General features: G+C 71.7%; 52 protein-coding genes and 3 pseudogenes (2 of these 55 cut by a window edge). 23 read left to right on the forward strand and 32 right to left on the reverse strand.

Annotated elements, in window-relative coordinates; translation table 11 throughout:
* From ACIQ5Y_RS10615 to ACIQ5Y_RS10625, 3 genes are all read right to left on the reverse strand, one after another.
* Positions 1-375: the 5' end (the start) of an enoyl-CoA hydratase/isomerase family protein gene (locus ACIQ5Y_RS10615; protein ID WP_403877805.1), read on the reverse strand. The gene continues 426 nt to the left of window position 1, outside the view; 375 of the gene's 801 nt are visible here — the first part of the coding sequence; it begins with the start codon at positions 373-375; the stop codon falls past the left edge of the window.
* 476 nt (positions 376-851) lie between these two features.
* A complete protein-coding gene (locus ACIQ5Y_RS10620) occupies positions 852-2,006 on the reverse strand; it encodes an adenylate/guanylate cyclase domain-containing protein (protein WP_403877808.1) in 1,155 nt (384 codons plus the stop codon).
* A 210-nt stretch (positions 2,007-2,216) separates the two neighbouring features.
* A complete protein-coding gene (locus tag ACIQ5Y_RS10625) occupies positions 2,217-3,080 on the reverse strand; it encodes a biotin--[acetyl-CoA-carboxylase] ligase (RefSeq protein WP_403877811.1) in 864 nt (287 codons plus the stop codon).
* Positions 3,081-3,137: 57 nt separating this feature from the next.
* Between ACIQ5Y_RS10625 and ACIQ5Y_RS10630 the strand changes: the two are divergent.
* The 6 genes and pseudogenes from ACIQ5Y_RS10630 to ACIQ5Y_RS10655 form a co-directional block, all read left to right on the forward strand.
* Positions 3,138-3,389, forward strand: a pseudogene (locus ACIQ5Y_RS10630) (helix-turn-helix domain-containing protein); the annotation flags it as partial.
* Positions 3,369-3,677: a zinc ribbon domain-containing protein gene (locus ACIQ5Y_RS10635; RefSeq protein ID WP_403878193.1), complete on the forward strand. Its 309-nt coding sequence runs from the start codon at positions 3,369-3,371 to the stop codon at positions 3,675-3,677. The pseudogene ACIQ5Y_RS10630 and the gene ACIQ5Y_RS10635, both read left to right, overlap by 21 nt.
* A 49-nt stretch (positions 3,678-3,726) precedes the next feature.
* Positions 3,727-5,325, forward strand: a complete 1,599-nt coding sequence (locus tag ACIQ5Y_RS10640; protein WP_403877813.1) for an acyl-CoA carboxylase subunit beta — start codon at positions 3,727-3,729, stop codon at positions 5,323-5,325.
* A gap of 18 nt (positions 5,326-5,343) precedes the next feature.
* A complete protein-coding gene (locus ACIQ5Y_RS10645) occupies positions 5,344-5,553 on the forward strand; it encodes an acyl-CoA carboxylase epsilon subunit (protein WP_403877816.1) in 210 nt (69 codons plus the stop codon).
* A 90-nt stretch (positions 5,554-5,643) separates the two neighbouring features.
* The gene (gene mmpB / locus ACIQ5Y_RS10650) at positions 5,644-5,778 is read left to right on the forward strand and encodes a morphogenic membrane protein MmpB (protein WP_376661733.1); all 135 of its coding nucleotides are present in this window, start codon (positions 5,644-5,646) and stop codon (positions 5,776-5,778) included.
* 22 nt (positions 5,779-5,800) lie between these two features.
* Positions 5,801-6,418 (forward strand): Maf family protein, encoded by a 618-nt coding sequence (locus ACIQ5Y_RS10655; RefSeq protein ID WP_403877820.1) that lies wholly within the window; start codon positions 5,801-5,803, stop codon positions 6,416-6,418.
* Here ACIQ5Y_RS10655 and ACIQ5Y_RS10660 read toward each other — a convergent pair.
* Complete coding sequence (locus tag ACIQ5Y_RS10660) at positions 6,399-6,842, reverse strand: hypothetical protein (protein ID WP_403877823.1); 444 nt, start codon at positions 6,840-6,842, stop codon at positions 6,399-6,401. The genes ACIQ5Y_RS10655 and ACIQ5Y_RS10660 overlap by 20 nt on opposite strands.
* Positions 6,843-7,217: 375 nt before the next feature.
* On the opposite strand from ACIQ5Y_RS10660, the gene ACIQ5Y_RS10665 reads away from it, so the two are divergent.
* Positions 7,218-8,981, forward strand: coding sequence for an acetyl/propionyl/methylcrotonyl-CoA carboxylase subunit alpha (locus tag ACIQ5Y_RS10665; RefSeq protein WP_403877826.1), 1,764 nt, complete (start codon positions 7,218-7,220; stop codon positions 8,979-8,981).
* Between the two features lie 342 nt (positions 8,982-9,323).
* Here the strand turns inward: ACIQ5Y_RS10665 and ACIQ5Y_RS10670 are convergent, their stop codons facing one another.
* A complete protein-coding gene (locus ACIQ5Y_RS10670) occupies positions 9,324-10,271 on the reverse strand; it encodes a DeoR/GlpR family DNA-binding transcription regulator (protein WP_403877829.1) in 948 nt (315 codons plus the stop codon).
* Positions 10,272-10,448: 177 nt separating this feature from the next.
* Positions 10,449-11,888 (reverse strand): NAD(P)H-quinone dehydrogenase, encoded by a 1,440-nt coding sequence (locus ACIQ5Y_RS10675; RefSeq protein ID WP_384744702.1) that lies wholly within the window; start codon positions 11,886-11,888, stop codon positions 10,449-10,451.
* Positions 11,889-12,096: 208 nt separating this feature from the next.
* Here ACIQ5Y_RS10675 and ACIQ5Y_RS10680 point away from each other — a divergent pair, with 208 nt between their 5' ends.
* From ACIQ5Y_RS10680 to ACIQ5Y_RS10690, 3 genes are all read left to right on the forward strand, one after another.
* Positions 12,097-12,534, forward strand: a complete 438-nt coding sequence (locus tag ACIQ5Y_RS10680; RefSeq protein WP_007266087.1) for a gamma-glutamylcyclotransferase — start codon at positions 12,097-12,099, stop codon at positions 12,532-12,534.
* Between the two features lie 133 nt (positions 12,535-12,667).
* Positions 12,668-13,474: a purine-nucleoside phosphorylase gene (locus ACIQ5Y_RS10685; RefSeq protein WP_403877833.1), complete on the forward strand. Its 807-nt coding sequence runs from the start codon at positions 12,668-12,670 to the stop codon at positions 13,472-13,474.
* Between the two features lie 58 nt (positions 13,475-13,532).
* A complete protein-coding gene (locus ACIQ5Y_RS10690; RefSeq protein ID WP_403877836.1) occupies positions 13,533-15,179 on the forward strand; it encodes a phospho-sugar mutase in 1,647 nt (548 codons plus the stop codon).
* A 1,565-nt stretch (positions 15,180-16,744) separates the two neighbouring features.
* On the opposite strand, the gene ACIQ5Y_RS10695 is transcribed toward ACIQ5Y_RS10690, so the two are convergent.
* From ACIQ5Y_RS10695 to afsQ1, 3 genes are read right to left on the reverse strand one after another with little or no spacing between them, the layout of a single operon-like run.
* Positions 16,745-17,401, reverse strand: a complete 657-nt coding sequence (locus tag ACIQ5Y_RS10695; RefSeq protein ID WP_403878196.1) for a hypothetical protein — start codon at positions 17,399-17,401, stop codon at positions 16,745-16,747.
* Positions 17,394-18,881 carry an ATP-binding protein gene (locus tag ACIQ5Y_RS10700; RefSeq protein WP_403877839.1) on the reverse strand — a complete coding sequence of 496 codons (1,488 nt, stop codon included), beginning with the start codon at positions 18,879-18,881 and terminating at the stop codon, positions 17,394-17,396. The genes ACIQ5Y_RS10695 and ACIQ5Y_RS10700 overlap by 8 nt, the downstream gene beginning before the upstream one ends.
* Positions 18,878-19,555 (reverse strand): two-component system response regulator AfsQ1, encoded by a 678-nt coding sequence (afsQ1, locus tag ACIQ5Y_RS10705; RefSeq protein ID WP_063754818.1) that lies wholly within the window; start codon positions 19,553-19,555, stop codon positions 18,878-18,880. The genes ACIQ5Y_RS10700 and afsQ1 overlap by 4 nt, the downstream gene beginning before the upstream one ends.
* 185 nt (positions 19,556-19,740) lie before the next feature.
* Between afsQ1 and ACIQ5Y_RS10710 the strand changes: the two genes are divergently transcribed.
* Together ACIQ5Y_RS10710 and ACIQ5Y_RS10715 are read left to right on the forward strand one after the other, a co-directional pair.
* Complete coding sequence (locus tag ACIQ5Y_RS10710; protein WP_403877842.1) at positions 19,741-20,436, forward strand: SigE family RNA polymerase sigma factor; 696 nt, start codon at positions 19,741-19,743, stop codon at positions 20,434-20,436.
* 131 nt (positions 20,437-20,567) lie between these two features.
* Positions 20,568-21,281, forward strand: coding sequence for a hypothetical protein (locus ACIQ5Y_RS10715; RefSeq protein ID WP_403877845.1), 714 nt, complete (start codon positions 20,568-20,570; stop codon positions 21,279-21,281).
* Here ACIQ5Y_RS10715 and ACIQ5Y_RS10720 read toward each other — a convergent pair.
* On the reverse strand, positions 21,278-21,988 hold the full coding sequence (locus ACIQ5Y_RS10720; RefSeq protein ID WP_403878199.1) for a uridine kinase: 711 nt from the start codon (positions 21,986-21,988) through the stop codon (positions 21,278-21,280). The two genes, ACIQ5Y_RS10715 and ACIQ5Y_RS10720, sit on opposite strands and share 4 nt — an antisense overlap.
* A gap of 72 nt (positions 21,989-22,060) precedes the next feature.
* Here ACIQ5Y_RS10720 and ACIQ5Y_RS10725 point away from each other — a divergent pair, with 72 nt between their 5' ends.
* Entirely contained in the window at positions 22,061-22,411 is a 351-nt protein-coding gene (locus ACIQ5Y_RS10725) for a hypothetical protein (protein ID WP_403877848.1), read from the forward strand.
* Between the two features lie 105 nt (positions 22,412-22,516).
* Here the strand turns inward: ACIQ5Y_RS10725 and ACIQ5Y_RS10730 are convergent, their stop codons facing one another.
* Genes ACIQ5Y_RS10730 through deoC form a run of 3 tightly spaced genes read right to left on the reverse strand, consistent with a single transcriptional unit; the run spans position 22,517 to position 25,813 of the window.
* Positions 22,517-23,416, reverse strand: a complete 900-nt coding sequence (locus tag ACIQ5Y_RS10730) for an aldehyde dehydrogenase family protein (RefSeq protein WP_403877850.1) — start codon at positions 23,414-23,416, stop codon at positions 22,517-22,519.
* Positions 23,409-24,845, reverse strand: coding sequence for an aldehyde dehydrogenase family protein (locus tag ACIQ5Y_RS10735; RefSeq protein ID WP_403877853.1), 1,437 nt, complete (start codon positions 24,843-24,845; stop codon positions 23,409-23,411). Before ACIQ5Y_RS10735 ends, ACIQ5Y_RS10730 begins: the two co-directional genes overlap by 8 nt.
* A 5-nt stretch (positions 24,846-24,850) precedes the next feature.
* Positions 24,851-25,813, reverse strand: coding sequence for a deoxyribose-phosphate aldolase (deoC, locus tag ACIQ5Y_RS10740; protein ID WP_376657577.1), 963 nt, complete (start codon positions 25,811-25,813; stop codon positions 24,851-24,853).
* A 243-nt stretch (positions 25,814-26,056) separates the two neighbouring features.
* Between deoC and ACIQ5Y_RS10745 the strand changes: the two genes are divergently transcribed.
* The 3 genes from ACIQ5Y_RS10745 to ACIQ5Y_RS10755 all read left to right on the forward strand — a co-directional run bounded on the left by ACIQ5Y_RS10745 (position 26,057) and on the right by ACIQ5Y_RS10755 (position 28,439).
* Complete coding sequence (locus ACIQ5Y_RS10745; RefSeq protein WP_403877856.1) at positions 26,057-27,037, forward strand: hypothetical protein; 981 nt, start codon at positions 26,057-26,059, stop codon at positions 27,035-27,037.
* 78 nt (positions 27,038-27,115) lie between these two features.
* Positions 27,116-27,763, forward strand: coding sequence for a class F sortase (locus ACIQ5Y_RS10750; RefSeq protein ID WP_403877860.1), 648 nt, complete (start codon positions 27,116-27,118; stop codon positions 27,761-27,763).
* Positions 27,764-27,788: 25 nt separating this feature from the next.
* Positions 27,789-28,439, forward strand: coding sequence for a PH domain-containing protein (locus tag ACIQ5Y_RS10755; protein WP_403877863.1), 651 nt, complete (start codon positions 27,789-27,791; stop codon positions 28,437-28,439).
* Positions 28,440-28,505: 66 nt separating this feature from the next.
* Here the strand turns inward: ACIQ5Y_RS10755 and ACIQ5Y_RS10760 are convergent.
* A pseudogene (locus ACIQ5Y_RS10760) lies at positions 28,506-29,675 on the reverse strand (calcium-binding protein); the annotation flags it as partial.
* An 81-nt stretch (positions 29,676-29,756) separates the two neighbouring features.
* Here ACIQ5Y_RS10760 and ACIQ5Y_RS10765 point away from each other — a divergent pair.
* Together ACIQ5Y_RS10765 and ACIQ5Y_RS10770 are read left to right on the forward strand one after the other, a co-directional pair.
* On the forward strand, positions 29,757-30,335 hold the full coding sequence (locus ACIQ5Y_RS10765; RefSeq protein WP_403877866.1) for a VanZ family protein: 579 nt from the start codon (positions 29,757-29,759) through the stop codon (positions 30,333-30,335).
* A 37-nt stretch (positions 30,336-30,372) separates the two neighbouring features.
* A complete protein-coding gene (locus tag ACIQ5Y_RS10770; protein WP_403877869.1) occupies positions 30,373-30,573 on the forward strand; it encodes a PspC domain-containing protein in 201 nt (66 codons plus the stop codon).
* Between the two features lie 26 nt (positions 30,574-30,599).
* Here the strand turns inward: ACIQ5Y_RS10770 and ACIQ5Y_RS10775 are convergent, their stop codons facing one another.
* The 3 genes from ACIQ5Y_RS10775 to ACIQ5Y_RS10785 form a co-directional block, all read right to left on the reverse strand.
* A complete protein-coding gene (locus tag ACIQ5Y_RS10775) occupies positions 30,600-31,349 on the reverse strand; it encodes a hypothetical protein (RefSeq protein ID WP_403877872.1) in 750 nt (249 codons plus the stop codon).
* 120 nt (positions 31,350-31,469) lie between these two features.
* Positions 31,470-31,736: a hypothetical protein gene (locus tag ACIQ5Y_RS10780; protein WP_403877875.1), complete on the reverse strand. Its 267-nt coding sequence runs from the start codon at positions 31,734-31,736 to the stop codon at positions 31,470-31,472.
* A gap of 139 nt (positions 31,737-31,875) precedes the next feature.
* A complete protein-coding gene (locus tag ACIQ5Y_RS10785; RefSeq protein WP_385127484.1) occupies positions 31,876-33,024 on the reverse strand; it encodes an adenosine deaminase in 1,149 nt (382 codons plus the stop codon).
* Between the two features lie 114 nt (positions 33,025-33,138).
* Here ACIQ5Y_RS10785 and ACIQ5Y_RS10790 point away from each other — a divergent pair, with 114 nt between their 5' ends.
* The 3 genes from ACIQ5Y_RS10790 (at position 33,139) to ACIQ5Y_RS10800 (ending at position 35,784) form a co-directional block, all read left to right on the forward strand.
* On the forward strand, positions 33,139-33,861 hold the full coding sequence (locus ACIQ5Y_RS10790) for an alpha/beta hydrolase (protein WP_403877877.1): 723 nt from the start codon (positions 33,139-33,141) through the stop codon (positions 33,859-33,861).
* Between the two features lie 74 nt (positions 33,862-33,935).
* Complete coding sequence (locus ACIQ5Y_RS10795; protein WP_403877880.1) at positions 33,936-34,307, forward strand: cupin domain-containing protein; 372 nt, start codon at positions 33,936-33,938, stop codon at positions 34,305-34,307.
* A gap of 430 nt (positions 34,308-34,737) precedes the next feature.
* On the forward strand, positions 34,738-35,784 hold the full coding sequence (locus ACIQ5Y_RS10800; RefSeq protein WP_403877883.1) for a LuxR C-terminal-related transcriptional regulator: 1,047 nt from the start codon (positions 34,738-34,740) through the stop codon (positions 35,782-35,784).
* A gap of 119 nt (positions 35,785-35,903) precedes the next feature.
* Here ACIQ5Y_RS10800 and ACIQ5Y_RS10805 read toward each other — a convergent pair whose 3' ends face one another.
* The gene (locus ACIQ5Y_RS10805) at positions 35,904-36,830 is read right to left on the reverse strand and encodes a LysR family transcriptional regulator (RefSeq protein ID WP_403877886.1); all 927 of its coding nucleotides are present in this window, start codon (positions 36,828-36,830) and stop codon (positions 35,904-35,906) included.
* A 98-nt stretch (positions 36,831-36,928) separates the two neighbouring features.
* On the opposite strand from ACIQ5Y_RS10805, the gene ACIQ5Y_RS10810 reads away from it, so the two are divergent.
* Positions 36,929-38,227 (forward strand): MFS transporter, encoded by a 1,299-nt coding sequence (locus ACIQ5Y_RS10810; RefSeq protein ID WP_403877889.1) that lies wholly within the window; start codon positions 36,929-36,931, stop codon positions 38,225-38,227.
* A 98-nt stretch (positions 38,228-38,325) separates the two neighbouring features.
* Positions 38,326-39,312 carry a sigma-70 family RNA polymerase sigma factor gene (locus ACIQ5Y_RS10815; protein ID WP_403877892.1) on the forward strand — a complete coding sequence of 329 codons (987 nt, stop codon included), beginning with the start codon at positions 38,326-38,328 and terminating at the stop codon, positions 39,310-39,312.
* Between the two features lie 85 nt (positions 39,313-39,397).
* Here the strand turns inward: ACIQ5Y_RS10815 and ACIQ5Y_RS10820 are convergent, their stop codons facing one another.
* The 14 genes and pseudogenes from ACIQ5Y_RS10820 to ACIQ5Y_RS10885 all read right to left on the reverse strand — a co-directional run.
* Positions 39,398-41,296 (reverse strand): FG-GAP-like repeat-containing protein, encoded by a 1,899-nt coding sequence (locus tag ACIQ5Y_RS10820; RefSeq protein WP_403877894.1) that lies wholly within the window; start codon positions 41,294-41,296, stop codon positions 39,398-39,400.
* Between the two features lie 214 nt (positions 41,297-41,510).
* Positions 41,511-41,825, reverse strand: coding sequence for an STAS domain-containing protein (locus ACIQ5Y_RS10825; RefSeq protein ID WP_403877897.1), 315 nt, complete (start codon positions 41,823-41,825; stop codon positions 41,511-41,513).
* A gap of 50 nt (positions 41,826-41,875) precedes the next feature.
* Positions 41,876-42,466 (reverse strand): Uma2 family endonuclease, encoded by a 591-nt coding sequence (locus ACIQ5Y_RS10830; protein WP_403877900.1) that lies wholly within the window; start codon positions 42,464-42,466, stop codon positions 41,876-41,878.
* A gap of 94 nt (positions 42,467-42,560) precedes the next feature.
* Complete coding sequence (locus ACIQ5Y_RS10835; RefSeq protein WP_403877903.1) at positions 42,561-43,838, reverse strand: thymidine phosphorylase; 1,278 nt, start codon at positions 43,836-43,838, stop codon at positions 42,561-42,563.
* Positions 43,839-43,926: 88 nt separating this feature from the next.
* A complete protein-coding gene (locus ACIQ5Y_RS10840) occupies positions 43,927-44,316 on the reverse strand; it encodes a cytidine deaminase (protein WP_403878202.1) in 390 nt (129 codons plus the stop codon).
* Between the two features lie 5 nt (positions 44,317-44,321).
* Positions 44,322-45,587, reverse strand: a complete 1,266-nt coding sequence (locus ACIQ5Y_RS10845; RefSeq protein ID WP_403877906.1) for an ABC transporter permease — start codon at positions 45,585-45,587, stop codon at positions 44,322-44,324.
* Positions 45,584-46,699: an ABC transporter permease gene (locus ACIQ5Y_RS10850; protein WP_403877909.1), complete on the reverse strand. Its 1,116-nt coding sequence runs from the start codon at positions 46,697-46,699 to the stop codon at positions 45,584-45,586. Before ACIQ5Y_RS10850 ends, ACIQ5Y_RS10845 begins: the two co-directional genes overlap by 4 nt.
* Positions 46,696-48,300, reverse strand: coding sequence for an ABC transporter ATP-binding protein (locus ACIQ5Y_RS10855; RefSeq protein WP_403878205.1), 1,605 nt, complete (start codon positions 48,298-48,300; stop codon positions 46,696-46,698). The genes ACIQ5Y_RS10850 and ACIQ5Y_RS10855 overlap by 4 nt, the downstream gene beginning before the upstream one ends.
* 216 nt (positions 48,301-48,516) lie before the next feature.
* A complete protein-coding gene (locus ACIQ5Y_RS10860; RefSeq protein WP_403877911.1) occupies positions 48,517-49,572 on the reverse strand; it encodes a BMP family protein in 1,056 nt (351 codons plus the stop codon).
* Positions 49,573-49,824: 252 nt separating this feature from the next.
* Positions 49,825-51,060 (reverse strand): amidohydrolase, encoded by a 1,236-nt coding sequence (locus ACIQ5Y_RS10865; protein ID WP_403878208.1) that lies wholly within the window; start codon positions 51,058-51,060, stop codon positions 49,825-49,827.
* A 137-nt stretch (positions 51,061-51,197) separates the two neighbouring features.
* Complete coding sequence (locus tag ACIQ5Y_RS10870; RefSeq protein ID WP_403877913.1) at positions 51,198-52,391, reverse strand: hypothetical protein; 1,194 nt, start codon at positions 52,389-52,391, stop codon at positions 51,198-51,200.
* Positions 52,392-52,447: 56 nt separating this feature from the next.
* Complete coding sequence (locus ACIQ5Y_RS10875) at positions 52,448-53,359, reverse strand: N-acetylneuraminate synthase family protein (RefSeq protein WP_403878211.1); 912 nt, start codon at positions 53,357-53,359, stop codon at positions 52,448-52,450.
* 363 nt (positions 53,360-53,722) lie between these two features.
* A pseudogene (locus ACIQ5Y_RS10880) lies at positions 53,723-54,562 on the reverse strand (cytidylyltransferase domain-containing protein); the annotation flags it as partial.
* Positions 54,466-56,002: the 3' portion of a DUF6716 putative glycosyltransferase gene (locus ACIQ5Y_RS10885; RefSeq protein ID WP_403877916.1), read on the reverse strand. It continues 152 nt past the right edge of the window; the window shows 1,537 of its 1,689 coding nt (coding positions 153-1,689); its start codon lies off the right edge, out of view; it ends in the stop codon at positions 54,466-54,468. The pseudogene ACIQ5Y_RS10880 and the gene ACIQ5Y_RS10885, both read right to left, overlap by 97 nt.

Consider the following 56,002-nt stretch of genomic DNA (forward strand, 5'->3'; position numbering starts at 1 on the left):
GCAGGCCAGGGCCAGCTCGAAGCCGCCGCCCAGCGCGAAGCCGTGCACGGCCGCGATCGTCGGCATCGGCAGCTCCAGCACGCCCCCGTACGCGCCCCGCGTGGTCGGCCGCTGCCGCACGAGCTCGGCGTCCGACAGCGAGTTGCGCTCCTTGAGGTCCGCGCCCACACAGAAGGCCCGCTCGGCGGTGGAGGTGAGCACGACGACCCGCACAGACGGGTCCCCCGCGAGGGCGGCGCAGGCGGCGCCGATGGACCGGGCCATCTCCGTCGACACCGCGTTCATCGCCTTGGGCCGGTCCATCGCCAGCTCCGCGACGTGCCCGTCGCCTTCCCGACGTACCGCGACGAACTCTCCGAAGCGCTGCTCAGACATGCCTGCGACCCTCCCGGTTAACGAGCGTTATCGCCGCACTGTAGTCCGGCATCCCGCCACCGGGTCAAGAACCCTGCCCCCGTGACGGGTCCGGGCGGAGCACGGGGGCTTTTCAGCCTCGCCGGCGTTTGAGGCGCGGGGTCCGGGGCGGAGCCCCGGGGAACAGGGGGCACCTCCCAGCGGTAGCTGGGGGCGGAAGGGCGGGTCGGGGACCGCTCCGCGCAGCGGCACCCGCTCCGGGGCCGCGCCTACGGGCCGCCGGGGCCGGGCGCGCGCCGGGGCACCTCCTCGGGCGTCGAACGTGACGAGGCGGTGCGAAGTGCGGGGTGGTCGCGTTCGACGCCCTGCGGGGGCACCCCACCGCACACCCGACCCCGACGGCACGGGGGTGTCACATGGGCCGCACCGCCGAGCACCCCGCCGGCGCGGGAGTGCGGGGCCCGGGAGGTCTGCGCAGCAGGCTCCGCACCCGGAGGTCAGCCCTGCGTCCTCGGCTTCCTCCGCGAGAGCGACCACGGCTCCACCACGCCCAGGCCACGCACCGGCCGCTGCCACATCGGCTGGAGCGCGAAGCGGTAGGAGCCGCCGCCCTCCTCGGCCTCGGCTTCCTTCTCGGACACCGGCGCCGCCCCGGTGCGGCCCAGTTCCTCGGCCATCGCCCCGTCCACCAGCACCGCGTCCTTCGGCGCTATCGAGGTCAGCCGGCTCGCCAGGTTCACGGTGGTCCCGAAGACGTCGCCCATGCGGGTCGTCACCGTGCCGAAGGCGATCCCGACCCGCAGCTCCGGCATCTGGGGGTCGACTTCCATCGTCTCGATCAGCCGCAGCGCGATCTCCGCCGCCGTCGCCGCGTCGTCGGCGCAGTACAGCACCTCGTCGCCGAGGGTCTTGATCAGCCGGCCGCCGTACGCGGCCACCAGGTCCGCCGAGGTCGTCTCGAAGGACTCGACCAGCTCGCCGAGTTCCTCCTCCTCCAGCCGCCGCGTGAGGCGGGTGAAGCCCACCAGGTCGGCGAAGCCCACCGCGAGGCGCCGGTCGACCATCTCCTCGTCGTCCGCCACCTGCACCACCCGCCCGGTGGCGGCCGCCAACTGGCGCCGCCACACGTAGACGAGGAACTCCTCCAGCTCCGGCAGCAGCAGCTCGACCAGCGGGTACGTGACCTCCGTACGGGTCATCCCCGGCTCCGGCGGCTCCGTGAGCCCCTCCAGGAAGGAATCGATCTGCCATTCGGCCAGCCGGGCGGTGGTCTGCCCGGTGGACCGCGCCACCTGCACCGCCATCGGCTCGGACAGCAGCCCGGCCTCCACCAGACCGGCGAGCCGGCGCAGCGCCAGTACGTCCGCCTCGGTCAGGGCCTTGGCCTGGCCGATGTCGGCGAAGCCCATGGCCCGCCAGAAGCGGGACGCCAGCTCCATCGACACCCCGGCGCTGCGGGCGGCCTGGAAGGGCGTGTACCGGCGCTCGGCGCCCAGGATCAGCTGCTCCAGCCGGATGGCGAGCGGATCCGCCGTCGGCTGGACCGTGTGGTCGACCTCGTGGTGCGGGGTGTGCTGGTCCCGCCCGATCGGGGTGCCGGGGCCCGTCGGCCCGGGGGCGGGCGCGCTGGACGTAGAGTCGTCGACGGTCAAGGGCCGCCTCCTGTCCATTGCGTGCGCACTGCCGTGCCGAGCCGGTGGTCACCACGAGTACCGGGATCGCCTAAACCATACGGCAGGTGTGCCGTAGCTCACTCCCCACTCCGCGGGGAATTCGGCCCCGCCCGCCCCGGAGGCCCCGGAACCCGCGTCCGGAGCCCTCCCGGCACGCTGCCGCGGGCAAGAAGGCCTGATCCGGGGCTGTCAGTGGACGGACCGGAGGTGCACCACATCACCTGCGGTGACCGCTTCGTGGCGGTTCTCGGCGGTACGGATGACCAGGCGTCCCTCCGCGTCGACCGCTTCGGCCGTTCCGGTGAGGGTGCGCCCGCCCGGGAGATCCGCGCGGACGTGCCGGCCGAGGGTCGCGCAGCCCGCCGCGTAGGTCTCCTGGAGCCCGCTGGCGGCCGGGTCTCCCCCGGCCTCGCGCCAGTCCCCGTACCACTGCTCCAGAGAGCGCAGTACGGCCCTCAGCAGCGGGTCGCGGTCGGTGACGGCCGCCTTGGCCAGGGACAGCGAACCGGCCTCCGGGACCGGCAGCTCGTCCTCGGTCAGCGTCACGTTGAGCCCGATGCCGACGACGACCCCGTCTCCGACCCGCTCGGCGAGGATCCCGGCGGTCTTGCGCTCCTCCCCGTCCACGGTGACGAGGAGGTCGTTGGGCCACTTGAGGGCGGTGTCCACGCCCGCCGCCCTGGACAGCCCGGTCGCGGTGGCCACCCCGGCGAGCAGGGTCAGCCACCCCCAGCGCTCCTGCGGCACCGCGTCGCCCGGCTTGAGGAGTACGGAGAAGAACAGCCCCGAGCGGGCCGGCGCGACCCAGCTCCGGTCGAGCCGCCCGCGTCCCGCGGTCTGTTCCTCGGCGACGAGCACGGCCCCGTCGGCCAGCTGCGCCGCCCGGGCCGCGAGATCGGAGTTGGTCGACCCGGTGGCCGCGACGACCTCCAGGGAGGTCCACAGCCCCCCGTCGGTGACGAGGGCCCGCCGCAGGGCCTCTTCGTTCAGCGGCGGCCGCTCCAGGCTGGACCAGCGTCCGGCGGGAGCTCCTCCTGATGCATCTGACGCCATGATCGGATTCCTTATGTCGCCGTGTGTGATCCATTGACCCGGGCTCGTGTTCGGATCATGACCGACCCTAGCTTCCGGGCCGTGGGGAATTCTGAGGTAAAGAGAGCATTCAGGTTCCGTTTCTACCCTGACGACACACAGGCAGCGGAGCTTTCGAGGACGTTCGGGTGCGTTCGGAAGGTCTACAACCTGGCACTGTCCGCCCGCGCCGACGCCTGGTCACGCCAGGAACGGATGACCTACGCCCAGACCTCCGCAATACTCACCGCGTGGAGGCAGACCGAGGAACTGGCCTACCTTGCCGATGTTTGGAAGTGCGAGAGCTGCGGGACGGCCCACGACCGGGACGAGAACGCGGCGATCAATCTTCTGGCCGCCGGGCCGGCGGTGTCGGCCTGTGGAGCGGATGTAAGACCTCACCGGGGATCCCCCCGGACCGGGCAACCCGTGTCGAAGCAGGAAGCACTACCCGTGAGGGTGGGATCCCCTTCCCCTAGGGAAGGAGGCGAGGCCAAGCAAGCCACATCAGGTGTGTCAAACGCCGCACTGCCGGGCGCCATGCCCGCCGATACGCTACGCACCAGTAGCCAGCAGTAGTCAATCAATTGACCAGGCCGTTGACACCACGCAGGGAGCCGCGACCCCGATGCCACAACCGTCAGAGCCGATCGACATGCACACCACCGCGGGCAAGATCGCGGATCTGCAGCGCCGCATCGAGGAAGCCACCCATGCCGGTTCCGCCCGCGCGGTGGAGAAGCAGCACGCCAAGGGCAAGCTGACGGCTCGTGAGCGGGTGGCCCTGCTGCTCGACGAAGGGTCCTTCGTCGAGCTGGACGAGCTCGCCCGGCACCGCTCCACCAACTTCGGCCTGGAGAAGACCCGTCCGTACGGCGACGGCGTCGTCACCGGCTACGGCACGGTGGACGGCCGCCCGGTGGCCGTGTTCTCACAGGACTTCACCGTCTTCGGCGGGGCCCTCGGCGAGACCTACGGCCAGAAGATCATGAAGGTCATGGACTTCGCGCTGAAGACCGGCTGCCCGCTCGTCGGCATCAACGACTCCGGCGGCGCCCGCATCCAGGAGGGCGTCAGCGCGCTGGGCATGTACGGCGAGATCTTCCGCCGCAACGTGCACGCCTCCGGTGTCATCCCGCAGATCAGCCTGATCGTCGGGCCCTGCGCAGGCGGCGCCGTGTACTCCCCCGCCATCACCGACTTCACGGTCATGGTCGACCAGACCTCGCACATGTTCATCACCGGCCCGGACGTCATCAAGACGGTCACCGGCGAGGACGTCGGCTTCGAGGAGCTCGGCGGGGCCCGGACCCACAACAGCACGTCCGGCGTCGCCCACCACATGGCGGGCGACGAGAAGGACGCCATCGAGTACGTGAAGTCGCTGCTCGCGTACCTGCCGTCGAACAACCTCTCGGAGCCGCCCGCCTTCCCCGAGGAGGCGGACACCGAGGTCTCCGACCTCGACCGCGAGCTCGACGTGCTGATCCCCGACAGTGCGAACCAGCCGTACGACATGCACACTGTCATTGAGCACGTGCTGGACGACGCGGAGTTCCTGGAGACCCAGTCGCTCTTCGCGCCGAACATCCTGACCGGCTTCGGCCGGGTCGAGGGCCACCCGGTGGGTGTCGTCGCCAACCAGCCGATGCAGTTCGCCGGATGCCTGGACATCAACGCCTCCGAGAAGGCCGCGCGCTTCGTGCGGACCTGCGACGCCTTCAACATCCCGGTGCTGACGTTCGTCGACGTGCCGGGCTTCCTCCCGGGCACGGACCAGGAGTACAACGGAATCATCCGGCGCGGCGCGAAGCTGATCTACGCCTACGCCGAGGCCACCGTCCCCCTGATCACCGTCATCACCCGCAAGGCCTTCGGCGGCGCCTACGACGTCATGGGCTCCAAGCACCTCGGCGCGGACCTCAACCTGGCCTGGCCGACCGCCCAGATCGCCGTCATGGGCGCGCAGGGCGCGGTGAACATCCTGCACCGGCGCACCATCGCCGAGGCGGAGGCCGCCGGCGAGGACGTGGAGGCCGTCCGCGCCCGGCTGATCGCCGAGTACGAGGACACGCTGCTGAACCCGTACACGGCGGCCGAGCGCGGTTACATCGACGCGGTGACCATGCCGTCCGAGACCCGGGCGCACGTGGCGAAGGGACTGCGGCAGCTGCGCACCAAGCGGGAGTCCCTGCCGCCGAAGAAGCACGGCAACATCCCCCTCTAGGACCGGGAGGCAAATCCAGTGGTCATCAAGGTCGTCAAGGGGAACCCCACCCCGGAGGAGCTGGCCGCCGCACTGGCGGTGGTCCAAGCGCGCGCGGCGGCGCTGGCTTCCACGCCGTCGGGCGCTCCCCGGGTACCGGACGAGTGGTCGCGGCCGGCCCGGGTGGCGCGCCGCCGCGTGCCGCGCCCGGGGCCGCGCGCCTGGGGTCGTACGTACTGGCCCGCCTGATCGGATCCGGCGGATCTGATGCGAACGGACGGTGGCGCCTGAGTACCCGTACTCAGGCGCCCCACCCGTCCGCGGGGACAGGATCGGGGCATGCTCTGGTCCGACCCTGAGAACGAGCCGCCCAAGGACATGCGCGACGCGCAGGCGATGGTCCGGCGGATGACGGTGGTGCTCCTCCTCGCCATGCTCGTGGCGGTCTACGTCCTGGGCGTAGGACCTTTCTGAGGGCCGCCCCCGTCGGCCTACGATGGCGGGCATGACGACGTCTTCCCCCCGCAAGCTCGTGCTCGCCTCCGCCTCCCCCGCCCGGCTGAACCTGCTGCGGCAGGCGGGGCTCGCCCCGCACGTGATCGTCAGCGGCTTCGACGAGGACACCCTGAACCACGACGAGCCCGCCGCCCTGGCGCTGGCGCTGGCCGAGGCGAAGGCGGCGGTCGTGGCGGGCCTGGAGGAGGCCGCGGGCACGCTGGTCATCGGCTGCGACTCGGTGCTGGAGCTGGACGGCGAGGCGCTGGGCAAGCCGGCGGACGCCGAGGAGGCCACCGCGCGCTGGAAGTCGATGCGCGGGCGGTCGGGCGTACTGCGCACCGGGCACTGCGTGATCGACACGGCGAGCGGCCGTCAGGTCTCGGCGACGGCGTCCACCACGGTCCACTTCGGCGAGCCGACGGACGCGGAGGTCGCGGCGTACGTGGCCAGCGGCGAGCCGCTGCACGTGGCGGGGGCGTTCACCCTGGACGGCCTGTCGTCGCCGTTCATCGAGGGCATCGACGGGGACCACGGGAACGTGATCGGGCTTTCCATGCCGATGCTGCGCTCACTGCTGGGCGAACTGGGTGTATCCATCACGGATTTGTGGGCTTGAGCTCCCCGACCGGTCCGGCGGCGGGCGCCTGCGCCCGGTCCTCGTAGAGGAGCAGGGTCAGCACCAGCAGGCAAAGGATCAGCATCATCGCGGCGAAGGCGGCCCAGCCGACCAGTACGACGGTGAGGATGCCGAGCACCCCATGGGTGACGGCGGCGGCGACGATCACGATGCGCGCGAAGCGGCCGGGCCGCCGGTCGCGGACCGCGGCGACGGCGGCGAACACCGCACACAGCAGGAGGAAGGCACCCATGCCCGCCCCCAACCCGTAGGTTGCCTTGGACATGACATCCGGGTCGCTGCCCGCGATGGACATCGACTGGTTCGCGGTGGTCCGGCCCAACACGAGGTGGACGAGTACGAGCACTGCCGCTTCCGCGACCAGTACGATCGCGGCCAGTCCGGCCACGAGTCTGCGCAGCACCTCGCCCCCACCCCCCACGCGTCACAAGCCCGTTCGACGCCTGGAGGCTACTAACGGGTAAACGTGCGGACAAGGGGTCCGGGCCGGTTCGTTACGCGAGTGCCCCGGCACAGCGATCAAGCAAAGAAAAGATGCACCGTTCGTAGGGACTCGACAAAGAATCACCCGGGGCGGCTGACCCGCATGACAGAGACCTCGGCAACATGACGGGGTTACTGTGCAGTCGGGGATCCCCCTGACCTGGGGCGCCACAAGGGTTCTCCAGCGGGACGCTGCTCGCATCACACTCTGTGTGGGCAAGCTCACCACTGGGGAAGGGTCGAAAGGCCGTGTGGGCTGTCCCTAAACTCAGCTTGTTTCAAGGAGGGAGCCATCGTGCGCAAGGTGCTCATCGCCAACCGTGGCGAAATCGCTGTCCGCGTTGCCCGGGCCTGCCGGGACGCCGGGATCGCGAGCGTAGCCGTCTACGCCGATCCGGACCGGGACGCTCTGCACGTCCGCGCGGCCGACGAAGCTTTCGCGTTGGGCGGTGACACCCCGGCCGCGAGCTACCTGGACATCTCCAAGGTGCTCCAGGCCGCCGCCGACTCCGGTGCGGACGCCATCCACCCCGGATACGGATTCCTGTCCGAGAACGCCGACTTCGCGCAGGCCGTCATCGACGCCGGCCTGACCTGGATCGGCCCGCCGCCGCAGGCCATCCGCGACCTCGGCGACAAGGTCGCCGCCCGCCACATCGCCCAGCGCGCCGGCGCGCCGCTGGTCGCGGGCACCCCCGACCCCGTCTCGGGTGCCGACGAGGTCGTGGCGTTCGCCAAGGAACACGGCCTGCCGATCGCCATCAAGGCGGCCTTCGGCGGTGGCGGTCGCGGCCTGAAGGTCGCCCGCACCCTCGAAGAGGTCCCCGAGCTCTACGACTCCGCCGTCCGTGAGGCCGTCGCCGCGTTCGGTCGCGGCGAGTGCTTCGTCGAGCGGTACCTCGACAAGCCGCGCCACGTCGAGACGCAGTGCCTGGCCGACTCCCACGGCAACGTGGTCGTCGTCTCCACCCGTGACTGCTCGCTCCAGCGCCGCCACCAGAAGCTGGTCGAGGAGGCCCCCGCGCCGTTCCTGAGCGAGGCTCAGAACGCGGAGCTGTACGCCGCGTCCAAGGCCATCCTGAAGGAAGCCGGCTACGTCGGCGCCGGCACGGTGGAGTTCCTGGTCTCCGCGGACGGCCTGATCTCCTTCCTCGAGGTCAACACCCGCCTCCAGGTCGAACACCCCGTCACCGAAGAGGTCGCCGGCATCGACCTCGTGCGCGAGATGTTCCGCATCGCCGACGGCGAGGAGCTCGGTTACGGCGACCCGGTCCTGCGCGGTCACTCGTTCGAGTTCCGCATCAACGGCGAGGACCCGGGCCGCGGCTTCCTGCCGGCGCCCGGCACCGTCACCAAGTTCGCCCCGCCGACCGGTCCGGGCGTCCGCCTCGACACGGGCGTCGAGTCCGGCAGCGTCATCGGCCCGGCCTGGGACTCCCTCCTCGCCAAGCTGATCGTCACCGGCGCCACCCGCGAGCAGGCGCTGCAGCGCGCGGCCCGCGCGCTCGCCGAGTTCGAGGTCGAGGGCATGGCCACGGCCATCCCCTTCCACCGTGCGGTCGTCACCGACCCCGCGTTCGCGCCCACCGACGGCAACCCGTTCACGGTCTACACCCGCTGGATCGAGACCGAGTTCGTCAACGAGATCCCGGCGTTCGCGGCCCCGGCCGCGGAGGACACCGAGGACGAGCCGGGCCGCGAGACGGTGGTCGTCGAGGTCGGCGGCAAGCGCCTCGAAGTCTCCCTGCCGTCGTCCCTGGGCATGACCCTGGCCCGCACGGCCGCCGCGGGCGGCGCGAAGCCGAAGCGCCGCGCGGCCAAGAAGTCCGGCCCGGCCGCCTCCGGCGACACCCTCGCCTCCCCGATGCAGGGCACGATCGTCAAGGTCGCGGTCGAGGAGGGCCAGCGAGTCGAGGAGGGCGAGCTGATCGTCGTCCTCGAGGCCATGAAGATGGAGCAGCCGCTGAACGCCCACCGCTCGGGCACCATCGTGGGCCTCACGGCCGAGGTCGGCGCGAGCCTGACGTCGGGCGCGACGATCTGCGAGATCAAGGACTGACGTCCCTGACCACCCGTGAGGCCCGGCACCCCTTCAGGGATGCCGGGCCTCACGCCTGTCCGGACGCACCATGCGCATGCGCGCCGCCGCTCCGGGGGCTCCGCCCCCGCACCCCCGCGCCTCAAACGCCAGCGGGGCTGGAATTGCCCTACGGGCAATCCAGCCCCGCCGAGCACGTTCGCGGCCCTGCGGTGGGTGAATCCAGCCCCGCCGGGCACGTTTGCGGCCCTGCCTGGGTGAATCCAGCCCCGCCGGCGTTTGAGGCGCGGGGTCCGGGGCGGAGCCCCGGCAGCTGGCCCGCACGGGCCCACCGGCACCGCACCCGCCACCCGCGCCGCACGGCTAGCGGCGTCGCATGTCCGCGACCCGCGCCCGCTCACCCGCCTGCTCCAGCAGCCCGGCGGGGGCGCTGCGCAGCTGCGCGGACGGCCCGCCACGCCTCTGCACCGGCAGGGGGGACTCCCTCCGGGGACGGCGCCCCGGCATGCCGTCCACCGGAGCCCCGGCGGTCGCCCCGGCCACGGTGATCTGCACGCCCTGATCCGCCAGCGCCTGCAACTCCGTACCGGCCCGGTCGTCGTGCGGCGGCGGCTCGTCCGTCACCAGCCGCGTCATGACGTCCGTCGGCACCGTCTGGAACATGGTGTCCGTACCGAGCTTCGTGTGGTCCGCGAGGACGACCACCTCCGCAGCCGCCTGCACCAGCGCCCGGTCCACGCTCGCGCTCAGCATGTTGGACGTCGACAGGCCGCGCTCGGCCGTCAGGCCGCTGCCCGAGAGGAAGGCCCGGGAGACCCGGAGCCCCTGGAGGGACTGTTCCGCACCACTGCCGACCAGCGCGTAGTTGGAGCCGCGCAGGGTGCCGCCGGTCATGACGACCTCCACCCGGTTGGCGTGCGCCAGCGCCTGGGCGACGAGCAGCGAGTTGGTCACGACGGTCAGGCCGGGCACCCGCGCGAGCCGGCGGGCCAGCTCCTGGGTCGTGGTGCCCGCTCCGACGACGACGGCCTCGCCCTCTTCGACGAGGGAGGCCGCGACATCGGCGATGGCGGTCTTCTCCGCCGTCGCGAGATGGGACTTTTGCGGGAAGCCGGATTCACGGGTGAAACCGCCCGGCAGCACCGCACCGCCGTGCCGGCGGTCGAGGAGTCCTTCTGCCTCCAGTGCCCGCACGTCCCGCCGTACGGTCACTTCGGAGGTCTGGACGACACGGGCGAGCTCCCGGAGCGAAACCGCTCCGTTGGCCCGCACCATTTCGAGGATCAATTGGCGACGTTCTGCAGCGAACACGAAACTGACAGTAACCCCAACGACCGTCTGGTTTCAGCTCCTTGCGCCGGAATACCGAAGTTGTCCATATGGCGGGGCGACTAGTGGTATACGCAGCCCGAGACTTGGGTGAACGTCCGGCCACACCACTGCGCCCCGCCCTCAACTCCCTTGCGATATGCGGCGGTTGGGAGTGAATCAGGCCTCTCCGGCGGCCTTCCGCGTGTGCAGCTGGCGGGCCACCTCGGCGATCGACCCGGACAGCGAGGGGTACACGGTGAACGCGTTTGCGATCTGCTCGACCGTCAGGTTGTTGTCGACCGCGATCGAAATCGGGTGGATCAGCTCGCTGGCGCGCGGGGAGACGACCACGCCGCCCACCACGATGCCGGTGCCCGGACGGCAGAACAGCTTCACGAAGCCGTCCCGGATGCCCTGCATCTTGGCGCGCGGGTTGCGCAGCAGCGGGAGCTTGACGACCCGGGCGTCGATCTTGCCGGCGTCCACGTCCGCCTGGGTGTAGCCGACGGTGGCGATCTCGGGGTCGGTGAAGACGTTCGAGGAGACCGTCTTCAGGTTCAGCGGGGCCACCGCGTCACCGAGGAAGTGGTACATCGCGATACGGCCCTGCATGGCCGCCACCGACGCGAGCGCGAAGATGCCGGTGACGTCACCGGCCGCGTACACGCCCGGCGAGGAGGTGCGGGAGACCTTGTCGGTCCAGATGTGCCCGGACTCCTTGAGCCGGACCCCGGACTCCTCCAGGTTCATGTCCTTGGTGTTCGGGATCGCGCCGACGGCCATCAGGCAGTGCGTACCGGTCAGCACGCGGCCGTCCGAGAGCGTGACCTCCACCCGGTCGCCCACCCGCTTGGCGGATTCGGCGCGGGAGCGTCCGACGACGTTCATGCCGCGGCGGCGGAAGACGTCCTCCAGGACGGCGGCCGCGTCGGGGTCCTCGCCCGGCAGCACGCGGTCGCGGGAGGACACCAGGGTCACGCGGGAACCGAGGGCCTGGTACGCGCCGGCGAACTCGGCGCCGGTGACGCCGGAGCCGACCACGATGAGCTCCTCGGGGAGCTCCTCCAGGTCGTAGACCTGGGTCCAGTTCAGGATGCGCTCCCCGTCGGGCATCGCGTCGGGGATCTCGCGCGGAGTGCCGCCGGTCGCGATCAGCACGGCGTCGGCGGTCAGGATCGTCTCGGTGCCGTCGGCGGCGGTGACGATGACGTCCCGCGTGCCGTCGATGCCCTGCGGACCGCCGAGCTTGCCGCGGCCGCGCACCACGCGGGCGCCGGCCCGGGTGACGGAGGCGGTGATGTCGTGGGACTGGGCGAGCGCCAGGCGCTTGACGCGCCGGTTCACCTTGCCGAGGTCGACGCCGACGACGCGCGCGGCCTGCTCGATGGGCGGCGTGTCGTCCGCGACGACGATGCCGAGCTCTTCGTACGACGAGTCGAAGGTCGTCATGACCTCGGCGGTCGCGATGAGCGTCTTGGAGGGCACGCAGTCGGTCAGCACCGACGCCCCGCCCAGACCGTCGCAGTCGACGACGGTCACCTCCGCACCGAGCTGGGCCCCCACCAGGGCTGCCTCATACCCGCCGGGTCCGCCGCCGATGATCACGATCCGGGTCACGAAAAGTCCGCCTCACGTCTACCCGGCCGGCTGCCGCCCCGGCCGGTGTTCCGGGGGGTCTCCCCGGGGGATGCATTCCGTGCCCCATTGTCCCGCACGCATCAAGGTGCTTCGCGCCCGGTCCCTCCCGAGGGCTCCGTCCGGGGTACCCCCGCCGGGACGGCAGCCGGAACGCGTCCACCGGCACCCCTCCCGTACCCTCGGACTCATGTCGCTCTACGCCGCGTACGCCGGCAACCTCGACCCGCGGCTGATGACGCGCCGCGCCCCGCATTCGCCGCTGCGCGGCACGGGCTGGATCAACGACTGGCGGCTGACCTTCGGCGGCGAGCAGATGGGCTGGGAGGGCGCACTCGCCACGATCGTGGAGGCGCCGCGCCAGCAGGTCTTCGTCGCCCTGTACGACATCGCGCCGCTGGACGAGGACTCGATGGACCGCTGGGAGGGCGTCGGTCTCGACATCTACCGCCGCATGCGGATCCGCGTCCACACCCTGGACGGCGAGGAAGCGGCCTGGTGCTACGTCCTCAACGGTTACGAGGGCGGGCTGCCCTCCGCCCGCTACCTGGGCGAGATCGCCGACGCGGCCGAGTCCGCGGGCGCCCCGCACGACTACGTGATGGAACTCCGCAAGCGCCCCTGCTGACGCCCTCCCCTTCGCCGGCCCGGGCCCACGGGGCCGTCCGGGGACGATTCGGCGGAAACGACAAGGCAACGATCCGAACACCGTGAGCTGTGCCATCTACGCGCGTAGGCGATAAGCGGCTACGCTCGTCGGCGTGAACGCATTTGCTACCGATCCCTTCGCCGCCGCCGACGCCGCCGCCGCCCGCCTGAGCGAGCTCACCGGCGTCGAATCCCACGATGTCGCCCTCGTCATGGGCTCCGGCTGGGCCCCCGCCGCCGAGGCCCTGGGCGCGCCCGAGGCCGAATTCCCGGTCACCGAGCTGCCCGGCTTCCCGCCGCCCGCCGTCGAGGGCCACGGCGGCAAGATCCGCTCGTACAAGATCGGCGACAAGCGCGCGCTGCTCTTCCTCGGCCGGACCCACTACTACGAGGGCCGCGGCGTCGCCGCCGTCGCCCACGGCGTCCGCACGGCCGTCGCTGCCGGCTGCAAGACCGTCGTCCTGACCAACGGCTGCGGCGGTCTGCGCGAGGGCATGAAGCCCGGCCAGCCGGTCCTGATCAGCGACCACCTGAACCTCACGGCCACCTCGCCGATCGTCGGCGCGAACTTCGTGGACCTCACCGACCTCTACTCGCCGCGGCTGCGCGCGATGTGCAAGGAGATCGACGAGACCCTCGAAGAGGGCGTCTACGTCCAGTTCCCCGGCCCGCACTACGAGACCCCGGCCGAGATCAACATGATCCGCGTCATGGGCGCCGACCTGGTCGGCATGTCCACCGTGCTGGAGGCCATCGCCGCCCGCGAGGCCGGCGCCGAGGTGCTCGGCATCTCCCTGGTCACCAACCTGGCGGCGGGCCTGTCCGGCGAGCCCCTGAACCACGAAGAGGTCCTCCAGGCCGGCCGCGACTCGGCCGCCCGCATGGGCACGCTCCTCACGCAGGTCCTCGCCCGCATCTGATCGACTGGTCGACGTACGAGGCAGGCCACGGAAGGTCACGAGAGGTAAGGCGGAAGCAGTGCAGGAACAGGACGACCTGATCACCCGGGCCCAGGCCTGGCTGGCGGAGGACCCCGACCCGGAGACCGCGGCCGAGCTCGCCGCGCTCATCGAGGCGGGCGACACCACCGAGCTCGCGGACCGGTTCTCCGGCACCCTGCAGTTCGGCACGGCCGGGCTGCGCGGTGAGATCGGCGCGGGCCCGATGCGGATGAACCGCTCGGTGGTCATCCGGGCCGCGGCGGGCCTCGCGGCCTACCTGAAGGCCCAGGGCCACGACGGCGGCCTCGTCGTCGTCGGCTACGACGCCCGCTACAAGTCCGAGGACTTCGCCCGCGACACCGCGGCCGTGATGACCGGCGCCGGGCTGCGCGCGGCCATCCTGCCCCGCCCCCTGCCGACGCCCGTCCTCGCCTACGCCATAAGGCACCTGGGCGCCGTCGCCGGCGTCGAGGTCACCGCGAGCCACAACCCTCCCCGGGACAACGGCTACAAGGTCTACCTCGGCGACGGCTCGCAGATCGTCTCCCCCGCGGACGCCGAGATCGCGGGCCACATCGCCCGCGTGACGACGCTCGACTCCGTCGACCGCCCCAAGGACGGCTGGCTGCAGCTCGACGAGGAGGTCCTGGAGGCCTACCTGGCCCGTACGGACGCCGTCCTGACCCCCGGCTCCCCCCGGGGCGTTCGGACCGTCTACACGGCCATGCACGGCGTCGGCAAGGAGGTCGTCCTGGCGGCCTTCGCCCGCGCCGGCTTCCCGGACCCGGTCCTCGTCGCCGAGCAGGCCGAGCCCGACCCGGCCTTCCCCACCGTCGCCTTCCCCAACCCGGAGGAGCCGGGCGCGATGGACCTGGCCTTCGCGAAGGCCGCCGAGGTCAACCCGGACATCGTCATCGCCAACGACCCGGACGCAGACCGCTGCGCGGTGGCCGTGCCCGACGACGGCGGTTGGCGGATGCTGCGCGGCGACGAGGTCGGCGCGCTCCTCGCCGCCCACCTCGTCCACAAGGGCGCACAGGGCACCTTCGCGGAATCGATCGTCTCCTCCAGCCTCCTCGGCCGGATCGCCGAGGCGGCCGGCCTGCCCTACGAGGAGACCCTGACGGGCTTCAAGTGGATCTCCCGCGTGGAGGGCCTGCGCTACGGGTACGAGGAAGCGCTCGGCTATTGCGTGGACCCCGAGGGAGTCCGCGACAAGGACGGCATCACCGCCGCGCTGCTGGTCGCCGAACTGGCCTCGGAGCTCAAGGAGCAGGGCCGCACCCTGACCGACCTGCTGGACGACCTGGCGATGGCCCACGGCCTGCACGCCACCGACCAGCTCTCGGTCCGCGTCTCGGACCTGTCGGTCATCGCCTCGGCGATGGCGGCGCTGCGCGCCGAGCCGCCGACTTCCCTGGCGGGGCTGCGGGTCGTCTCGGCGGAGGACCTCAACGTCGGCTCGGCGGCCCTCCCGCCGACGGACGGCCTGCGCTACTACCTCGACGGCGACTACAAGGCCCGCGTGATCGTCCGCCCGTCGGGCACGGAGCCGAAGCTGAAGTGCTACCTGGAGGTCGTCGTCCCGGTCGCCGAGGCCTCCGACCTCGCCCCGTCCCGCGCGCGCGGCCAGGAGATCCTGGACGCCATCAAAAAGGACCTGGCAGCCGCGGCCGGCATCTGACCCGCCTGCGGCGGCCCGGCCGTACGCCAACGCCCCCCGAGCCCATGGGCTCGGGGGGCGTTGGCGTGGGCGGGTTGGCGCAGGTCGCTCATGGCGCGGGCCGCCCATTCCCCCCTCGACCCCCCGGGCCCGGGCGGTGGCTGCCCACCCGCCTCTTTGGGTGCGGGTGGGTGGGCGGTACGTCGTCCCACTGCTCCGGGGCCTGAACGGTTCGGCGGTGCTGGGGCGGGGAGCCCCGGAGGGGCGGAGGGTGAACAGCCGGTCGGGACCTCGGTGGGCGGTGCCCCGGCCGGTCCGCAGCCAGAGAAGTCTTGGGGGTTTCCCGTCAGTCCCATCGTCCTTCCGCGTCGGGCCGGCCTGTCAAGGGCGCTCCCTTCGGTCGCGTCGCTGCGCGACGGCCTTCGGCCGCCCTTGACAGACCGTCCCGCCACGGAAAGACAAGGACTGCCGGGAACCCCCCAAAGGAACGGGCCGGGCCAGAGATTCCAACACGGGCCCACAGCAACGCCCGACCAGGCTCCGGGACAGCGGGCCTCACCTCGGGCCGCCCACCTCGCCCTCCGGGCCGCACAGGCGGCCACACCCCTCCAAAGGTCGACCACAAGAGCCTGAGCGGCAGGAAGGGCGCATCAAATCGCTACGCGCTCCTCACGTCTCAGCGTCCGGCCCCCGCCTGAGGCTGGTCACGCACCAGATCGCTACGCGCTTCTCCCCGACGGCGCCCACGGCCTCTTCGGGCTGGTCATAAGCCGCCCACGATCGCTACGCGCTTCTCCACGACCGCGACTGACCCCCGTCCGGGGCCGATACTCGCGGTGACCCGAACACAGCCGCCAGACGCCGTCATGGAAGACGATTCAAGGGTGTAGGCGGCTTATGTCCAGCCCACGGCAGCCGTCGGACGCCGTCAAAGAGGAGCGCGTAGCGATCTGGGGCGTGACCAGCCCCAGACGGTCGTCAGACGCCGAGACGCGAGGAGCGCGTAGCGATTTGACGCGCCCTTCCTCCCGCCGAGGGGCTTGTGGTGGGGGTTTCGGGGAGGGTGGCCGCCTGCCCGGCCCGGCCCGTGGGCTTGGTGGCCCGAGGAGGGGTCTGCCCCACCTCAACCGGGTCAAGCATTGCTGTCGGCCCGTCTTGGAATCTCTGGCCCGGCCCGTTCCTTTGGGGGGTTCCCGGCAGTCCTTGTCTTTCCGTGGCGGGACGGTCTGTCAAGGGCGGCCGAAGGCCGTCGCGCAGCGACGCGACCGAAGGGAGCGCCCTTGACAGGCCGGCCCGACGCGGAAGGACGATGGGACTGACGGGAAACCCCCAAGACTTCTCTGGCTGCGGACCGGCCGGGGCACCGCCCACCGAGGTCCCGACCGGCTGTTCACCCTCCGCCCCTCCGGGGCTCCCCGCCCCAGCACCCCGAACCGTTCAGACCCCGGAGCAGTGGGACGACGTACCGCCCACCCACCCGCACCCAAAGAGGCGGGTGGGCAGCCACCGCCTGGGCTTGGGGGGTCGAGGGGGGAATGGGCGGCCCGCGCCACGAGCGACCTACGCCAACCCGCCCCCGCCCCCGATCACCTCGCCGTAGCCCCCGGCGAGGCCGACGGGCGGGCGATTTCGCCGAGGGTCGGGACCGACTCCGGGCGGGAGCGGACGGCGTCGGTGCATTCCCAGGTGCGCGGCGGGTCCGCGTCCGGGCCGCCCAGGGTGACCGGTCGGCCGGGGCCCGCCGAGATCGTCTCGTTGCCCGCCAGGGTGCACACGAGCTGGGAGAGCGCCACCGGGGGGAGGTCCTCCGGCTTGCGGCTCAGCCGTACCGTGCCCGCCGGGTCGCCGGACCTCGGCGCGGTGGCCATCAGTTGGTCCGGGACACCCGTCGTGAAGCCGGCGTCCCGTTCCTGTGCGGACAGCGGCTTCTCCAGGGCCTCCAGCAGCGCCTGCGCGATGAGCGCCACGGGGTCCTTCAGCGACCCGCGCTTCTCGGGCACCGGGACGACCCGTTCCACGCCGACCAGCTGCGATCCGCAGACCAGTTCCACCGTGGCGCGGAAGCCCTGCACCGTGTTCTGCCCGCTCGGCTGCGCCGGGGTGTCGCAGGACACCCTGGAGGGCGCCGGGCCGACGTCCACCGGCACGGTCGTGGCGCGGATCCCGCACCCCGTCGCCGACGCGGCGACGACGGCCAGGAGCAGGGCCGAAGCCACCGGTCCCACCGGCAGCGCCCTACGCATCCTGCTCACCCGCCAGTACCTTCCCCACGTCCACGGGCAGGCGCAGCGTGAACAGCGCACCTGCCCCGGCCACGTTGGCGGCGGTGATGTCGCCGCCGTGAATGTGCGCGTTCTCCATGGCGATCGACAGCCCGAGACCGCTGCCGTCCGACTTCGGGCGCGACGCGCTCGCCTTGTAGAAGCGGTCGAAGACGTGCGGCAGGACCTCCTCCGGGATGCCCGGGCCGTTGTCCTGGACCGCGATGACGAGCCACTCGTCCTCCACCGACACCGACACCCGCACCGGCGAGCCGCCGTGCTTGAGCGCGTTGCCGATGAGGTTGGCCAGGATCACGTCGAGACGGCGCGGGTCGAGGCGCGCCACGATGTCGCGTCCGGCGTCGAGTTCGACCGCGTCGAGCCAGGCCCGTGCGTCGATGCAGGCCGTGACCTGGTCGGCGACGTTGACGTCGTCGAGGACCAGCTTGGCCGTTCCCGCGTCGAAGCGGGTGACCTCCATCAGGTTCTCCACCAGGTCGTTGAGGCGGCGCGTCTCGCTGACGACCAGCGCCACCGCCGGCGCGATCATCGGGTCGAGGTCGTCGACCTCCTCCTCCAACACCTCGGCGACGGCGGTCAACGCGGTGAGCGGCGTGCGCAGTTCGTGGGACATGTCCGCGACGAAGCGCCTGCTCGCCTCCTCCCGCGCGCTCATGTCGGCGACCTTCTTCTCCAGCGCCTCCGCCGTCTTGTTGAAGGTGCGGGAGAGGTCGGCGAGTTCGTCCGTGCCGCGCACGTCGAGCCGGTGGTCGAGTTCGCCCTCGCCGAGCCGCCGAGCCGCGTCGCCGAGCCGCTGTACGGGCTTGAGCACGGTGCGGGCCGCGGCCTGGGCGAGCAGCGCGGAGCCGAGCAGGGCGAGGCCGGTCGCGATCGTCAGGGACCAGCCGAGCGCGTTGAGGTCGTCCCGTTCCTGGGCGAGCGACTTGTACATGTAGCCGGTCGGTCCGCCGCCCACGATCCGCGTCCCGCCGACCAGGTACGGGTTGCCGTTCGGCTTCGTCCGCTGCCAGTACATGTGGTACTCGGCGTCGTTGGCCGAGGTGGTCTTCTGACGGTCGTTCACCGCGTGCTGGAGGGACTTCGGTACGTCGCCCAGCCCGAAGGGGTCGGAGCCGCCGGTGCCGATCACCTGATGGTGGTCCTTGGTCTCGTCGACCAGCAGCACGCTGTACCCGGGGCTCTTGCCCGCCATGAGTTCCGCGGTGCGCTGGAGCTCCTCCGCCGTGGGGTCGGCGGGCAGGGCCGCGGCCCTGTCCTGCATCTCCCGCCGGAAGTCGCCGAGGGCGGCGTCCTGGGTACGGGTGAGCACCGCCTCGCGGTTGAGCCAGTAGGCGATGCCGGAGGCGGAGACGGCGGCGGTCAGTGCGACCAGCGCGAAGACGATGAGGAGCCGCAGCCGCAGGCTGGTCCAGCGCCGGCCCGCGAGCAGCGCGCGGATCACTGCGGGGAGTCCAGGCGGTATCCGACGCCCCGGACCGTGCGGATCAGGGTGGGCGAGGACGGTACGTCCTCGACCTTGGCGCGCAGCCGCTGCACACAGGCGTCGACGAGCCGCGAGTCGCCGAGGTAGTCGTGTTCCCAGACGAGGCGCAGGAGTTGCTGGCGTGACAGTGCCTGTCCGGGCCTGCGGCTGAGCTCCAGCAGCAGCCTCAGCTCGGTCGGGGTGAGCTGGAGGTCCTCGCCGTTCTTGGTGACCGTCATGGCGGCGCGGTCGATGACGAGGGAGCCGAAGCTCGCCGAGTCGCTGGACTCGCGCTCGCCGCGGCGCAGCACGGCACGGATGCGGGCGTCGAGGACACGCCCCTGGACGGGCTTGACCACGTAGTCGTCGGCACCGGACTCCAGACCGACGACCACGTCGATGTCGTCGCTGCGCGCGGTGAGCAGGATGATCGGCAGCTGGTCGGTGCGGCGGATCCGCCGGCACACCTCGAAGCCGTCGATCCCGGGCAGCATGACGTCCAGCACGATCAGGTCCGGCCGCTGCTCGCGCAGCAGTTTCAGGCCGTCCTCGCCCGTCGCCGCGGTGGCCACACGGTGGCCCTGGCGTGACAGGGAGAGTTCGAGGGCCGTGCGGATGGCGTCGTCGTCCTCGATCAGCAACAGGAAAGGCACGGGCTCATTCTGTCCCATGTGCCGTCGGGAGTTCGACCGTCGGGAGTACGTGATCTGCGCGGGGGCCGCTGTGACAGTGCTGTGACAGTCGACGGACACCCCGGTTAAGTCGGCCGGGCAGGCTTCTGTCAACGCACCAAGCACAACGGTCCGAAGCAGACACACTCCACGACGGGGGGCGCGAGATGAACACGCTGCACAGCACCACGACCAGCGCGGTTGTCACGCGGCTGCACGATGTGAACCGCCGGGCGGGTGTCCGTTCGGTGGCGGTCGCCCGTCCCCGACCGGCGCACGTCGTAGCCATTGACGCTCAGAAGTACGAAGCGGTTCCCGCGCAGCGCACCCCGTCCTCGGCGTCCGAGGCGGAGTTCACCGCGTACGTCCAGGAGCGGCGTGCCGCCCTGTACGCGACGGCCTTCCACCTCACCGGCGACCGGCACGAGGCCGAGGACCTGCTGCAGAGCGCGCTGTTCTCGACGTACCGCGCCTGGGACCGGATCAGTGACAAGGCGGCGGTCGGCGGCTACCTGCGGCGGACCATGACGAACCTGCACATCAGTGCCTGGCGCCGGCGCAAGCTGAACGAGTACCCGACGGAGGAACTGCCGGAGACGGCCTCCGACACGGACGCGATGCGCGGTACGGAGCTGCGTGCGGTGCTGTGGCAGGCGCTGGCCCGGATCCCGGAGCCGCAGCGCACGATGCTGGTGCTGCGCTACTACGAGGGCCGTACGGACCCGGAGATCGCGGAGATCCTCGGGATCAGCGTCGGCACGGTGAAGTCCAGCATCTGGCGCTCGCTGCGGCGTCTGCGCGAGGACGAGGCGCTGAGCTTCGGCGCCGACGAGGCGGAGTCCTTCGAGGAGCTCGTCGCCTGACGAGCCCCGACGAGCCAACGGCCGGGGGGCCGCCCTGCGGGGGTGGGGCGGCGGCCATGGGGGGAGAGCGCGGGATCGGTCGGACGGGGGTCCGATCGGTCCCGCGCTTTCATGTGTCCGCGGCGTCGCCCGTGGGCAATTTCACCGTCAACAAGAACCTGACCCTGTCGGGGGCGACGGGTGCCACCCTGGACGGTGGCGGCACCGGCACCACGCTGACGGTCACCGCGGGCGTCACGGTGTCGGTGAACAGGCTGACCGTCAGCGGCGGCTCCGCGAGCAACGGCGGTGGCGTCCACAACAGCGGCACGCTGTCGTTCAACCGCGTCACGGTCAGCGGGAACACGGCGATCTTCACCGCCGGCGGCACCGGCGGAGGCGGCGGCGTCTACAACGCGCCCGGCGCCAGTCTGTCGATGAACCAGTCGGCGGTGACCGGCAACATCGCCGGCGTCCTGAACGCGAACGGGCTCGCCGGCTTCGGCGGTGGCATCAGCAACTGGGGCACGCTCTCGCTGAACAATTCGACGGTCAGTTCCAACACCGGTCAGTACGGCGGTGGGCTGCTCCTCTTGAACTTCGGCCCGGTGACGCTGAACGGTTCCACGGTGACCCTGAACAGCGCGCCCGGCGGGCAGGGCGGCGGCATCAACAACGACGGCGGCACCCTGCGGCTGAACCGCTCCACGATCAGCTTCAACAACGCGGACGGAGGCGGCGAGGGCGGCGGCATCTACAACCGGATCCCCGTGACGACGAACCGGTCGTCGATCGTCAACAACACCGTCGACGGGAACACCAGTAACTGCGCCGGCCCCGTCGGCGTTCCCGGCTGCGTCGGCTAGGCGGCGGTCGCGGAGGCGGTGGTCGCCGCGCGGTGGCGGCCGGCGGCGGCTGCCGCGAGGCGGCCGAGGGCCTCGTCGGGGCCGCAGGCGTGGGCGCCGAGGGCGGTGTGCCGGGCCACGATGCCGCGCTCGGCGCGCATCAGGCGCCAGCCCCTGCGCAGCAGGAACGGCAGGGACTTGCGGCCTTCGCGCATGTCGCGGGCGAGGCGGCGGCGGAAGGTGGTGGACGGGCGGCCGCGCAGGCAGATCGCGTCTGCGAGGAGGCCGAGTTCCTGGCAGCGGGCGGCGATGTCGGCGGCGAAGATGCCCTCCGCTATGAACAGCGGTGTGCGGGAGATGTCCAGGGTCTCGGTGCCGGTGCGGGAGCTGGTCGCGATGTCGTACACGGGCACCTCGGTGCGTCCGGTGCGGCACAGTTCGGCGACGGCCGCGACGGCGACGTCCGCGTCCCACGACAGCGGGGAGTCCCAGTCGATGTCGGAGCTTCCCTCGACCAGCGGCAGGGTCGGGTCGTCGCCCTCCTTGTAGAAGTCGTCCAGGCGCAGCACCGGCAGGCCCGAACGGGCGGCCAGCGAGGACTTGCCGGAGCCCGAGGGCCCGGTCAGCAGGACGACGCGCGTAGGCAGGGGAGAAGAACAGCTCACGGGACACCAGTGTGAAGCATTACCCCGCGTAGGGGATCCTCCCGGTGGCCGGTTGGTGTCGATATCACACCTCGACTACGCTGCGTGCGCACGCGACTACCACTTCAGGCACCAGGCACCTCAGGGCGGGAACCCATGGCACGTCACGCAGCCCCTTCCGTACCGAACCGGCTCCGCAGCGCGGGCCTGACGGTCTCGATGGCCGGTGCGGCCCTGGCGATGGCCGCCGGTGGGGCGCAGGCCGGTGAGCTCGACGTCCCGGCGGCGCTGGCCGGGGTCGCGAACCCCGTCTCGAACCTCAAGGTGAACCCCCTGGCCAACACCGGTGTGGACCCGCTCGACAACGGGGTCGCCACCCAGGTCGCGGACTTCCCCGCGGTCGGCACGGGCATGGTCACCGGCAGCCTGACCCGCGGTTCCTCGGTCGGCGAGCTGCCGACGGCCGCCGTGTCCTCGCTGCTCGGGCCGGTGCTCCCCAAGGCGTAGGCGGACGCGGGAAGGCCCCGGCAGGCGGGGGAACGCTGCCGGGGCCGGTCTTGGGGTGGGGTACCGGGAGGACGGTCCCGGTACCCCGATCCAGTTGGGGCGGTTCTAGTACGACGATCCGCCCGAGCCCAGCGACCCCGTGGGGTGCCAGACGGTCTTGGTCTCCAGGAAGGCCGTCATGCGTGCCGTGCCCGGGTCCGCGTTCCAGTCGTCCACAGGCTGTGGACGCAGGACGCGCTTGAGGTTGTCCGCGGCCGCGATCTCCAGTTCCTTGGCCAGCGCCACGTCGGCACCGGCCAGGTCGATCGCGTTGACGTCCTGGTGGGAGGCCAGGTGCGGGCCCATCTCGGCGGCCTTGCCGGACAGGATGTTGACCACGCCGCCCGGCAGGTCGGAGGTGGCGAGCACCTCGCCCAGGGAGAGGGCGGGGAGCGGGGACTTCTCCGAGGCGATGACGACCGCGGTGTTGCCGGTGGCGATGACCGGGGCGATCACCGAGACCAGGCCCAGGAAGGACGAGGCCTGCGGGGCGACGACGGTGACGACACCGGTCGGCTCGGGCGTGGAGAGGTTGAAGAACGGACCCGCGACCGGGTTGGCCCCGCCCACGACCTGGCCGATCTTGTCGGTCCAGCCCGCGTACCAGACCCAGCGGTCGATGGCCGCGTCCACGACGGCGCCGGCCTTCGACTTGGACAGGCCCTCGGCCTCGCCGACCTCGCGGACGAACTGGTCGCGGCGGCCCTCCAGCATCTCGGCGATGCGGTAGAGGATCTGGCCCCGGTTGTACGCGGTCGCGCCCGACCAGCCGCCGAAGGCCTTGCGGGCCGCGACGACGGCGTCACGCGCGTCCTTGCGGGAGGACAGGGGTGCGTTGGCCAGCCAGTTGCCCTTGGAGTCGCTCACCTCGTACACCCGGCCGCTCTCGGAGCGGGGGAACTTGCCCCCGACGTACAGCTTGTAGGTCTTGAAGACGTTCAGACGCGTCGACGACGACTCAGACATCGAGGTAGCCCTCCAGGCCGTGGCGACCGCCCTCGCGGCCGAAGCCCGACTCCTTGTAGCCGCCGAACGGCGAGGTCGGGTCGAACTTGTTGAAGGTGTTGGCCCAGACGACGCCCGCGCGGAGCTTGTTGGCCACCGCGAGGATGCGGCTGCCCTTCTCCGTCCAGATGCCGGCGGACAGGCCGTACTGGCTGTTGTTGGCCTTGGCGACGGCCTCGTCGGGCGTACGGAAGGTCAGTACGGACAGCACCGGGCCGAAGATCTCGTCGCGGGCGACGGTGTGCGCCTGGGTGACGTTCGTGAAGAGCGTCGGGGCGAACCAGTAGCCGGCGGACGGCAGCTCGCACGCCGGGGACCAGCGCTCGGCGCCCTCGGCCTCGCCGGTGTCGGCGAGCGCGGTGATCCGGGCGAGCTGCTCGGCGGAGTTGATCGCGCCGATGTCGGTGTTCTTGTCGAGCGGGTCGCCCAGGCGCAGGGTGCTCAGGCGGCGCTTGAGGGAGTCCAGCAGCTCGTCGTGGATCGACTCCTGGACGAGGAGGCGGGATCCGGCGCAACAGACCTGGCCCTGGTTGAAGAAGATGCCGTTGACGATGCCCTCGACGGCCTGGTCGATCGGGGCGTCGTCGAAGACGATGTTGGCGCCCTTGCCGCCCAGTTCGAGGGTGACCTTCTTGTCGGTGCCGGCGACGTGGCGGGCGATCTTCTTGCCCACGGCCGTGGAGCCGGTGAAGGCGACCTTGTTGACGTCCGGGTGCTCGACGAGGGCCGCGCCCGCGTCGCCGTAACCGGTGAGGATGTTGACGACGCCCTTGGGCAGGCCCGCCTGGCGGCAGATGTCCGCGAAGAACAGGGCGGAGAGCGGGGTCGTCTCGGCCGGCTTCAGCACGACGGTGTTGCCCGTGGCGAGCGCCGGGGCGATCTTCCACGCGAGCATGAGGAGCGGGAAGTTCCACGGGATGACCTGGCCGGCGACACCGAGCGGGCGCGGGTTCAGGCCGTAGCCGGCGTGGTCGAGCTTGTCGGCCCAGCCCGCGTAGTAGAAGAAGTGCGCGGCGACCAGCGGGAGGTCCGCGTCGCGGGTCTCCTTGATCGGCTTGCCGTTGTCGAGGGTCTCCAGGACGGCCAGTTCGCGGCTGCGCTCCTGGATGATCCGGGCAATGCGGAAGAGGTACTTGGCGCGCTCGGAGCCGGGCAGCGCGGACCACTTCTCGAACGCCTTGCGGGCCGCCTTCACGGCGCGGTCCACGTCGGCGGCGCCCGCCTGGGCGACCTCGGCGAGGACCTCCTCGGAGGCCGGGGAGACGGTCTTGAAGACCTTGCCGTCGGCGGCGTCGGTGAACTCGCCGTCGATGAAGAGCCCGTAGGAGGGGGCGATGTCGACGACCGAGCGGGACTCGGGTGCCGGTGCGTACTCGAAAACAGATGCCATGGTGATCAGTCCACCGTCACGTAGTCGGGACCGGAGTAACGGCCGGTGCTCAGCTTCTGGCGCTGCATCAACAGGTCGTTGAGCAGGCTGGAGGCGCCGAAGCGGAACCAGTGGTTGCTCAGCCAGTCCTCGCCCACGGTCTCGTTGACCAGGACGAGGAACTTGATCGCGTCCTTGGTGGTGCGGATGCCGCCGGCCGGCTTCACGCCGATCTGGATTCCAGTCTGCGCCCGGAAGTCGCGTACGGCTTCGAGCATGAGCAGGGTGTTCGCCGGGGTGGCGTTGACCCCCACCTTGCCGGTCGACGTCTTGATGAAGTCGGCGCCCGCGAGCATGCCGATCCAGGAGGCGCGGCGGATGTTGTCGTAGGTCGACAGCTCGCCGGTCTCGAAGATGACCTTCAGGCGGGCGGCGCTGCCGTCCTCGCGGACGCAGGCCTCCTTGACCGCCTTGATCAGCTCGTACGTCTCCAGGTAGCGGCCGGCGAGGAAGGCGCCACGGTCGATGACCATGTCGATCTCGTCGGCGCCGGCGGCGACGGCGTCACGGGTGTCGGCGAGCTTGACGGGCAGCGCGGCGCGGCCGGCCGGGAAGGCGGTGGCCACGGAGGCGACCTTGACGTCGGCGCCGTTCAGGGCGGCCTTCGCGGTGGCCACCATGTCGGGGTAGACGCAGACGGCGGCCGTCATCGGGGTCGTGCGGTCGGTCGGGTCGGGATTGACGGCCTTGGCGGAGAGCGCCCGGACCTTGCCCGGGGTGTCCGCGCCTTCCAGCGTCGTCAGGTCGATCATCGAGATGGCCAGGTCGATGGCGTACGCCTTGGCCGTCGTCTTGATCGAACGGGTCCCGAGCGAGGCCGCGCGGGCCTCCAGGCCGACAGGGTCTACGCCGGGCAGCCCGTGCAGGAAGCGGCGCAGCGCACTGTCGGACGTCGTCACGTCGGCGAATGCGGAGAGGGTGGTGGGCATGGTCACCACATGAGCATATCTACGCGCGTAGCAACCTGTCACCCCCTCCCCCGAAACCAATCGGAATCGGGCACCCCGTTTGCTGTTACGCGGCCATGACAGGAGCAAGATCGTCCGCACGCACGGGATCCGTAGATTCTTCTTCAGCAGCCCGCCACACCTGACCCGGTGAACCAGACCGAACAGACGCAACGCGGCATGCGACTCTCCTCCACTCTCATCACCCACGCTTCAGGAGTCGTTATGCGTTCCGCCCTCGCCCTCCGCACCTCGCTCGTCACGGCCGTCGTCGCCGGAGCCCTCCTGGCGCCCGCCGCGGGCACCGCCTTCGCCGCCGCCGCCCAGACCCCGGCCTCCACCGCCACCGCCGCTTCGGACAACAGCCGTTACGAGGGCAAGCCGGTCTACATCGGGGAGGGCCTGGTCGCGGTGCTGCGCAACGGGGCCGAGGGCCCGGAGGCCTGGATCCGCAGCGTTCCCGCCGACTGGAAGCCCGGCGACGACTACATGACCCGGGTCATGCGCCTGCTCAACCGCGAGGCGACCACGACCACGGTCAACGGCCTGTCGCTGAAGCTGACGGACATCACGACGGCCACTCCCGTCCTGACGGTCACCACCAAGGACGGCGCCACCAAGTCCTTCCCGCTGCCCAAGGGCGCGACGGCCCCCGCCACGTGCATCTCGGAGGTCAAGAAGGTCCCGGTGGGCGCCGGCCTGATCGCCGACCTGGTCATGTCCCCGAAGGGCCCGAGGGCCTACGTGCACTCCGAGCCGACGCCCGGCGACTGGACCCGCACCCTGGACCGCACGCACCCCACGGGCTCGGACGACTACTACCTGCGCATCGCGAACCCGAGCGGCGCCAAGCCGGTCTTCGAGTGGAAGACCCAGGGCGGCGAGGGCGTCCCGGTCCAGAAGGCCGCCTTCCCCGAGCTCCCCAAGGGCTGCAAGCTCGACTACAAGGTCACCGAGGAGCAGTCCGGGACCCCGGCGCCGAAGCCGTCCGCCACCGCCTCCACCGCCCCGGGCGGGAAGAAGGCGCAGACCGCGGGCCAGACCACCGTCATCCCGCAAGGCCCGGTGGCCGCCGGTGCCGAACTCCCCGTGGAGACCGTCGCGGACACCGACAACACCACGACCGTGGCGGCCGGCGCCGGCCTGGTCGCGATCCTCGCCGCCATCGGCACGACCGTCCTGCGCCGCCGCCGCAACCACGGCTGACCCGGTACGCCCCTTCGCCCCACCCTTCGGCGGGCCGCCCTCGTGGCGGCCCGCCATCCCTCGTTGCAGGAGCCCTCCATGGTCCGCCCGTCCCGCCGCGCCGCCCGCGGCCCGGTCCTCGCCGTCACCGTCGCCCTCGTCGCCCTGGCCGGCGCCGGCATCAGCGGCTGCGGGGCCCCCGCGCCCGGGAAGCCCGCGACCGCCCCGGCGCCGTACGTCTCCCCGGCCTCCGCGCCCGCGGCGGCCCCGGCGCCGACCGCCGCCGCCACTCCCCTGCCCGCCTCGGCGCCCGTGCGCGTACGGATCCCCTCGGCCGGCGTCGACGCCTCCCCGGTGCTGAAGCTGGGGCTGGCCGGCGACGGCACGGTCGAGGTGCCCTCCGTGGCCGACGGGGACAAGATCGGCTGGTACACGAAGGGCGTCACGCCCGGGGAGACCGGTCCCGCCGTGCTGATCGGACACTTCGACACCGCACGCGGCCCCGCCGTGCTCAAGGACGTCTCCAAGGTCCGCACCGGTGACGAGATCACGGTGAACCGGGCGGACGGCAGCACCGCCGTCTTCCGGGTGCGCGAGCTGGAGCAGGTCGGCAAGGAGCGGTTCCCCACCGCCAAGGTGTACGGCGACACCACCCGCCCCGAGCTGCGCGTCATCACCTGCGGGGGCGAGATCACCGACGGCCACCGGCCCGACAACATCATCCTGTACGCCGATCTCGTCAGCTGAGACGGCGTGGGGCAGAATCGACCGCATGAGCAGCCAGCAGCCCCCTGATGAACCGGTGTACGCGGACCGGGTCTACCGCTCCTCCATGTCCGTGGTCACCGGCGTGCTGCTGCTGGCGCTGACCGTCTGGCTGTGCGTGGACGCGGTGGTCCGCGGCACGGGGAACACCCCGTTCATCTCACTCGCGATCCTCTTGTGCGCCGCACCCCTGATCGTGGCGTTCACGATCCGCCCGGCCGTCTTCGCCAATGACGACCGGTTGCGCGTACGGAACCCCTTCCGGGTCATCGAGCTGCCCTGGGCGTCCGTGGACGCGGTGCGCGCCGGGTACTCGGCGGAGGTGCTGGCCGAGGGGTCGAAGTTCCAGCTCTGGTCGGTGCCCGTCTCGCTGCGGGAGCGCAAGCGGGCGAACCGGCAGCAGACCGGCCGCCGCGGCGGGCTCACCGGGGGCGGGCTGACCGGGGGCGGGACGAACTCCTCCGACGAGAAGACCGCCCCCGCCACCCCGCAGCGGGCTCGGGCCGACCGGATCGTGGACGAGCTACGGGAACTGGCGGAACGCGGTGCCTCCCGGCCGGGCGCCCAGGGCTCCGTACGGGTGCAGTGGTCGTACGAGATCATCGCCCCGGCCGTGGCCGGAGCGGTGCTGCTGATCGTGCTGATCGCCCTGCGCTGAGCCCGGTGCGGCGGTCCCGGCCGAGGCCGCGGTCGCGGCCTCGCAGCCGACCTCGATGTCGGTACCGCCCTCGCCGTCGCAGTCGTCCGTACCGGCACCGCCGATGAGGCTGTCCGCGGCGGGACCGCCGCGCAGGAAGTCGTTGCCGGCGCCGCCGCTGAGCGTGTCGTTGCCGCCGGCGGTACCGACCGAGCCGCCGTCGAAGTCCCGCCCGTTGTCGCCGATGATGCGGTCGTCGCCGCCCCGGCCGTCGATCACGTCGTTCCCCGCGGTGGCCCCCGTGGGATCGGCGGCGATGCTGTCCCCCACGAGGATGACCTCGCCGGCGCTGCCACCGAGGATGCGGTCGTTCCCGGAGCCGGTCGCCCGGCCGGACGCCAGGTGGTCGCCCCAGGCGCCGAATCCGCCGTCCGCGCCGAGGTCGATGAGGTCGTCGCCGCCGCTGCCGCTCGCGTTGCCGAGGACCGCCAGGCTGTCGCCGGTCACGTCGCCGAACTCTCCCGGCCCCTCCAGCAGGACGTCGTCGGCGGCGCCCGACGCGTCGTAGTAGCCGATCGAGTCCCCGACGAGGCCGTCGCTGTCCGCGCCGCCCTCCAGGCGGTCGTTCGCGGCGCCGGTGACGTGGTCGCCCCGGCTGTCGCCGGTCAGGGAGTCACTGCCGTCCCCGCCGAGCAGTACGTCGGGCGAGGCGCCGGCCGCGGTGCCCTGTACGGCCCAGTGATCGCCGGTCAGGGAGTCGAAGTCGGCGCCGCCGGTGAGGAGGTCGCGCCCGGTGGGGCCGGTGGCGTCCCCCGTCCACGCGATGTCGTCGCCGATCAGCGTGTCGTTGCCGGCGCCGCCGTCGACCCTGTCGTCACCGGCCCCGCCGGCGACGTAGTCGTCGCCCGCGCCGCCGATGAGCGTGTCGCCGCCGCCGAGTCCGCAGATCAGGTCGTTTCCGCCGCCGCCGTCGATCACGTCGCGGCCGGGGGTGCCGATGATGACGTCGTCACCGGGTGTGCCCACCGTGGTCGTGGCGACCGCGTCGAAGCACGTGGGCGTCGCGGCGGCGGCCTCGGCCGCACCGAGCCCGACCAGGGCTGCGACCAGCACTTGTGCGCCGACCGTGGCCACCACCATGCGGACGGCTCGTCGTTCTCCGGACATGGCCGTTCTCCTTTCCGGGAGTTCGCGATCACTGTGCGTGATCTCGGGTGGTGCCCGGAGGGGGCTCGTCGCCCGCCGCGGCGATTTCATCCGATCGGATTCTCGTACGTTCCTCGGCGAGCCCGCCCGACCGGCGGAACCGGCGCCGCCGCATGACGCGTCCTCGCAGGTGTGCAGCGCAATGAGGCCGGCGAAAGCACCGGCACCGCCCCCGCCGTCTCCGTCCGGCTCCGGCTCCTGGCCGCGGCCCTGCTGGCCGCGCACCTCCTGGTCGTCGGCTGGCTGACCCTCCGCCCCCTCGACGTGCCGTGGGCCGCGGCCGCCAATCTGACCCCGCTGGAGGGGATCAGGGCGGCCTTCGCGGCCGGGCCGCTGGAAGGCGCCCGGCGGATCGGGGAGGGGCTGGCCCTGCTGGCCCCGCTCGGGGTGCTGTTGCCACTGGTCAGCGGGCGGCTCGCGCCGTCGGCGCTGTCCGCGTGGTCCTCGCTGGTGCGGACCGCCGCCGCGGGCGCACTGGTCTCGGCGAGCATCGTGATGTTCCAGACCGCCGTTCCCGGACAGGTCGTCGACGTGGACTCGATGCTGCTGAACACCGTCGGCGTGGTGCTCGCGCACGTGGCCGTCGTACCTGCGCTGCGGGCGCGGCTGCGCCGCTCACACGCCGCTTATCAGGGGGCGACCCCGAAAATTACCAGGGTCGGGCTCGGCCCCTGGACCGACGTCCTGTCGGCGGTTCCCCGGGAGTATTGAGACATCGCAATCGAGCGATCCCGACGAAGGAGAACCCATGAGCGCCATTGTCCGCCCCCGTGACGGCCGAATGATCGGTGGAGTGTGCGCGGGGCTGGCGCGCCGCTTCGGAATTTCCGCGAACACGATGCGCGTCATATTCGTCGCCTCGTGCCTGCTGCCCGGTCCGCAGTTCCTGATCTACATCGCGCTCTGGCTGCTGCTGCCGAACGAGAAGCCCGCGTCCACCGCCTGGTAGCGGACGCGGGGCGGAGCCGGGGAGGGTCAGGCGGCCCGCTTGATCTTCTCCAGTTGCCTGTCCGCCACTTCCTGCGGCACCCGCGCCTGCTTCTGGCCGGAGGCCACGTCGAGGGCCATCAGCCGCACGATGGTGTCGCCCTCGCGCACGACGACCAGATGGACCTGGGCGGAGACGCCCTGGCCGGCGGCGGTCGTGGTCCAGCTGACGCTCTCGTCGCCGGTGGTGCGGTAGTCGGCGGCGCGTACGTCGCGGTAGCCGGCGGTCTGCTTCTCGACGGTGGCGGAGAAGCCCGTGCCGCAGGCGGCCACGGCGGCCTTGAGCCGGGAGATCAGCGCCTTGGCGTCGCTCTCGGCGTAGGAGCTGACGGAGGCGGAGACGGCGAGTCCGAGCTGCTTCTGGGAGCCGACGCCGCGGTTGACGGTCTGGCGTGCGGCCGGGTCCGGATCGTCGCCCATGATGTCGGCGAGCGGCTGGCAGACCTTCTTGTCTGCCTGCGGCTGGCCGTCCGGGGCGTTCGGGTTCTTGCCCTGGGCGGAGATCTGGTAGCCGGGCAGGTCGCCCTGTTCCAGCGCGGACCGCTCCAGCCTGCTGCCGCCGCTCTTGGCCGCGGCCGAGCCCGACGGGGCCGGGGCGGAGGCCGACGCGGCGGGCGCGACCGGGGAGCCCTTCGGGTCCGGGGCCTTGCCGCCCGCGGGGGCGTGCGTACTACTGCATCCCACGGCCGCGAACAGCAGGGTGGGGAGCAGCGCGACCATCGTCGCTCGTGCCTTCATGCGCATGACCGAACCTCATACCCCGTACCTGGGTGGGCAGTTGGCGATGATCGTGGCATACGACGCGGCGTGGCGCCCACCCGCTCGAAGGGGTGTGCGCCACGGGTACGCGCGTACGGATCAGGCGCCGAGACCGCTGGTCGGCAGACCGCCGAGCAGACCGGTCACCGGGGCGAGCGCGGCTGCCGGGTCGCTGGACTGCTCGCCTTCCTGGGCGCCCATGTGCTGCTGGCTGGTGAGGCCCTGGACCGCGGTGGTGGCGGTGCCCAGCGTGTCGGTGAGGCCGACGGCCGGAACCGCGGCGGCCGAGGCGGTGCCCGCGGCGACGGCGGCGAAGGCGGCACCGAGAGCGGCGACACCGAGGGTCTTGGCAGCTGACTGCTTCATGAAGAATCGTCCTTGCGACGGGGAATTGGGCGGCTCCGCAAACTAGTCACTTCAAACCCCGGCCCGCAAACATCCTTAAATACGAGAAAGCGCCCGGGAATTGCTCCTCCCGGGCGCTTTCGGTACGTCAAGCCATGGCCTACGCCAGGACGGAACCGCTGGTGGAGGCGGTCTGCTGGAAGAGCCATTCGGACTTCAGCTCCGCGTACCCCGGCTTGATCACCTCGTTGATCATGGCCAGTCGTTCATCGAAAGGAATGAACGCGGACTTCATCGCATTGACGGTGAACCACTGGATGTCGTCGAGGGAATACCCGAAGGCGTCGACCAGGTGCTCGAACTCGCGGCTCATGCTGGTGCCGCTCATCAGGCGGTTGTCGGTGTTGACGGTGAGCCTGAAGTGCAGCTTCCGCAGCAGACCGATCGGGTGCTCGCCGTACGAGGCGGCCGCGGCCGTCTGCAGGTTCGAGGTCGGGCACATCTCCAGGGGGATGCGCTTGTCCCGGACGTACGAGGCCAGCCGGCCCAGCGTCACGGAGCCGTCGTCGGCGACCTCGATGTCGTCGATGATCCGCACGCCGTGACCGAGGCGGTCCGCGCCGCACCACTGCAGGGCCTGCCAGATCGACGGCAGGCCGAAGGCCTCGCCCGCGTGGATGGTGAAGTGGTTGTTCTCGCGCTTGAGGTACTCGAAGGCGTCGAGGTGGCGGGTGGGAGGGAACCCGGCCTCGGCGCCGGCGATGTCGAAGCCGACCACGCCGTGGTCGCGGTAGCGGTTGGCCAGTTCCGCGATCTCCAGCGCGCGGGCGGCGTGGCGCATCGCGGTGAGCAGGGCGCCGACGCGGATGCGGTGACCGTTGGCCTTGGCGCGGCGCTCGCCCTCGCGGAAGCCCTCGTTCACGGCCTCGACGACCTCTTCGAGGGTCAGCCCCTTCTCCAGGTGCTGTTCGGGGGCGTAGCGGATCTCGGCGTACACGACGCCGTCCTCGGCCAGGTCCTCGGCGCATTCCGCGGCGACCCGGTACAGGGCCTCTTTGGTCTGCATGACCGCGCAGGTGTGCGCGAAGGTCTCCAGGTAGCGCGGCAGGGAGCCGGAGTCGGCGGCTTCGCGGAACCAGATGCCGAGCTTGTCGGCGTCGGTCTCGGGCAGGTTCTCGTAGCCGACCTCGCGGGCCAGCTCGATGATGGTCCCGGGGCGCAGGCCTCCGTCGAGGTGATCGTGCAGGAGCACCTTCGGGGAGCGGCGGATCTGGTCCGGGGTCGGCAGGGTGGGGGTCTCGCTCGTCATCTGGGCACTCTAGCTCCTACGCGCGTAGAGCGGGATGCCGACGGCGTCCGCCGATATGTAACAGTGACCGCGCGGACGGATGGCGTACATCTCGGGGTCTGAGAGTGTTCGGCCATGGCACAGCATGCGCCGCCGGCGCGCGGGGCCCGTCTGGGACGGGTGGCCGGCGCGAACGGCTCGGTATCGACGGTCAGCGGTGTGGTCCTCCTGCTTCCGGGGGCGTCCAGATTGTTCCCCGGTCCGCTGCGCCCGCTCGCGCGGGCGCTGGCCCGGGCGGGTGCGGCGGACGGCCTGGTGGCGCACCCGGTCGTGTACGGCGGGCAGGACTCCCGGGAGGAGCAGGCGAGGTGGGCCGCGGACGAGGTGGGGCGGCGGTACGGGGACGTGCCGGTGTGCCTGGCCGGATACGACGCGGGAGGGCTGACGGCACTGCGGGCGGCGGGGCACGGGGCCGTCAACTCCGTTCTGGCGATGGCGCCTTCGTTAGAGGAGAGGGTCGGCAACGACTCCCCTGAACCGGTGAAACAGCTGTCGGGGCGGCAGGTGTTGATCGTCCACGGCACCAACGACGCGCGCAGCGACCCGGAGGGCTCGTTCCGGCTGGCGGCGCGGGCGAAGAAGGCGAATCGTTCTACCTGTCGTTTCGAAGTGCATTCGGACGGGCACCGGCTGCACGAGCACCAGGCGGAAGTGGTGGCGCTGGCCGTGGACTTCATCCTGGGCGCGCTGGGCTCGGGCAGGTACTCCCGCCCGGTGACGGACGCCCTCGCCGCTCCCCCGCCGCTGGGTCTGCGGATGCCGCTGGCCTCCGGGTTCGGGCGGTCGCTGAGGGGATGAGCGGGGCGGGGACGCCCGGCGTACCGTGAGGAATGGACTCGGGGTGCTGTTCCTCTCCCGGAGGGCGATGGGCCATGGGCGGATTGCTGCACAAGAACTTCGACAAGCCTGACGAGACGCGACCGTTCGAGGCGAAGACGGGCAGGCTGGACCTGTTCAACACCGAGGGCGGTGCCGTGGGGCGCGCGGTCTTCGAGCCGGGCTGGCGGTGGTCCATGCACGTCAAGCCGATCGCGGGCACCGACAGCTGCCAGTCCGCCCACACCGGTTACGTGGTGAGCGGCCGGATGAAGATCGTCATGGACGACGGGGAGAGCGGCGAGATCGGCCCCGGCGACTTCATCCAGATCGCGCCCGGGCACGACGCCTGGGTGCTGGGCGACGAGCCCTGCGTCGCGCTGGACTGGACGGGTTACGTCGACTACGCGAAGCCCGCGTCCGGCTGACGCCTCCGCCGGGCCGCCGGGCCCTGCCCGAGCGGCGTGACCGCGCGGTGCGTCCGTCCCCCGGCCTCGCTGAGGTGGCTGTGGTCGCGCCAGTCCGTCCGTACCCGCCGCTCCGCCCCCTCACGGTCGGTTGACACCGATGGAACCGGCGCGACCACCACGGTGTGCGCACCCTCCCCCAGCTACCGCTGGGAGGTGCCCCCCGGGCGGGCGGCCGCCACCACGGCTGGTCGCGGGCTCAGCAGGACGGCAACGGGCCCCCGTCCCCCGTCGGGCGTCCATTGCTGCCGCATACCGCGCTCCCCCCTCACGCCGTCCTGACACTGTGCCTCTTCGGCATATGCCGAATGTGTCCGGGCAGGCGTCGTCTTGCCGCCTTGCGGGAACACGAGGGGTTTACAGATCATCGCGTACAGGGACGAATACGCACATGCGACCCGATGAGGATGGAGTGGCCGGGGAAGCCGGCGCCACTGGGCAACCCGGGGAGCTGAGCCCCGCCGCGCGGCGTCTGTACGCGTACGCGGTCGAACGGCATTCCTTTGACGCCGGAGAGGCGACGGGGGCGCTGGGGGTGCGCGCGGCCACCGCGATCACCGAGCTGGCCGCCGCACACCTGCTCCAGCGCGCTCCGGGCGCGGGCCCCGAGCGGTGGAGCGCGGTGGCGCCCCGGGCGGCGGCGGCCCGGGCGCTGGCCCCGCTGGCTCTGCTCGTACGGGAGACCCACGACGAGATGGACCGGCTGCGGGGGCGGCTGGAGGCGCTGGTACCGGAGTACGAGGCGGGGACCGCTCACCGGGACGTGAGCGCTTCGGGACGCCTGGAGCTGGTCACGGACCTGGGGGCGGTACGGGGGCTGATCACGGAGCTGGTCGCGGCGTGCGAGCGGGAACTGCTGACCTCGCAGCCGGGCGGCGGGCGGCCGCTGGAGACCCTGGAGGAGGCGATCGGGCGGGACGAGTCGCTGCTGGCGCGCGGGGTCCGGATGCGGACGATCTACCAGCACACGGCGCGCTACTCGCGGCCCACGGCGGCGTACGTGGAACGGGTGACGGCGCTGGGCGCGCAGGTGCGGACGCTGGGGGACGGGCTGATGCGGATGCTGGTCTTCGACGGCCACACGGGCCTGATGGCGGTTCCGGAGCGGAGCGGGGCGGCGCTGGTGGTGCGGGAGCCGAACGTCGTCCACTTCATGACGGCGGCGTTCGAGCGGTCCTGGCTGGGCGCGGAGCCGTTCCCGACGTCGGTGAGCCCGGAAGCGGCCCGGTCCATCTCTGACGAGCTGCGGCAGACGATCGTACGGCTGCTGTCGGAGGGCCAGGAGGACAAGGTGATCGCGCGGCGGCTGGGCATGTCGGAGCGGACCTGCCAGCGGCACATCGCCGAGATCATGCGCGCGGTCGGGGCGAAGTCCCGCTTCCAGGCGGGGTACTTGCTGTCGGCTCAGCCCGATCGGGAGCCGACACGGGACGCCTGACACTCCGGCCTCGCCGGTGTTTGAGGCGCGGGGGCTGGGCGGCGCCCCAGGATCCCGGCTCCGCCGGGCACCGGGCTCTGCCCGGACCCGCGCCTCAAACGCCGGCGAGGCCGGAATCGCTACAGCTCGGGGATCAGCGCACCCCGGCGGGAGAGGAGGAAGCGTTTGAACTCCGCCACCGGGGGTGTGTCCGGATGGCCGTCGAGCCAGGCGACGCCGATCTCGCGGACCGCGCGCGGGGCGGTGACCGTAAGCTCGACCACACCGGGGCGGGCCACGGCGGGTGGGGGCAGGAGGGCCACGCCCAGGCCTGCGGCGACCAGGCCGCGCAGGGTTTCGGCCTCCTCGCCCTCGAAGGCGACCCGGGGGGTGAAGCCGGCTTCCGCGCACAGGTTGTCGGTGATGCGGCGCAGGCCGTAGCCGGGTTCCAGGGTGACGAAGGTTTCCTCGGCGGCCTCGGCGAGGCGGATGCGCTTGCGGCCGGCGAGGCGGTGGTCGTCGGGGACGACGAGGCGCAGGCGCTGTTCGTCGAGGCGGCGGGCGACGAGGTCGGGGGCGTCCGGGACGGGTGAGGTGAGGCAGAGGTCGAGTTCGCCGGAGCGCAGCTTCTCCAGCATGGCCTCGCCGTAGTTCTGGACGAGGGAGAAGCGGATCCGGGGGTGGTCGGCGCGGAAGGCGCGGATGAGGCCGGGTACGGTCTCGGAGCCCAGGGTGTGCAGGAAGCCGAAGGCGACCTTGCCGTAGGCGGGGTCGGCGTCCTGCTGGACGGATTCGGCGGCGCGGGCGATGCCGTCGAGGGCCTGCTCGGCGGAGGCCAGGAAGGTGCGGCCGGCGGTGGTGAGGGCGACGGTACGGCCCTTGCGGGCGAACAGCGTGACGCCCAGGTCGTGTTCGAGGCGGACCATCGCCCGCGAGAGGGTGGACTGCGGGACGCCCAGTTCGTGTGCCGCGCGGGTGACGTGCTCGTGCCGGGCGACGGCCGCGAAGTACGCGAGGCGCGGGGCCAGCAGTTGTGTCACGGACAAGTCTTCTTCGTAACGGTTCATCGACGTGCGCCGCCCTGAGCTGTGCTGATGCATGAGTGGATCGATTATCGCGATTCTGTGCATTGGACGCATGAAAAAGGCGGGCCTACCGTCGAAGCATGCCTCCCGCTCATACCGGGGCATCCGTCACCACGGGTGCCTCCACCCCGTCGTCTCCCGGCTCCGTCGATCAAGACGGTGAAGCCCTCTCCCCCGGCCGCCCCGGCTACCGCCGGATGAGCCTCGCGCTCTTCGCCGCCGGACTCGCGACCTTCGCCCTCCTCTACTCCACCCAGGCGCTGCTGCCCGCGATCTCCGCCGGTTTCGGCGTGACGGCGGGTCAGGCCAGCTGGACGGTGTCCGCGGCCACCGGTGCGCTCGCCCTGTTCGTCCTGCCGCTCAGTGCGCTGTCCGAGCGCTTCGGGCGGACCCGGATGATGATCTGCTCCATGGTCGTGGCCGTGGGCGTCGCGCTGCTGATCCCCCTCGCGCCGAACCTGGAGTGGCTGATCGGGCTGCGCGCCGTCCAGGGCGCGGCGATCGCCGGTATCCCCGCCTCCGCGATGGCGTACCTCGCGGAGGAGGTCAAGCCGAAGGCGCTGGTCGCCGCGATCGGCCTGTTCGTGGCGGGCAACTCCATCGGCGGCATGAGCGGCCGCCTCGTCACCGGCTGGGCCGCGCAGTTGTGGGGCTGGCGGGCCGGGCTGGGCGCCGTCGCCCTGATGTCGCTGGCCTGCGCGGTGGCGTTCCTGGTGCTGCTGCCCCGGGCGCGGTTCTTCCGGCCGGCGTCGCTGAACCCGCGTGCGGTGGGTCGTACCGTCGCCGGTCACCTGCGCGATCCGCTGCTGCTGCGGCTGTACGGGATCGGCGCGCTGTTCATGACCGTCTTCGGCGCGGTGTACACCGTCATCGGCTACCGCCTGGTCGAGGAGCCGTTCTCGCTCGGGCAGGGCGTGATCGGCTCGATCTTCCTGATCTACCTGGTCGGTACGGTCTCCTCGGCGGCCGCCGGCCAGTTGGTGGCCCGGACGGGGCGGCGCGGTGCGCTGTACCTGGCGGTGACCACCACCGCGCTGGGGCTGCTGCTGTCGCTGTCGGATTCCCTGGCCGCGATCCTGGTCGGCCTGATCCTGATCACGGCGGGCTTCTTCGCGGGCCACGCGGTGGCCTCCTCGGCGGTGAGCCGGACGGCGAAGACGGGCCGCGCGCAGGCCTCCGCCCTGTACCAGTCGGCGTACTACCTGGGCTCCAGCGCGGGCGGCACCCTGGGTGCGCTCGCCTACCACTCGGCGGGCTGGGCGGCCACGGTCGGCATCGCGCTGCTGGCGGTGCTCGGCGTCGTGTCGATCACCCTGTACGGCTCGCACGCGGCCCGTGCGGAGCGGCGCCTGCCGGTGTCCGCCGCGGCCGCGCGCTGAGAGACACGCCCGAACGGTCCTTGGGCCGTTCGGGCTGCCGTTGTCAGAGCCCTCCGGTAGTTTCCGAGGTATCGGATCCGGCCAGGGGGAAAGGCATCATGAGCGAGCTCGCGACGACACCGCAGGACCTCGACCTCGACGCGGCGATGGACCGGTACCGCGTCGAGCTCACCGGCTACTGCTACCGGATGCTGGGCTCCTCCTTCGACGCCGAGGACGCCGTGCAGGACACGTACGTCCGTGCCTGGCGCAGCTACGAGAAGTTCGAGGGCCGCTCCTCGCTGCGGTCGTGGCTGTACCGGATCGCCACGAACGTGTGCCTGGACCTGCTGAACGCGGGGAACAAGCGGGCCCGCCCGATGGACCTGACCGCGCCGCAGCACCAGGCCTCCGCCGTGCTCAACGAGCGCTCCGAGGTGACCTGGCTGGAGCCGGTCCCGGACGGGCGGGTGCTGCCGCAGACCGCCGACCCGGCGGAGATGGCCCTGGCGAAGGAATCGGTGCGCCTGGCCTTCGTCGCGGCGCTCCAGCACCTGCCGGCGAAGCAGCGGGCCGTGCTGATCCTGCGCGAGGTGCTGGCCTGGAAGGCCGACGAGGTCGCCGTGCTGCTGGAGACGACGGTGGCGTCGGTGAACAGCGCCCTTCAGCGGGCCCGAGCCACTCTGGCCTCGCACGGGATCCGCGACAGCGACCCGGCGGACCCGCTCGACGCGGACCAGGCGAAGCTGCTGGAGCAGTACCTTTCCGCCTTCGAGGCCTACGACATCACCCGGCTCACCACTCTCCTCCACGAGGACGCGGTGCTGTCGATGCCGCCGTTCGACCTGTGGCTGCAGGGCCACGCCGACATCGCCGCGTGGCACCTGAACCAGGGCATCGGCTGCAAGGGCTCCCGCCTGGTCCCGACGACGGCGAACGGCCTGCCGGCCTTCGGCCAGTACCGTCCGGCCGCCTCGGGCACGGGCCACGTGCCGTGGGCGCTCCAGGTCCTGGAGATCTCAGACGGCAAGATCGTCGGGCTCAACGCCTTCCTCGACACCGCCCGGTGGTTCCCGCTGTTCGGCCTCCCGGAGGAACTGGCGTAGGACGGCCCGTTGCGAAGGCGTGAACCCCCTGGAAGTGTGCTGCTTCCAGGGGGTTCACGTGGTGTTCGGCGTGCGGGTGGGTGCGTCAGACGAGGCAGCCGGATCCAGTGCTGGGGTTGGTGCAGGTGTTCCTGCCGGGACCGCCGTTGTTGATGTTGGTACCGGTGCCGCCGTTGAGGGTGTCGTTGCCCGCTTCGCCGAACAGCGAGTCGTTGCCCGCGTTGCCGCCGATGGTGTCCTTGCCGTCGCCGCCGAGGAGGGTGTCGTCGTTGTCGTCGCCGTTGATGGTGTCGTTGCCGTCAGCGCCCTCGATGCGGTCGTTTCCGGTGCCACCCATCAGGACGTCATTGCCCTGAGCGCCGCAGATGAGGTCGTCGCCGCCGAGGCCGTTGACCGTGTCGTTGCCGCGGAGGGCGAAGATCACGTCGTTGCCCGGGGTGCCGACGAGGTTGTCCGCGTGGTCGGTGCCGATGATCGTGGGCGTCGCGTTGGCACAGGTCAGCGCGTTGACGACCTGGTTGACGGTATTGCTGGTGGACGGCGCGTACGTGGTGTCACCGCCGTACTCGGCGGTGATCGGGTGGGTGCCGACGGTCAGGGTACTGACGGGGAGCGTCGCCGTGCCGGTGCCGTCGAGGGCGTCGGTGCCCAGGGTGGTGGCCCCGTCCTTGAAGGTGACCGTGCCGGTCGGGGTGCCCTCGTCACCGCTGACCGTGGCGGTGAAGGTCACGGTCTGGCCGACCACGGACGGGTTGACCGACGAGTTCAGCACGGTGGTCGTCGGGGCCTTGACGCCCAGCAGCACCGACACGTTGTTGCTGTTCGCGTTCGCGGTGACCAGGTCGAGGCGTCCGTCACCGTTGAGGTCGGCGACCGCCAGCCCGGTCGGCGCATCGCCCGTGGCGTGGGGCTCGGCCGGGCCGAACGTACCGGACCCGGTGTTCCGCAGCACCGACACGGTGTCGCTGCCCTCGTTCGTCACGACGAGGTCGGGGCCGCCGACGCCGTCGATCTGGGCCACCGCCACGGTGAACGGCATGTCGCCGCCCGAGGAGTGAGGGCTCCCGGCCGCCGGGGTGAACGTGCCCGTGCCGTTGTTCAGGAGCACCGACACGGTGTCGTCGTTGAGGTTCGCGACGGCCAGGTCGAGACCGGTAGCGCCGTCGAGGTTGCCCACGGCCACCGAGAACGGGTTGTTGCCCACCCCATAGTTCACGGCCGGGCCGAAGGCACCGGACCCGGTGTTGAGCAGCACCGACACGCTGCCGCCCACCGAGTTCGCGGTGGTGAGGTCCGGCTTGCCGTCGCCGTTGAAGTCGCCCACCGCCACCCAGAACGGGGTGTCGCCGACGGCGAAAGGACTCCCGGCCACCGGGGCGAACGTGCCCGAGCCGTTGTTCAGGAGCACCGACACGTCGTCGCTGCCGGCGTTCGCGACGGCCAGGTCGGGACCGGTGACGCCGTCGAAGTTGCCCACCGCCACCGAGACCGGCGCATCGCCCACAGGAAAGTCCGTGCGCGTCGGGAACGCCCCGGACCCGTCGCCCAGCAGCACCGAGATGTCGTCGTCGTTGGTGTTCGTGACGACGAGGTCCGCTTTGCCGTCGCCGTTGACGTCCGCGACGGCCACCGAGACGGGCAGGGCGCCCACGGTGTAGCCCGTGGCCGTGCCGTAGGCGCCCGAGCCGTTGTTCAGCAGCACCGACACGTCGTTGCTGTTCGGGTTCGCGACGGCCAGGTCGGGACCGTTGACACCGTCGAAGTCACCGGTCGCCACCGACTGGGGGCTGGTGCCGACCGGGTAGTTCACCGCCGGGGCGAAGTTCTGGGCGTGGGCCGCCGGAGCGCCGATCAGCGCGGTGAGGAACAGCGCGCCGGTCACACCGGCCAGGACGCCCCTGCGTCTGCGCCGCGCGGCGGGGGCCCCGTCGCGCGCACGGGATCCGGTGGTTCTGGTTGCGCGGCAGACCGACAGTTCGAACACGCGGCACCCTCATTCACGGCTGGCCGGGAACACCGGAGCGTGAGCCACACCGTGCACCCGACACGTGGACATGGCGGTGGCGGGCGTGCGGAGGCGGACGGGCGTGAGCCGTCGCCCCCTCTCGCAGCCCGGCAAGGCAGCACTCTGACAGCCCCGCCCGGCCGGGCGAGGCGGCGCCACGGAGCCCGCGCCCGGATCCACTCGGAAGGCCGCCCTACTCCTGGACACCACCCGCCGGTTCCCGCTGTTCGGGCTCCCCGAGCAGCTCGACGAGGCCCACGAGGTCCAGTAGCGCGCGGTAGGCGGGCCCGGCGCCGGTCACGGTGAGGGCCCCGCCGTACCCCCGGGCGGTCAGCCGCAGCCGGGCCAGGACCTCGACGGCCGCCAGGCCCGGCGCGGTGACGGCGCCGACGTCGCACTCCACCGTGCGCGCCCCGTCCTCGTACATCCGGGCCAGGCGCGCGCACAGCCGCGCGGCGTCCTGTCGGGTCGGGCTGGGTCCGGGCAGTACGAGTCTCGTGATCTCCACGTAGGGGGGACTCCCGGGGCCTCCGGAACTCATCGGCAGGCGGTGAAGCCTTACGGGCGGGGGAAGCCGAACGTGTCGAGGGTGAGGTCGAACGGCTCGGAAAGGTGGACGGCCTCGCCGAACTTGCCGGCGTGCAGGACGCGGTACTTGCCGTCGCTGGGCTCGCCGTAGAGATGGATGGTCGGGCTGCCGGTCGCGTGCGGGTCGATCAGGAGGTAGAGCGGAACGCCCGCCGCCGCGTAGCCGTTGAGCTTGGAGACGCGGTCGTGCACGGCGTTCGAACGCGAGGTGATCTCGACCACGAGCTCGGCGGCGGCCGCGGGAACGAAGTTGTCCCGTTCAGGAACCGCTTCCTTCGGCACCACCGCGAGATCCGGGATGTACAGACCCGTGCGGCTTGGAACGGCTGTGTTGAGGGTCTGGAAGACCTCCCAGTCGTCGGGGATCCCGGCGTACAGGCGTCGCTGTAGCGACACCGCGATCAAGTTGTGGGCGTTGGCGGGTGGTGGTGCCACGGTGATGATCCCCTCGATGATCTCCACCTTGCAGCCCTTCGGCACGTCCATCTCCTCCCAGAGGCGGACCACCGAGTCCCAGTCGTCACCGCGCGGGGGTTGGTGCTCGACCGCGAGTGCGCTCATGGTGTGCTCCTATCGGTTCGTCACCGATCCCAGCATGCCGAACGGGACCGGCGGGGGTCCACCGGTCCCGTTCACCCGAAGGGGAAGCCGCAGGTCAGGCGATGCGGTCCAGCACGATCGGCGTGGCGGAGAACGCCGTGCCGGCCGGGGCGATGTCGTACGTGCCCTCCAGGGAGGCCAGGGCGTACTCGAACTTCTCCGGGGTGTCCGTGTGCAGGGTCATCAGCGGCTGTCCGGCCGTCACGGTGTCGCCCGGCTTCGCGTGGAGCTCGATGCCCGCGCCCGCCTGCACCGGGTCCTCCTTGCGCGCGCGGCCGGCGCCCAGGCGCCAGGCGCCGACGCCCACGCCGTAGGCGTCCAGGCGGGTCAGGACGCCCGACTCGGGGGCGGTGACCACGTGCTGCTCGCGGGCGACCGGCAGGGCCGCGTCCGGGTCGCCGCCCTGGGCCGCGATCATCCGGCGCCAGTGGTCCATCGCGGAGCCGTCGGCCAGCGCCTTCGCCGGGTCGGCGTCCTTGATGCCCGCGGCGTCCAGCATCTCCTTGGCCAGGGCGATGGTCAGCTCGACGACGTCCGCGGGGCCGCCGCCGGCCAGGACCTCAACCGACTCGCGGACTTCGAGGGCGTTGCCGGCCGTCAGGCCGAGCGGGGTGGACATGTCGGTGAGCAGGGCGACCGTCTTGACGCCGGAGTCGGTGCCGAGGCCCACCATGGTGCGGGCGAGCTCGCGGGCGTCCTCGATGTTCTTCATGAAGGCGCCGGAGCCGACCTTCACGTCCAGGACGAGCGAGCCCGTGCCCTCGGCGATCTTCTTGGACATGATCGAGGAGGCGATGAGCGGGATGGCCTCGACCGTGCCCGTGACGTCGCGCAGGGCGTAGAGCTTCTTGTCCGCCGGGGCCAGGCCGTCGCCCGCCGCGCAGATGACCGCGCCGGTGGTGTCGAGGACGTGCATCATCTCCTCGTTGGACAGCAGCGCGCGCCAGCCGGGGATGGACTCCAGCTTGTCGAGGGTGCCGCCGGTGTGGCCGAGGCCGCGACCGGAGAGCTGCGGGACGGCCGCGCCGCAGGCGGCGACGAGCGGGGCCAACGGCAGGGTGATCTTGTCGCCGACGCCACCGGTGGAGTGCTTGTCGGCGGTCGGGCGGGACAGCGCGTCGAAGTTCATGCGCTCGCCGGAGGCGATCATCGCGGCGGTCCAGCGGGCGATCTCGGTGCGGTTCATGCCGTTGAGCAGGATGGCCATCGCCAGCGCCGACATCTGCTCGTCGGCGACGATGCCGCGGGTGTAGGCGTCGATGACCCAGTCGATCTGCTCGGGGCTCAGCTCGCCGCGGTCCCGCTTGGTCCGGATGACGGAGATGACGTCCATGTGGTGCTTCCTTCTACGCGCATAGAGAGAGGGGTTCAGCGGAAGTACGACGGCCCTCCGCCCAGGGGGTGGAGGGCCGTCGGCACGGTTATCTCAAGTGGTCGGGCCCGAAGGCCTGCGGCAGCATCTCCGCCAGCGGGAGGACCCCCTTGGGTGTTTCCACCAGCAGGTCCGGTCCGCCGAATTCGAAGAGCAGTTGTCGGCAGCGGCCGCACGGGACGAGGATCTCGCCCCGGCCGTCGACGCAGGTGAAGTGCGTCAGCCGGCCGCCGCCCGTGGCCTGGAGGGAGGAGACCAGACCGCACTCGGCGCACAGGCCGAGGCCGTAGCTCGCGTTCTCGACGTTGCAGCCGACGACCGTCCTGCCGTCGTCGACCAGTGCGGCGACGCCGACCGGGAAGCCCGAGTAGGGGGCGTACGCCCGGGACATGGCGTCCCGGGCGGCCTCGCGCAGGGCCTCCCAGTCGACGGTGGGCACCGACGTCACTTGCCCTCGCCCTTGCGGTACGGCATGCCGTCCGCCTTGGGCATCCGCAGGCGCTGCGAGGACAGCGCGAGGACCAGCAGCGTGGTCACGTACGGGGCCGCGTCCACGAACTGGCTCGGCACCGAGTCGGTCAGCGAGTACCAGACGAACAGCCCCGCGGAGCAGGCCAGCGCGATGGCGCCCTGGAAGTGCTTCCTCTTGTACAGCTGCCAGACGAAGACGATCACGAGCACGATCGCGAGGAGCAGCAGCATCGCGTGGACGTTCGTGGCGCCACCGCGCAGCTTGAGGCCGTCGATGTAGCCGAACATGCCCGCACCCAGCGCCATGCCGCCCGGCATCCAGTTACCGAAGATCATCGCGGCGAGACCGATGTAGCCGCGGCCGCCGGTCTGGCCCTCCTGGTAGATCGGGCTGGCGACGATCGACAGGAACGCGCCGCCGAGGCCCGCGAGGGCGCCCGAGACGATCACGGCGATGTACTTGTACTTGTAGACGTTGACGCCGAGGGACTCCGCGGCGGTGGGGTTCTCGCCGCAGGAGCGCAGCCGCAGGCCGAAGCTGGTGCGCCACAGCACCCACCAGGTGCCCGGGACCAGCAGCAGGGCGACGATCGTCAGCAGCGACAGCTCGGTGACCAGGCCGCCGATGACGCCGGCGAGGTCCGAGACGAAGAACCAGTGCTTGGCCTGGAGGTCGGACATCCAGTCGGACAGCCCAGGCACCGTGATCTTGTAGATCGGCTCGACCTGCGGCGACTGCTTCGAGGAGCCGCCCGGCGCCTTGTCGAAGGTGAAGTTCGACAGGTACTGGGTGAAGCCCAGCGCCAGGATGTTGACCGCCACACCGGAGACGATGTGGTTGACGTTGAAGGTGACCGTCATGATCGCGTGCAGCAGGCCGCCGATGGCGCCGCCGGCGATGCCGGCGATGACGCCCGTCCACGGGCCCCACTGGTAGCCGGCCCAGGCACCGAACCAGGTGCCGAGGATCATCATGCCTTCGAGGCCGATGTTGACGACGCCCGCGCGCTCGGCCCACAGACCGCCGAGGCCGGCGAGGCCGATCGGCACGGCGAGCGAGAGGGCACCGGAGACCTGGCCGACGGAGGTCAGGTCGTTCGCGCCGCTGATCAGGCGGACCACCGAGACCAGCGCGAGGGCGCCCGCGATGATCAGCATGATCCACGGGAGGGTGAGCTTCTTGCGGCCGGCCGACTTCTTCGGGGCGGCGGCCGTCGCGGAAACGGTGCTGGTGCTCACGCCGCGACCTCCTTCTCGCTCTTGATGGCGTGGCCCGCGGCCAGTTCCTCGCCGACCTTCTGCTGCTGGCGGCGGATGCCGTAACGGCGGATGAGCTCGTACGAGACGACGACCGCGATCACGATCAGGCCCTTCATGATCGTGCCGATCTCCTTCGCGTAGCCGGCCGTGTCGAGGCCCGCGGAGGCCTTGTCGATGAAGGCCATCAGGAAGGCGGCGAAGAAGATGCCGACCGGGTTGTTGCGGCCGAGCAGCGCGATGGTGATGCCGGTGAAACCGACACCGGTCGGGAAGGCCAGGTTGTACGTGTGCGTCTCGCCCAGCAGCTGCGGCATGCCCGCGAGGCCGGCGACCGCACCGGAGATGAGCATCGCGGTGATGATCATCTTCTTGGCGTCGACGCCGGAGGCCTGTGCGGCGGACTCGCTGGCGCCGGTGGCGCGCAGGTCGAAGCCGAAGCGGGTCCGGTTGAGCGTGAACCAGTAGACGAGGCCGAGGGCGAAGGCCACGAAGGTGAAGCCGTAGATCTCCAGGCCGTCGCCGATGGACAGCGCCGGGAACCAGCCGGACTCGGCGATGTCGCCGGTCGTCAGGTCGTTGGAGCCCGCCGGCTGGACGCCAAGGTTCTTCGTCAGCATCAGCCAGGCGATCAGGGCGGTCGCGATGGCGTTCAGCATGATCGTGGAGACGACCTCGCTGACCCCTCGCTTGGCCTTGAGGACACCGGCGATGCCGGCCCAGAAGGCGCCGACGAGCATCGCCACGAGGACGATCAGCAGCAGGTGCAGTGGGCCGGGCAGGACCACGGCCGCACCGACCACCGCGGACAGCATCGCCGCGAGGCGGTACTGGCCGTCGACGCCGATGTTGAAGAGGTTCATGCGGAAGCCGATGGCCACGGCCATGGCCGCCAGGTAGTACGTACCGGCCTGGTTCACGATGAGGACCTGGACGTCCTCGTAGCCGGCGTTCTCCACCATGATCCGCAGCGGCTCGATCGGGTCGATGCCCGTCGCGGCCAGCACGATCATGGTCAGCAGGAAGGCGCTGACCAGTGCCAGCACGGGCCCGGCGATGCCGAGGATCAGCCGGTCCTTGTCGAATTTCTTCATCGGGCCTCGTCCTCCGGTGCATCGGTACCGGCCTCGGTACCGGCGGCGGAGTGGTTGTCGGTTGCTTCCAGGTGCCCGGTCGCGGCGCCCGTCATGGCGGTGCCGAGCTCCTCCGGGGTGACGGTCGCCGGGTCGGCGTCCGCCACGAGGCGGCCGCGGTAGATCACCCGCAGGGTGTCGGACAGGCCGATGAGCTCGTCCAGGTCGGCGGAGATCAGCAGGACGGCCAGACCCTCGCGGCGGGCCTCGCGGATCGCGTCCCAGATCTGCGCCTGCGCGCCGACGTCCACGCCGCGGGTGGGGTGGGCGGCGATGAGGAACTTCGGGTTGTGGCTCATCTCGCGGCCGACGATCAGCTTCTGCTGGTTGCCGCCGGAGAGCGAGGCCGCGGTCACGTCGATGCCGGGCGTGCGGACGTCGTACTCGACGACGATGCGCGCGGTGTCCTTGCGGGCGGCCTTCGTGTCGAGGATGCCGCGCTTGGAGTTGGGCGCCTCGGTGACGTGGCCGAGGATGCGGTTCTCCCACAGCGGGGAGTCCAGCAGCAGGCCGTGGCGGTGGCGGTCCTCGGGGATGTAGCCGATGCCGTCGACCCGGCGCTTGCGGGTCGGGGCGGTGGAGATGTCGGCGCCGTCCAGAGTGATCGTTCCGCCGTCCGGGATGCTCATGCCCATGAGGGCCTCGATGAGCTCCGTCTGGCCGTTGCCCTCGACGCCGGCGATGCCGAGCACCTCACCCTTGTGGATGGTGAAGTCGATGCCGGCGAGCACCTCGCGGACGATGCCGTCCGGGTCGGTGGCGGCCAGTCGCAGGCCCTCGACCTTGAGCATCGGCGTGGTGGTCACCGTGGACTCGCGGGTCTCGGGCGAGGGGAGCTCGGAGCCGACCATCAGCTCGGCGAGCTGCTTGGTGGTGGCGGTCTTCGGGTCGGCGGTACCGACGGTGGTGCCGCGCCGGATGACGGTGATGTCGTCGGCGACCTTCAGGACCTCGCCCAGCTTGTGCGAGATGAAGATGACCGTCAGGCCCTCGGCCTTGAGCTCGCGCAGGTTGTCGAAGAGCGCGTCCACTTCCTGCGGCACGAGCACGGCGGTCGGCTCGTCGAGGATGAGGATCCTGGCGCCGCGGTAGAGGACCTTGAGGATCTCCACGCGCTGCCGGTCGGCCACACCGAGGTCCTCGACCAGGGCGTCGGGGCGCACGCCGAGGCCGTACGCGTCCGAGATCTCCTTGATCTTCTTGCGGGCCTTGGCGCCGATGCCGTACAGCTTCTCGCCGCCGAGGACCACGTTCTCCAGGACGGTGAGGTTGTCGGCGAGCATGAAGTGCTGGTGCACCATGCCGATGCCGCGGGCGATGGCGTCGCCGGGACTGGCGAAGGAGATCTGCTCCCCGTCGATGGCGATGGTGCCCTCGTCCGGCTTCTGCATGCCGTAGAGGATCTTCATCAGGGTCGACTTGCCGGCGCCGTTCTCGCCGATCAAGGCATGGACCGTGCCCTTGCGGACGGTGATCGCGATGTCCTTGTTGGCGACGACGCCGGGGAAGCGCTTGGTGATGCCGTGCAGTTCTACGGCGGGGGGCGGGCTGGACGCGTTGATGACGCACTCTCCTTGGCGCGGAAGGAGCGGAAGGCAGGGGGACAGGGCGGGGAGTGAAAGTATCGCGTCCACGATGCTTCTACGCGCGTAGCACTGTCAGAAGTGAAAACTTGCGGCCGACTGGCCACGAGCCCCACTGAACGCGGCTCGGGGCCCGGGAGCGATTGAGACCGCTGCCCGGACCCCGGAGACCACGACTACATGTCAGGAACGGCCTTACGGGGCGGTCTTGACGTTGATCTTCTTGGCGATGATGTCGGCCTTGGCCTTCTCCACCGCGGCGACGACGTCCGTCATCTCCTTGTACTTCGGGTTGGAGTCGGCCAGGCCGACGCCCTCCTTGTCCAGGCCGTAGCGGATCTCACCGGTGGTCGGCTTGCCGTCGTGGACCGACTTGATCAGGTTGTAGACGGAGTCCGAGACGTCCTTGGTGACCGAGGTCAGGATCGCGTCCTTGTACTTCGACAGACCGGCCTGGTTGTACTGGTCGGAGTCGACGCCGATGGCCCACTTGCCCTTGGCCGAAGCGGCCTCGATGGCACCGGAACCCGCGAGACCGGCGGCGGCGTAGACCACGTCGGCGCCCGCGTCGATCTGACCCTGCGCGGCGGCCTTGCCGAGGTCGGGCTTGGAGAAGCCGTCGAAGTTCGGCGGCTGGGTCAGGTACTGGACCAGGACCTTGGCGTTCGGGTTGGTGTCCTTGACGCCCTGCGCGAAGCCCGCCTCGAACTTCTTGATCAGCGGAACCTCGACACCGCCGATGAAGCCGACCGTGCCGGTCTTGGACGCCTTGGCGGCGGCGACGCCGGCCAGGTAGGAGCCCTGCTCCTCGTTGAAGACCATGTTGGCGATGTTCGCGCCGGTCACCGAGGTGTCGTCGATGATGCCGAAGGTGGTCTTCGGGAACTTCGGCGCGACCTTCTTGATGGCCGGGGCGTAGGAGAAGCCGACGCCGATGACCGGGTTGTTGCCCTTGCGGGCCAGCTCGGTGAGGCGCTGGACCTTGTCGGCCTCGCCCTCGCCGTCGGTGGGCTCGGCCTCGGAGGTGGTGACCTTCAGGTCGGTCTTGGCCTTCTCCATGCCGGCGTAGGCGGCGTCGTTGAACGACTGGTCGCCGCGGCCGCCGATGTCGTACGCGATGGCGACGCTCTCGGCCTTCGACGTGCTGTCGGAAGAGGTGTCAGACGACTTCTTACCGCCACAGGCGGTGGCCGAGAGGGCCAGCGCCGCGGACGCGATGCCCACGGTGGCGATCCTGGTGATCCGGCGCAAGGGGAGGCTCCTTCAAAACCTGACCGAAGCGCCACGACCGGCGCTGGTTTAGCGGCGATCGTAACGCGCGTAGATGTCAGTTAAAGGCCCGTTCATGAGTCGTTATCGGATCGTCGCGAATCAGACAGTGACCGATCGGTAACGAGTCACACGCCCAACCCTTGTGTACCAAGGGCTGGACGCGTCCGCCGGGAGGCTCGCCGATGGGGTAGAAAATTCGGTTCGGCCCGGTCCGGATCCGGGCCTCACCGGCTACCTCGCGCGTCGGCCGTCGAGCAGGGCGGCCGCCGTGAAGAACTCGACCCCGACCTCGATCGCGGACTCGTCGACGTCGAAGTCGCCCCGGTGCAGGTCGTGCTTGGCGAGGTCACCGGGGGTGCGGACGCCCAGCCGGGCCATGGCGCCGGGGACGTGCTCCAGGTACCAGGAGAAGTCCTCCCCGCCCAGGCTCTGCTCGGTGTCCTCGACCGAACCGGCGCCGCGGCGGGCCGCCATCGCCTCCCGGAGCAGTTCGGTGACCACCGGGTCGTTGACCACCGGCGGGACCCCGCGCACGTGGTTGATCTCGAACTTCGCCCCGTGCATCGTCGCGACCTCGTCGATCGCCGCGTGGATCATGTCCGGGGCCTCGTGCCACGCGGCGAGGTCGAGGCACCGTACGGTCCCGGACAGCTCGGCGTGCATCGGGATGACGTTGCAGGCGTGCCCGGCCTCGATGCGGCCCCAGGTGACGGACATCCCCGAGCGGGCGTCCATGCGGCGGGCCAGCAGCGCGGGTACGTCGACGGCCACGCGGGCGGCGGCCGTCACCAGGTCGGTGCTCAGGTGCGGGCGGGCGGTGTGCCCGCCGGGGCCGGAGAGCGCGACCTCCAGCCGGTCGCAGGCCGAGGTGATCGGACCGGGCCGCAGCCCGATCCTGCCGGCGTCGACCCGGGGGTCGCAGTGCACGGCGATGATCCTGCCGACGCCGTCCAGCACCCCGGAGTCGATGGCGTCGGTGGCCCCGCCCGGGAGCACCTCCTCGGCGGGCTGGAAGAGCAGCCGCACGGGGCGGGGCAGCAGCCCCTGGCGGTCGAGCTCGGCGAGGACGAGGCCGGCACCGAGGACGACGGCGGTGTGCACGTCGTGGCCGCAGGCGTGGGCGCGGTCCGGGAAGGTCGAGCGGTACGAGACGTGCGTCTTGGCATCCGGGATGGGCAAGGCGTCGATGTCCGCGCGCAGCGCCAGCATGGGACGTACGCCGTCCCAGGAGCCGACGTCACAGATGAGTCCCGTGCCGGACTTCAGTACCCGTGGTCGCAGGCCGGCTTTCTCCAGTCGGGCCTTGATGGCGGCCGTGGTCCGGAATTCCTGGTGCCCGAGCTCGGGATGCATGTGCAAGTCCCGGCGGAAGGCGATCAGTTCGGCACGCAGGTGGTCCGGAAGCTTGCCGGGCAGCTCGGACCGGTCGGACACGGCGGGCTGGGCGGTCTGGGACTCGCGGGACATCAACTGGTTCACCCGTTGAAGCCTAGGCGCACGGATAGGTCAACTGACTGGGGATCCACAAAAGTTCATGCCGTTAGGGGAAAGATTCCCGGCCTCTGGACGCATGACCGGGCGGGCCCGCGGGTACACTCGCACGCTCATCCGGCCGCGGGTGCCGCCTGAGCAGGAAGTCTGTGTACATCTCGGGCCGTGTCGGTGACTCCCGCGAGGAATCCGCGGGCCCGCGGCGAGGCGGCGGCGGTCAGCCAGTCCGGGTCCACATCGCATACGGCCACGGTGACGCCGGTGCCGGCCAGGGCGTACGGCAGCGTGTGCACGACCGTGGAGGGGAAGCTGACGATGGTCCGGCCGACGGGGCCGCGCCGGGCGATCAGCTCCAGCGGCAGGTCCGGCCGTACGATCTCCAGCCCGGTCGCCTCGCTCAGCGCGCGCAGCTTCTCGGCGGACTCCCGGCGGTGGGCGAAGTAGCGGGTGGCGCCGTGCTCGCGGGTCAGGGCGCGCACCGCGTCCAGGTAGCGGTCCGGGTCCACCACGCCGGTCTCGACCAGGGAGGTGCCGACCAGGTCGGTGCCCTTGGTCAGGCGCGGCGGGCCGAACCGGGCGCGGGTCCAGGCGAAGTCGTTGACCCGCAGCGTCATGCCGCCGTGCGGGGCGACGGGCATCGAGCTGAACACCTCGACGGTGCGGCCGCTGCCCGCGGCCGGGGTGAAGCGGCGCCGCGCGGTCGCCGAGACCGGCGCGTACGCCAGCTCGCGGACGCGGGCCGGCAGTCCGCCGCCGCCGACGCGGTGCCAGCGGACGAGACGTTCGCCGCGGGCGATCTGGGCGACGAACTCCATGGTGGCGGTGCCGTCGTCGACCACCACGAGCTCCTCGGCCCGTACGAGGGTGAGCAGCAGCTGGACGTAGCGCGAGAAGGGGTCGCCGACGACGACCGTGCGGGCGGCCCGGACGTCGTGGGCCAGTGCCGCGAGCGCCTTGAAGGGCGCGAGCCGCCCGCCGCGCGCCTCCTGCCAGCGGACCTCGTGCCCCTCGTCCCGGGCCAGCGCCGCCATCCGGCGCAGCTGGCCGCGGGACATGGGGTCGGTGGGGGGCAGTACGACGATCCGCAGGCCCCCCTCGGCCGGTACGGGCGTCTGCGGTGACACGGGCCCGGATGACGGGTCGGCCGCCCCGGTGCGGCCCGTGACGTCCCGGGTCGGTTGGTTGGGGATAGCCGCGAGGAGGCGTCCGCCCTCCGGGGCGGCACCCCGCGCGTGCGCCCACTCCAGCACGTTCAGCAGCTGGACCGGGCTCTCGACAAACGCCAGGGTGGAGGCGGAACGGGGCACGGCGTACTCCTCGTCGGGGGGCGGAACCTCTTCGCGGCGGACCGGGCGGACCGGGGTCAGACGGTGGCCAGGTCTCCCTGGACGCGGCGGAGCTTCTTCATGGGCCCGAGCTCGGACTCGTAGACGCGCTTGACGCCGTCGCCGAGGGCGGTCTCGATGGTGCGGATGTCGCGGACGAGGCGGGTGAGGCCGCCGGGCTCCACGGAGGCGGCCTGGTCGGAGCCCCACATCGCGCGGTCCAGGGTGATGTGGCGCTCGATGAAGGTGGCGCCGAGGGCGACGGCGGCGAGGGTGGTCTGCAGGCCCGTCTCGTGGCCGGAGTAGCCGATCGGGACGTTGGGGTACTCCTCGCGCAGGGTGTTGATCACCCGCAGGTTGAGCTCCTCGGCCTTGGCCGGGTACGTGGAAGTGGCGTGGCAGAGCAGGATGTTGTCGCTGCCGAGCACCTCGACGGCGTGGCGGATCTGCCTCGGGGTGGACATGCCGGTGGAGAGGACGACGGTGCGGCCGGTGGCGCGCAGGGAGCGCAGCAGTTCGTCGTCGGTGAGGGAGGCGGAGGCCACCTTGTGGGCGGGGACGTCGAACTTCTCCAGGAAGGCGACGGCCTCGGTGTCCCACGGGGAGGCGAACCAGTCGATGCCGCGCTTGGCGCAGTGCTCGTCGATGGCGCGGTACTCGGTCTCGCCGAACTCGACCTTGTGGCGGTAGTCGATGTAGGTCATGCGGCCCCAGGGGGTGTCGCGCTCGATGTCCCACTGGTCGCGCGGGGTGCAGATCTCCGGGGTGCGCTTCTGGAACTTGACGGCGTCGCAGCCGGCTTCGGCGGCGGCGTCGATGAGGGCGAAGGCGTTGCCGAGGTCGCCGTTGTGGTTGATGCCGATCTCGCCGACGACGTAGACGGGGCGGCCGGGGCCGGCGGTGCGCGAGCCGAAGGTGCGGTGGCGGGGGTCGGCGAGGGTGGAGGTCATTGCAGGAGGTGTCCTTCGGTGCGGGGGCGTCGTGTGGTGCGGGGGTGTGTGGTGCGGGTCGGGTCGTTCCGCGTCCTCGTCGAAGAGCGGTGCGAGGAGTCGGGCGCGGGCCAGGTCGTGCGGGTCGTCGATCTCCAGGACCCGGGCCGGGTCGGTGGCGACGGGCAGGGTCCGGCCGAAGAAGCGGTGGCGGGCGGCGCGGAAGCCGGCGGCGTCCATCGCGTAGGCGGCGCCGGTCTCCAGCAGGTCCTGGGGGCGGTCCTGGCGGCGGGGGCGGTGGGCCTTGTCGTGGTTGACGCCGGCCGCGGAGCCGTCGGCGTCCGCACGCCACAGGAAGCCGTGGAAGGGGGCCGCGGTCAGGGCCGAGTCGGCGGCTCCCGTGGCCACGGCGGCGGCGACGGACTCCACCTCGCCGGGGGTCAGGAAGGGGCTGGTGCACTGGACGAGGAGGACCACGTCCACGGTGAGGGAGTGCAGTTCCTCGAAGGCTTCGAGGGCGTGCAGGACGGCGGCCTCGCTGCTCGCGGTGTCGCCGGAGATCGCGGTGGGGCGGGCGATGACGTCGGCGCCGGCCGCGCGGGCGGCGGCGGCGATGGACTCGGAGTCGGTGGAGACCACGACATCGGTGACGCTCGGCGCGGAGCGGCAGGCCCGTACGGCGCGCGCGACGAGCGGGATCCCGCCCACGGGGGCGGTGTTCTTCCCGGGGACTCCCTTGGAGCCGCCGCGCGCCGGGATCACGGCGAGGACGCGCGGGCGCGGGCTCGTCCGGGCGCCGGGGTCGGTGCCCGGGCCGGGGTGGGTGCTTGGGCCGGGGCGGGTGCCGGGGCCGGGGCGGGTGCCGGAGTCGGTACCCGGGCCGGGGCGGGCGCCGGAGTCGGTGCCCGGGCCGGGGCGGATGCCGGAGTCGGTACCCGGGCCGGGGCGGATGCCGGAGTCGGTACCCGGGCCGGGACGGGTGCCGGGGCCGGGGCGGGTGCCGGAGTCGGTGCCCGGGCCGGGGCGGGCGCCGGAGTCGGTACCCGGGCCGGGGCGGGTGCCGGGGTCGGTGCCCGGGCCGGGGCGGATGCCGGAGTCGGTGCCCGGGCGGGGGTGGGTGGACGTGTTCACAGCTCCCCCAGCCGGCGGATCACCGGGGCCACGCGCTGCACCCCGTGCCGGTACGCCCCGCGGGCGGCCTCGCGCAGGTGCGAGCGGATCCACCGGCGCAGCCGGGACTCCCCCGCCGCCTCCCGCAGCGCGCCGGGCAGCGGGGTGCCGTCGGGCCGCAGGTGCTGTCGCGCGAGGATCCCGGGCAGGTACCCGGGGGCGGTTTCGAGCGTGTAGTACGGCGCGGGGGCGGGCAGTTCGCCCGCGGCGAGCAGCCGGTTCAGCTTCGCCCGCGCGTCGGCGTACGGGTCGCCCGCCGGCACGCCTGCCGCGGGCCCGGCGGGAATGGCTGCCACGGAGGCCACCGCAAGCGCCGGAGGGGGCAGGGCGGCCGAGTCGGCCGCGCCCTGCGGGGCGCCGACGGACTGCGGGTCGTCCGGCGCGGCCGCACCTTGCGGGGCATCGACCAGCAGAACGGCGTCCGGCGCAGTCGGGATCCGAGCGGCGCCGTCACCGGCGGAGGTGACCGCACCCGCCCGGGCCCGCGGGGCGTCGCCCTGGAGAGCGGCGCGGGCGGCCGGGGCCGCCGAGGCCCAGGCGGCATCGGTCGGCGCGGCCGAACCCCGCGCGACGAGCCTCGGTGCAGCCGGATCGGCGGCCGCACCGGCGGGGGTTGGCACGGGGAGCTTCGGCGCAGCCGGGGGGCGGACGCCCTGGGCCGCGAGCCAGGCCGGGTCCCCCTGCGGGAGCAGGCCCGCGTCGAGTTGGTCCCACGAGGCCAGGCAGCCCGAGCCGAGGAAGTGGTGGTTGCCGAGGGCCTCGCGGATGCCGAGGTCGGTGAGGACGGCCGTCGGGATGCCCCGGTGCAGGGATTCGAGGGCGGCGGTGGAGGAGACGGTGACCAGCAGGTCGGTGCCGTCCAGGACCTCGCCCATGTTCCCGTAGACCAGACGGCAGTTGACCGGCAGCCCGCCGGGGATCCGCTCCGCGAGCCGCTGGTACGGCTGTTCCTCCAGGTGCGTGGTGTGCTCCCCGGGCTTGCTGCGCAGCTTGATCAGCACCTCCCGCTCGGGGTGCAGCCGCGCGTGCCCGGCGGCCCGTTCCAGCAGGTACGCGCGGTCTGCGCGGCTGTCGGGGACGGAGGGCTGCACGGCGAAGACCACCGTGTGGGCCCGGCTCCCGGCCTGCTCGTACGGGGCCCCGCCCAGGAACGGCAGCGCGGTCTCCGTGACGGCGCCGGCGTCCGCGCCGACCCCCTCGTACACGGCGCGGAACCGCTCCGCGTCGTGGCGGGAGTTGGCCAGTACGAGGTCCGCCCCGTGCCGCAGCAGCAGCCCGTCGGCGAGCTTCTCGTACACGACGCCCACGTACCCGGTGACGAACACGGGCCGGCGTGCCGGGTCCGGCCACAGGGCGCGGGCCCCGTGCAGGACGGCCTGGACGGCGCCGCCGACGAGGGCGAGGACGACCACGTCGTGGCGTTCGCGCTCGATCTCCGCGAGGAATTCGGCGCAGGTCACCTCGGACAGCCGGTCGGCCCGGACCCCCACCTCA

Source organism: Streptomyces sp. NPDC096339, from assembly GCF_044762985.1.
Taxonomy (GTDB): domain Bacteria; phylum Actinomycetota; class Actinomycetes; order Streptomycetales; family Streptomycetaceae; genus Streptomyces.

Excerpts from the sequence above, each read along its gene's own strand:
- ACIQ5Y_RS10775 (WP_403877872.1), bottom strand. The coding sequence starts at position 31,349 with ATGAAGGCACGAGCGACGATGGTCGCGCTGCTCCCCACCCTGCTGTTC.
- ACIQ5Y_RS10795 (WP_403877880.1), top strand. The coding sequence starts at position 33,936 with ATGGGCGGATTGCTGCACAAGAACTTCGACAAGCCTGACGAGACGCGA.
- ACIQ5Y_RS10790 (WP_403877877.1), top strand. The coding sequence starts at position 33,139 with ATGGCACAGCATGCGCCGCCGGCGCGCGGGGCCCGTCTGGGACGGGTG.
- ACIQ5Y_RS10640 (WP_403877813.1), top strand. The coding sequence starts at position 3,727 with ATGCCACAACCGTCAGAGCCGATCGACATGCACACCACCGCGGGCAAG.
- ACIQ5Y_RS10800 (WP_403877883.1), top strand. The coding sequence starts at position 34,738 with ATGCGACCCGATGAGGATGGAGTGGCCGGGGAAGCCGGCGCCACTGGG.
- ACIQ5Y_RS10750 (WP_403877860.1), top strand. The coding sequence starts at position 27,116 with ATGGTCCGCCCGTCCCGCCGCGCCGCCCGCGGCCCGGTCCTCGCCGTC.
- ACIQ5Y_RS10725 (WP_403877848.1), top strand. The coding sequence starts at position 22,061 with ATGGCACGTCACGCAGCCCCTTCCGTACCGAACCGGCTCCGCAGCGCG.
- ACIQ5Y_RS10865 (WP_403878208.1), bottom strand. The coding sequence starts at position 51,060 with ATGTCCCGCGAGTCCCAGACCGCCCAGCCCGCCGTGTCCGACCGGTCC.
- ACIQ5Y_RS10735 (WP_403877853.1), bottom strand. The coding sequence starts at position 24,845 with ATGGCATCTGTTTTCGAGTACGCACCGGCACCCGAGTCCCGCTCGGTC.
- ACIQ5Y_RS10830 (WP_403877900.1), bottom strand. The coding sequence starts at position 42,466 with ATGAGCGCACTCGCGGTCGAGCACCAACCCCCGCGCGGTGACGACTGG.
- mmpB (WP_376661733.1), top strand. The coding sequence starts at position 5,644 with ATGCTCTGGTCCGACCCTGAGAACGAGCCGCCCAAGGACATGCGCGAC.
- ACIQ5Y_RS10655 (WP_403877820.1), top strand. The coding sequence starts at position 5,801 with ATGGCGGGCATGACGACGTCTTCCCCCCGCAAGCTCGTGCTCGCCTCC.
- ACIQ5Y_RS10810 (WP_403877889.1), top strand. The coding sequence starts at position 36,929 with ATGCCTCCCGCTCATACCGGGGCATCCGTCACCACGGGTGCCTCCACC.
- ACIQ5Y_RS10785 (WP_385127484.1), bottom strand. The coding sequence starts at position 33,024 with ATGACGAGCGAGACCCCCACCCTGCCGACCCCGGACCAGATCCGCCGC.
- ACIQ5Y_RS10805 (WP_403877886.1), bottom strand. The coding sequence starts at position 36,830 with ATGAACCGTTACGAAGAAGACTTGTCCGTGACACAACTGCTGGCCCCG.
- ACIQ5Y_RS10755 (WP_403877863.1), top strand. The coding sequence starts at position 27,789 with ATGAGCAGCCAGCAGCCCCCTGATGAACCGGTGTACGCGGACCGGGTC.
- ACIQ5Y_RS10815 (WP_403877892.1), top strand. The coding sequence starts at position 38,326 with ATGAGCGAGCTCGCGACGACACCGCAGGACCTCGACCTCGACGCGGCG.
- ACIQ5Y_RS10745 (WP_403877856.1), top strand. The coding sequence starts at position 26,057 with ATGCGTTCCGCCCTCGCCCTCCGCACCTCGCTCGTCACGGCCGTCGTC.
- ACIQ5Y_RS10780 (WP_403877875.1), bottom strand. The coding sequence starts at position 31,736 with ATGAAGCAGTCAGCTGCCAAGACCCTCGGTGTCGCCGCTCTCGGTGCC.
- ACIQ5Y_RS10875 (WP_403878211.1), bottom strand. The coding sequence starts at position 53,359 with ATGACCTCCACCCTCGCCGACCCCCGCCACCGCACCTTCGGCTCGCGC.
- ACIQ5Y_RS10850 (WP_403877909.1), bottom strand. The coding sequence starts at position 46,699 with ATGAAGAAATTCGACAAGGACCGGCTGATCCTCGGCATCGCCGGGCCC.
- ACIQ5Y_RS10730 (WP_403877850.1), bottom strand. The coding sequence starts at position 23,416 with ATGTCTGAGTCGTCGTCGACGCGTCTGAACGTCTTCAAGACCTACAAG.
- ACIQ5Y_RS10835 (WP_403877903.1), bottom strand. The coding sequence starts at position 43,838 with ATGGACGTCATCTCCGTCATCCGGACCAAGCGGGACCGCGGCGAGCTG.
- ACIQ5Y_RS10680 (WP_007266087.1), top strand. The coding sequence starts at position 12,097 with ATGTCGCTCTACGCCGCGTACGCCGGCAACCTCGACCCGCGGCTGATG.
- ACIQ5Y_RS10770 (WP_403877869.1), top strand. The coding sequence starts at position 30,373 with ATGAGCGCCATTGTCCGCCCCCGTGACGGCCGAATGATCGGTGGAGTG.
- ACIQ5Y_RS10710 (WP_403877842.1), top strand. The coding sequence starts at position 19,741 with ATGAACACGCTGCACAGCACCACGACCAGCGCGGTTGTCACGCGGCTG.
- ACIQ5Y_RS10625 (WP_403877811.1), bottom strand. The coding sequence starts at position 3,080 with ATGGCGTCAGATGCATCAGGAGGAGCTCCCGCCGGACGCTGGTCCAGC.
- deoC (WP_376657577.1), bottom strand. The coding sequence starts at position 25,813 with ATGCCCACCACCCTCTCCGCATTCGCCGACGTGACGACGTCCGACAGT.
- ACIQ5Y_RS10695 (WP_403878196.1), bottom strand. The coding sequence starts at position 17,401 with ATGCGTAGGGCGCTGCCGGTGGGACCGGTGGCTTCGGCCCTGCTCCTG.